We start from the raw sequence: 57,671 nt of genomic DNA on the forward strand, positions 1-57,671 counted from the left end.
GTATTAGAAAAAGTCGGCGTTGAACCTTCGGGTGAGGCCTTTAATGAAATTTCATTGGGGAAAGATCGCCGTCCTAAAAATCCGATGATTAATTCGGGTGCCATCACTACACATTCTTTGATCCCACCAAAAGAAGATGTATCTGGCGCAGAAATTTTACGTCAGTTTATGAGTGAGCTGGCTGGACGTGAACTGCAATTTGATGATGCGGTATATGAATCTGAGGTGAAAACCGCTTACCGTAATCTCTCGATTGGTTATATGTTGCGAACCGTAGGGATTTTAGAGTCCAATCCTGTTGATATTGTGAATGGTTATATTCGCCAGTGTGCGATCTTGGTGACGGTTAAAGATCTGGTACGGATGGGAAGTGTTTTTGCCAATGGCGGGGTCGATCCTAAAACTGGAAAACGCTTATTGAATCGTGCGGTGGTACGTCAAGTCCTGAGCGTGATGATGAGCTGTGGTATGTACGATGCAGCGGGGGACTGGCTCACAACAGTGGGCATTCCTGCTAAAAGTGGAGTTGCTGGTGGAATCTTGGGGGTGTTGCCGGGTCAGGTCAGCATAGCGGCTTTTTCTCCTCGACTCGATGAACATGGCAATAGTGTACGTGGCATCGATATCATGGAAAGACTCTCTCGTGACATGGGCTTGCATTTGATGGAAGGCACACCTTCCGCACAAACGATTGTGCAGAGTCATTATCGAACTGGTAAAGATGCATCTTTGAGTGTGTATGTGCTTCGTGGTGTTTTGAAATTTACTGAAGCGGAAATGTTGTTACGGACATTGCAATGTGAGCCAGACGATAACAGTAGTATCGTGATTGATTTGTCCCAGATTTCCCTGATTCATGATGTCGGAAAACGTATGTTTTTAGAAGGGATTGATCGCTTGATTGATGATGGTCATAGTTTGCTGTTGGTTGATCCTGAGCAGCGTTTGGATAACGCGCGAACGCATAAAGATCGCGTGTTGCATGTTTATCAGAATCTTGAAGATTTAATTGAGAAGCATAAAGAGTTGTAAGTGCAAAGAGACTATATTGAAATGATGTAGGTTCTAAATTAGTGCGATGTTTTTCTGATGTGAGGTTGAAACATCGTATTAAATAATATCGTTGGATGAATTGTCGTTTGTGGGGCGTATTTACTTCGAATTTTATTTATACTGAGCCGATTAGTTTTTGAAGAATATCTAGAATGAAAAATAAAATATTGGGTTTAGCATTGATGTGTCTGGTTTCACAGCCACTGTTTGCAGCTCCATTTGCTCAACCTATTATTCAGGGAAAAACTTACAATAATTGGAAAGTTCCGCTACGTCTTTTAGGTAAACCGAAGAGTGTTATTAAAGGGAAAGTAGATGAATGTAATGGTGGTTATTTCCCAGATGAGTACGATTATGGCAGTTTTAAACTTCTAGACACGGGTATCATTAAAGAGGTTTATTTCAGTCATAACAACGAACTGCTATTTCATGGACAAAAGCTTCGTGGTGGAATAGATCAAAAACAGTTTATGCAACAATTCAAAAAATATGAACTGTGGGAAGACTCTGAAAACAAGAATATTGTTTATAGTGGGCTTGCTGAAAGTGGAAATGATTCAATAGAATTCGTCTTTAAAAATGGAAAACTTCTAAAATATAAATTGTTTTTTGATGATTGTTAATTTTTGAAGGTAGTTAGTATAAAAAACTAAGGGCTAAAATATAAATATTTTAGCCAATTTAAAAATTAGAAGCGTAGAGAGTAAACTAGATGGCGCTGATTTTTTTTAAAATAAATTGATAAATGTTCCCCCAAAAGATCATAAAAAGTCCTCCGCAACTCAACAATAAGAAGACAGCTATAGCTATATAGGAGACTTTGCTTTTAGCTTCATATAATTCCATGAGCTGGTGGTCTGCCAAAGTATGTTGAAATTGATTTTTGGTTACGGAGTCAACCCAAGTCATCTGTTTGATCATAAATTTGTCATTTATTTTTATAATATCTATTGTTTTGATGATTGATGAATTTTTTTGCTCATCTTTACAGATAGTTTCCAAATAATTAGAACAGTCAAAAAGATAAATTCTTTTTTGATTTTCAGTGATAAATATCGTATCCAACTTATTAAATTTTTTAATACTGAATTCATACTTCATGCGTTTATCTGTTTCCAGATGCTGATACGGCGTTACTTTAATTATCTTCTTTGGTGTGAGAAATTTATGAATCGTTAAAGTCAATATAAGAAGAAGAGGGACTAGGGCGCTAAAAGCGATGAGTGTTGCTAAGTTCTTTTTCTTTTTTTGATTTAATTTGAAGCTTATAGTCATTTAAAATGGAATGAAGATCAATTCTATGAATATTTAATTTTACTACAATCTCTTAAAATTTTAAAAACTAAGTTTTGATATAAAAAATTCCAAAAGTAATTTTATTAATGAGCTATAGATCTATTGGTGTCATAATCATTTTAATTTTTAATCAAAAAAATCCCCTCAATCGAGGGGATTTTTCTTTTATAAATTACACAATCGAATCATCTAAGTTCGGTGCTAACCAACGCTTCGCTTCATCCAGTGTCCAGCCCTTACGCTTGGCATAATCCTCAAGCTGATCCTGAGAAATCTTGCCCACGTTAAAGTATTCACTTTCAGGATGCGAATAATAGAAACCACTGACAGAAGAAGGTGGCATCATCGCAAAGTGTTCAGTCAACTTGGTACCGATCTTCGCTTCCGAACCTAACCAATCAAATAACACCGCTTTTTCAGAATGCTCTGGGCAAGCAGGGTAACCTGGTGCAGGACGAATACCCACATACTTTTCTTTGATCAATTCTTCATTGCCCAAAGTCTCATCGGCTTTATAGCCCCAGAACTCTTTACGGATACGCTCATGCAAATGTTCTGCGAAGGCTTCGGCAAAACGGTCTGCCAAAGACTGAACCAGAATGGCTGAGTAATCATCACCTTTGGCTTTATATTCATTTGCCAATTCTTCAGCACCAAAGATCGATACAGTGAAACCACCAAGATAATCAGTATTGTCTTTAGAAGTACTAATAAAGTCCGCTAAAGATAAATTCGGTTTGCCTGTGACTTTGTCGGATTGCTGACGAATATGCTCAAAGGTATGTGTAACTTTTTGACCCGCTTCATCAAACACGCTTACTGTATCCGCACCGGTACGTTGCGCAGGGTATAGGCCAAATACAGCACGTGCATCGAAACGGTTATTCTCGATAATGTCTTTCAACATCTCTTGTGCTTGGTTATATAAATCAGTGGCTGCTTCACCGACCACTTCATCTGTCAGGATTTTCGGGAATTTACCTGCCAAGCTCCAAGAGATAAAGAATGGTGTCCAGTCAAAGTACTCAACCAATGTCGCCAATGGATAATTGGTAATGACTTGCGTACCTAACGTATTTGGAATTGGTGGGACATAGTTGTCATCTACCTTGAAACCATTTTCAATCGATTCCGCATAGCTGAGTTTGGCTGCTTTCGGTTGCTTGTTGGCTAAACGTTCACGAATCTTGGCATATTCAGTACGATGTTCTGCAATAAAGTTGCCACGCATTTCTTTAGAGAGCAGGGTGGTTGCAACACCGACTGCACGCGAAGCATCAGCCACATAGATCACCGCATCATTTTGATACTGAGGATCAATCTTCACTGCAGTATGTGCTTTCGATGTAGTCGCGCCACCAATTAACAGTGGAATGTCAAAGCCTTTACGTTGCATTTCTTTGGCAACAAATACCATTTCATCCAAAGATGGAGTGATCAAACCAGACAAACCGATGATGTCACATTTCTCATCAATCGCGGTTTGCAGGATTTTTTCCGCAGGTACCATCACGCCAAGGTCAACGATGTCATAACCATTACAACCCAAGACCACACCCACGATATTTTTACCAATATCGTGTACGTCACCTTTAACAGTTGCCATCAACACTTTACCTTTGGACTGGCTACCTGTTTTTTCAGCTTCGATGTACGGATTCAGCCAAGCGACAGCTTGCTTCATCACACGCGCAGATTTCACCACTTGCGGCAAGAACATTTTACCTGAGCCGAACAAGTCACCGACTACGTTCATACCATCCATCAATGCACCTTCAATTACATCGAGTGGACGCTTGGCCTTTAAACGGGCTTCTTCGGTATCTTCATCAATATAAGTAGTGATACCTTTGACTAGGGCATATTCAAGACGCTTTTCAACAGATTCATTACGCCATTCAAGGTTTTCAGCTTCGCGTTGCGCACCACTATGACCACGGTATTTTTCAGCTACTTCAAGCAGTTTCTCTGTGGCATTTTGACCTGATTCACCTTGGTTCTGGTTTAGAACAACATCTTCAACGGCTTCTTTCAGTTCTTTTGGAATATCATCATAAATCGCCATTTGACCTGCGTTCACGATACCCATAGTCATGCCTTGCTTGATGGCATGGTACAAGAATACCGAGTGAATCGCTTCACGGACAGGCTCATTACCACGGAAGGAGAATGAAACGTTTGATACACCGCCCGAAATCATGGCATGTGGCAAGTTCTGTTTGATCCAGCCCGTAGCCTCAATAAAGTCGACGCCATAGTTGTTGTGTTCTTCAATCCCTGTTGCCACGGCAAATACGTTCGGGTCAAAAATAATATCTTCAGCAGGGAAGCCGACATCATTGACTAAAACATCATAAGAACGTTTACAGATTTCACGCTTACGTGCAGCGGTGTCTGCCTGACCTGCTTCATCAAAAGCCATGACAATAATCGCAGCACCATACTGGCGGCATAGGCGTGCTTTTTCGACAAACTCGTCATATCCTTCTTTTAAGGAAATCGAGTTGACGACAGGTTTACCTTGTACACACTTTAAGCCTGCTTCAATGATTTCCCATTTTGATGAGTCAATCATGATCGGCACGCGAGAGATATCAGGTTCAGAAGCAACAAGGTTTAAGAAATGCACCATCGCATTTTGCGAATCGAGCATCCCTTCATCCATGTTAATGTCGATAATTTGCGCACCCGCTTCAACTTGTTGCTGAGCTACTTCCAAAGCTTCAGCAAAGTTTTCTTCGCGAATGAGACGCAGGAACTTTTTTGAACCCGTCACGTTGGTACGTTCACCAACATTTACGAATAAGGAATTTTCATCAATATTAAAGGGTTCTAAACCACTTAAACGGCAAGCAGGAATAGTTTCAGGCACTTGGCGTGGCTGAATGTCTTTGACTGCATTGTAAATGGCACGAATATGGTCGGGTGTAGTACCACAGCAACCACCCGTAATGTTGATCAAACCGCTTTCAGCAAATTCTTTAATGAATGCTGCGGTTTGTTCTGGAGTTTCATCATATTCACCGAAGGCGTTCGGCAAGCCCGCATTCGGATGGGCTGAAATAAAGGTATCTGCAACATCAGCAATGGTTTTGATGTGTGGACGCATGGCATCTGCACCAAGGGCACAGTTAAAACCAATCGACAGTAAATCACCGTGACGAACCGAGTTCCAGAACGCTTCTGCGGTTTGACCCGTTAAAGTACGGCCTGATGCATCGGTGATGGTACCCGAAATCATCAATGGCAGTTCATGACCGATTTGCTTGAAGACTTCTTTCACTGCAAAAATCGCGGCCTTACAGTTCAAAGTATCAAATACGGTTTCGATCAACAGAATGTCTGCACCACCTTCGATCAGGGCATGCGCTGCCTCAATATAGTTTTCTTTTAATTCATCAAAGGTAATATTACGGAATGCTGGATCGTTGACATTTGGCGAGATTGAACAGGTACGCGATGTTGGGCCAAGGACACCTGCAACAAAACGAGGTTTATCTGGGGTTGAATACTTGTCACATGCGGCGCGAGCTAAACGCGCTGCTTCACGGTTGATCTCTGGCACGAGGTCTTCCATGTGATAGTCTGACATCGAAACGCGTGTGCCGTTAAAGCTGTTGGTTTCGATAATGTCTGCGCCTGCATCGAGATAGGCTTCATGAATGCCCTGAATAATTTGCGGCTGTGTTAATACCAATAGGTCATTATTGCCTTTCAGGTCTGATGCCCAATCTGCAAAACGTTCACCACGATAATCTTCTTCTTCTAATTTATGGCGTTGAATCATCGTTCCCATCGCACCATCAATAATCAGGATACGTTGGGCAAGAAGTGATTGTAGGGTGGCAAGCGTGGACATGAAGGAACCCCAGTAGCTGATGAAGATAAAAAGCAGGGGCATTGTAACAGAAGAGATGCTAATGCGCTTATTTTCAGCAAGCTAGAGTATGATTTATGGGGTCACATGAAAAATGTCATAAAAGCTTCATTAAGTTGTCATAATTGAACGGAATAATGCTTAAAAAGCCAACAACTTATTCGAAATATGACAAAAATATGTCATCTTTCGTAGCATTTGTTGCAAAATCAGACAAACAGTTTTGTTGTACTTTTAAGGTTTGTAATGCATTGTTTTTTCTTGATTAAAATTAAAAATGTGGTGAAATTATCGTAAAAAAACACAAAAAAACAGGGTAAAAATATGAAATTTTGGCTTTATGTGATAGTCCTTTGTCATATAATTGTCATAATTTAATTAAACAATACAGAGGATTTTATTATCCTCTCACCGTCTACATGAATTCTAATCTTCCTCCTGTTTCGGATTCACCGCTTGCCAGTTCTCAGGCAAAATCGACGAATGTACATGTACCAACACCGAAATTTTTTATGCCGGTGTTTTTGACAATTATTGTTGCAACACTTATCTATATCGGTTTTCAGTTAAGTGCTGATCTGGCACATGTACCGCCGTTAAGTTTATATTCAGTTATTCTTTTATCGACGGCACTTTTCATCGCTTTAGGCTTTGAATTTGTAAATGGTTTTCACGATACGGCAAATGCTGTAGCGACGGTTATTTATACCAATGCATTACCTGCGCCAGCAGCAGTCATGTGGGCTGGCTTCTGTAACTTCCTTGGGGTTATGGTTGCGAGCGGTGCGGTTGCATACGGTATTATTGCATTACTTCCTGTAGAAATGATTATGAATGTCGGCAGCGGCGCTGGCTTCGCGATGGTTTTTGCATTGTTAATCGCGGCGATTCTCTGGAATCTAGGCACGTGGTTCTTAGGAATTCCTGCATCAAGTTCACACACTTTAATCGGTTCGATTTTAGGTGTGGGCATCATGAATCATATCTTGAATGCGTCTGCTGGTGCGACCAGTAGCGGTATTGATATTGATCAAGTGATTAAGGTTGGTAAGGCTTTACTCTTCTCGCCATTGATTGGTTTTGCATTTGCAGCCGTTCTATTCTTGTTGGTGAAGAAAGTCTTTAAACGTCAAATGGAGCTGTTTCAGCCACCAGAAGGCAATAAGCCACCGCCACCAGTAATTCGTGCGATCCTGATTTTTACTTGTACAGGTGTAAGTTTTGCGCATGGTTCAAACGATGGTCAAAAAGGCATGGGCTTAATCATGTTGATCTTGATCGGTTTGGTTCCATTGGCTTACTCATTGAACAAAAATCTGGATGCACAACATTTACAGTCTTTTGAGCAACTTTCTGCCCAAACTGCTGTGGTTTTGAATGTTAATCAAAACGAACTGACAGATGAAAAAGCACGTGATGTATTAACCAAATATATCCAGACCAAAGAACAAACCGCTGAAGTTGTTCCTGCACTTGCAAGCATGACATCACATATTGGTACACGTGTTGCGGGCTATGGTGATCTTAAATTGATTCCAGAAGCGGCAGTCAGTGAAATCCGTAATGACATGTATTTAAGTACTACAACATTCAAACGTTTAGACAAAGCTGAAGCTTTACCAGCAATGGATCAAGATCAGGCGAAAGTTGTAAAAGAATACCGTAATAGCTTAGATTCATTCCTTCAATATATTCCGAACTGGGTTAAAGTTGCAGTAGCGCTTGCACTTGGTCTAGGGACTATGGTGGGCTGGAAACGTATTGTTGTGACTGTGGGTGAGCGTATTGGTAAGAACCATATGACTTACGGTCAGGGTATGTCTGCCGAGCTAGTTGCAATGAGTACCATTGCTGCGGCGGATGGTCTTGGTATGCCAGTGTCTACTACTCACGTTTTAAACAGTGCGGTAGCGGGTACCATGGTTGCGAATAAATCAGGTTTGAACTTTGCAACAGTGAAAACCATTCTTTCTGCATGGGTCTTCACTTTACCAGCAACGATTGCATTGTCTGGTGGTTTATACTGGTTATTCTTACAGTTTGTCTAATGATACTGAATCATTAGATTAGAATGAAATTTAAGGCTTTGCTTCGGCAAGGCCTTTTTTTATGGGTATTGATTAATAGTGCGGGCAGAGGCTATAGATTTGAGTGGATTTTAAGGCCCGCAGAGAGATTAATCTTAAAGCGTATTGTTGTGAGGTAGCATCAACTGTTTTAAAAGGCGTAGAAGCGATTTTAGGTAGATAATTGGCGCACTAAAAATATCACTACGATAGAGATGGTCTAGGCGAGATTTAAAATGCTTCTAATAAAAGGGCTTTCTTCCCCAAATGAGGAATATTTTTTAAAGATCTTATCCGTTAGTATCAATAGACAGACCGTGCTAGGTTGTGCTGTTTGTTATTCATAAGAACTCTATTTTTGTTGTTTTACACTCCGCCATTCTCTATAGAGAATGGCTTTTTTTAGCTTTGGTAAAAATAAAGCCCATAAAAAAAGAGCTATCGAAATAGCTCTTTTTTCATTTTATAAGACGATTAAGCTTGTTGAATACCTGCAACAACCCAATCTTGTTGTGAACCGGCAGGTTTTACAAAATGCCAGATTTCAGCAAAAGGTTGTGGCAAGCTGTTTAGATCTTCACTTACTGTACCTGTAAAGCGTACGCTCACGACATATTGACCATTTTCAGTTGTGCTTTCGACAACCATCGCATTGAGATTGCTAAATTCAGCAACGTCTTGATCTTGGTTTGCCATGATGTCGCTATGCATTGAACTATAAAGCTCAGGCGTTAAATAACGACGGATTTCTTCGACATTGCTTGCGCTGTTTACCGACTGAATATGGTTAAAACGTTGACGTGCAATGCGTAAGAATGCAGCAGGCTCAGTACCATCTGGTAATTGATTGCCACTGCTCATAGACGCGCCACCAAATGGTGCTTGAGGAGCCGCAGTACCACCCGCGACAGATTGACCAAAAATATTGGTGTTATCTGCTGTTTGACGTGGCGCTGCTTGAGGTGGAACCTGACGGCCAAAGTTATTTTGACCGCCATTGTTTGGAGCGTAAGGATTATTGGTTGCTAATTTTTTTTTTGCGCCCAATTTGCGGAACACAAAGAAGGCGATTGCAGCAGCGAGAAGCACCCAGATCCAGCCAGGAATGCCACCTTTTTCTTCCTGTTGCTGTTGAGCTTGCTGAGCAGCTTCTTGCTCAGTCGCTGTTGGGTTATGTTGCTTGTCATCCGCCAATGCATTGGCAGCTACAGCACCGACTGCTGCACCTGCAACACCCGCAGCAACCATAGAGCCCACACCTGGACCTGATCTTTGAGGCGCAGTTTGTTGTTGAGGCGCTGGAGCTGCTTGACGTGACGGCTGATAAGATTGGCTAGATGAACTAGATCTGCTCATACCATGGCTTTTACCGCCACCCGCACGTTTTGCTTCTGCAAGCGGTGCAGCGACCAAAGTTGCCATCAAAAGAGCTGCCATCAAGCCACGCTGGTGTACTTGCATCGAAAATTCCTATTTAAATTCAATTTGTAAATGTATTTATGAAGGTATTTACATAGAATTTCAACTAGAAAAGTATGTTTTTTTATGTCAGACGCTGATCATAGTTCATCGCTGAGCTGCATTGCTTCGGTTAAGGCCTCATGCAAACGTGCAACAGCAATGATTTGTACACCATCTATCGATTTTTGTGGTGCATTACCTCTTGGTAAAATCACATACTTAAAGCCATGTTTTGCAGCTTCTTTTAAGCGTTCCTGACCATTGGGTACAGGACGAATTTCCCCTGATAAACCCACCTCACCGAATACCGCAAGCTGCTGTGGTAACGCTTTACCGCGTAAACTGGAAGCACAGGCCAGTAATACCGCCAAGTCAGAACCGGTCTCGGTAATTTTCAAACCACCCACCACATTGACATACACATCTTGCCCAGAAGTTTGTACACCACCGTGTCGGTGCATGACGGCAAGTAGCATATTTAAGCGGTTCTGTTCGAGACCCAGTGCAACTCGACGCGGCTGCCCATGTGCATCATCGACCAAAGCCTGAACTTCAACCAGAAGTGGGCGAGTACCTTCACGGCTAATCATTACGATTGAACCTGGAATGGCTTCATCATAACGACTCAGGAAAATTGCGGATGGATTGGCTACTTCACGTAAGCCTTTATCGGTCATGCCGAACACGCCCAGTTCATTGACTGCACCAAAACGGTTCTTGACTGCACGGATCATACGGTAACGCGAGTCAGATTGGCCTTCAAAATAGAGCACACAATCGACCATATGTTCTAAAACACGTGGCCCAGCAAGTGCACCTTCTTTGGTTACATGACCAACAAGAAATAAGGCAGTGCCGCTATTTTTCGCAAAGCGTGTGAGCAAAGCTGCGGATTCTCGAATTTGCGACACGCCGCCTGGGGCCGACTGTAAGGTTTCGGTATACAGCGTCTGAATAGAATCCAGAATTGCAACAGCAGGGCGTTCTTGTGCCAGTACTTCGCAAATCCGTTCAACACAGGTTTCAGCCATGACTTTGAGCGAATCAGTGGGTAAATCAAGACGTTGTGCACGTAAGGCCACTTGAGACAATGATTCCTCGCCCGTGACATAGAGAGCAGAGCTTTTCTTACTGGCCATATGCGTTGCGGTCTGCAACAGGATGGTTGACTTACCAATACCCGGGTCACCACCAATCAATACGACTGAGCCTGTGACCAAGCCGCCACCCAATACCCGATCAAACTCACTAATACCAGTTTGCAAGCGAGTTTCGTGTGTAACCGAGATCTGGTTGAGGGTGGTGAGATTTGCTACTTGTCCCGCATAACCGCCGCCCATTTTAGGTTGACTACGATGCGTAACCACAGGTTCGACACGAATTTCTAACAGACTGTTCCATTCTCCACATTCAGAACATTGACCTGCCCATTTGGGGTGATCTGCGCCGCATTGTTCACAGCGATAAACCGATTTAATTTTTGCCATAAGATAAAATTGAAAAAATTCTTTAGATTAGTTAAAAAGAGTTAGGACGAAAATTTAATCAAGATGCTGAGTACTCTATGCATGGATAAAAAAGGAGACAGCACAGTTTCGTCATTCATGGGTTAAAGGGAACTGCTCAGGAAAATAACATGATATACAACTTTTACAAGCTATAGACGATGTGTTTTTAGCAACTTGTTTTTTTGTTCAATTCACTTTTCCCTTGAAGGGTTTAGGCAAATCGATTGCCTTTGTCTTGTGAAAGGCGTGGCATAGATATTGCTCATATTTAAATAAATGAAAATTTAGCAGTCGCTACTTTTTAAATAAATCATAAAGGTTGATATTTATGAGTGCAGCAGAAATTGTGGATTGGGCAAATAGTATTATCTGGAGTAAAGCCCTAATCTATTTGTGTTTAGGTGCAGGTTTATTTTTTTCTATTTTGACTCGATTTGTACAGGTGCGCCAAATTAAGGAAATGGCAAGGCTGTTAATTCATGGTTCATCTTCAGCGCAAGGGATTTCATCATTCCAAGCTTTATCTGTTTCTCTATCTGGGCGTGTCGGTGTAGGTAATATTGCAGGTGTGGCGGCCGCAATCGGATTTGGTGGGCCAGGTGCCGTCTTCTGGATGTGGTTGGTCGCATTTCTAGGTGCAAGTACTGCCTATGTTGAGTCAACACTCGGTCAAATTTACAAGGTGGAGTATCAGGGTGAATATCGTGGTGGACCCGCTTTTTATTTTGACCGAGGCCTTGGACAGCGCTGGTTAGGGATTTTGTTTGCTGTTGCAGCGATTATTTCCTGCGGTCTGTTTTTACCGGGGATTCAGGCCAATGCAGTCGGGAATGCCTTTACTCAGGTCACGGGTGAAGGCGCGATCGTATTTGGTAATATCGGCGCATATAAGTTATTGGCACTGGTTGTGATCGTAACCTTATTGGCGATCATTATTTTTGGAGGCATTAAGCGGATTGCTCGTTTTGCCGAGTTGGTCGTACCTTTTATGGCAGCAGGTTATATCCTGATGGCTGTCATTATTGTCGCGATGAATATTCAAGAATTACCAGGTGTCATTAAACTGATTTTCGAAGATGCTTTTTCTCCAATGGCAGGTGTAGGTGCCGCGATTGGCTGGGGTGTGAAACGTGGTATTTATTCCAATGAGGCAGGACAGGGTACAGGGCCACACGCAGCAGCAGCGGCAGAAGTTCAGCACCCTGCACAGCAAGGTTTTGTGCAATCATTTTCGATTTATGTAGATACCTTATTCGTGTGTTCTGCCACTGCTTTTATGATTTTAATTACAGGCACGTATAACGTACAAGGCACTCTAGAGGCAGGCCAGTTTATTGTGCAGAATGTTGCACCAGCTACTGAAATCGGTTCACCAGCCTTTACACAAATGGCGGTTAGTACGGTCTTTGGGGGCTTTGGACAGATTTTTGTGGCTTTAGCTGTGTTTTTCTTCGCTTTTACGACCATCGTGGCGTATTACTATATTGCTGAAACTAACATTACTTATCTGAGCTATATCACCAAGACACCGTCATTATTATTCATCACCAAATGCTTCATTATGATTTCTGTGGCTTATGGTGTGGTCAGTGCGACTGGTTATATCTGGGGCATTGGTGATCTTGGCGTTGGCTTGATGGCATGGATCAATATCATTGGTATTATTGTCACTTATTTTATCTGGAAGCCAACCATCAAAGCGCTGAAAGATTATGAAGAACAACAAAAAGCTGGAGTTAAGGAGTTTATATTTGATCCAGTTAAGTTGGGCATCCGCAATGCGACATTCTGGGAAGAGCGTCTCAAAAACCAACAGAAGTCATCATCTAATGATTGAAATATAAATTAATATTTTTCTCTTATAAAAGAAGTGGCCGCGATAGCCGCTTCTTTTTATGCACCGTTGTTTTCGAGATGACCAAGTTGCCCTCACAAGTTCATTGTATTGTTTTGGCCTTGTGCGTATGATCGAATTCAATTGTATTTAACTTGACAAATACAGGTAAAAAATTGCTTAGCTAAAGTCAGCCAAATTATAGATAACGAGAAAAGATACCGAAAATAGTACGAATCGTTATTGAGAGCGGACTTTGGTTAATGAACTAAAAACACTGGAGAGTTTTTGCAAAATGTCGAATCAAAATCTGAGTGAGGCTGCTGAGCAAAGCGGACTTCACCGTAGTCTATCTAATCGACATCTACAGTTGATTGCGATTGGCGGTGCAATCGGAACAGGGCTGTTCATGGGGTCGGGTAAAACGATTAGTTTAGCTGGACCATCTATTCTGTTTATTTATATGACCATTGGTTTGATGGTGTTCTTCGTAATGCGTGCATTAGGGGAACTGTTACTATCTAACCTGAACTACAAATCTTTTATCGATTTATCGACGGATTTAATTGGCCCGTGGGCAGGTTATTTTGTCGGTTGGACTTACTGGCTCTGTTGGGTCACGATTGGTATCGCAGATTTATCTGCCATTATTTACTATCTGGAATTCTTTAATGGTGGGGAGTCCTTCACGCCATTAGGTGGTTTACTGATTAGTACCGTCGCGATCATGTTTGTCTTAGGCCTGAACTTGGTGACCGTAAAATTATTCGGTGAAATGGAGTTCTGGTTTGCGATGGTGAAGATCACAGCGATTATTGTCTTGATCGCAGTCGGTCTTTGGATGATCTTTACTGGGTTTACCAATGCTTCTGGTACAGTTGCAAGTGTTTCGAATCTCTGGACACATGGTGGGATGTTCCCGAAAGGTCTTGATGGCTTTTTAGCTGGCTTCCAGATTGCCATTTTCGCCTTTGTTGGTGTGGAATTGGTGGGTACAACCGCTGCTGAAACTCAGGATCCTAAACGTAACTTGCCAAAAGCAATTAACTCGATTCCAATCCGTATCATCATTTTCTATGTATTGGCATTATTTGTAGTGATGTGTGTAACTCCTTGGGATCAGATCAATCCTAAAGTTAGCCCATTCGTTAACATCTTCTCACAAGCGGGTATTGCATCAGCTGCGATTATCATGAACTTGGTGGTGTTATCTTCGGTGATGTCATCCATGAACAGTGGTGTCTTCTCGACTAGCCGTATGTTGTTTGGTCTATCTACAGATCAACAGGCACCGAAGTTGTTTGGAAAACTGTCTAAATCTGCTGTTCCTTCAAAAGCATTGATTTTCTCGTCAATCTGTATCTTTATCGGTGCATTCGTACAGTTTGTTTATAAATTACAAACAGGGACGAACGATGAAGTAACGGCATTTACGCTTGCAACAACGCTCTCAACGATTCTGTTCATCTGTGTATGGATCATTATTATGTGGAGTTATATTAACTACCGTAAAAATCGTCCAGAGTTGCATGCACAATCAAGCTTTAAACTTCCTGGTGGCGTGTTCACATGCTGGGTCGTGATTTTATTCTTCCTTGCAACGATCTACTTCCTTGCATTGGATGAAACCACATTAGAATCACTCAAAGTGAGCCCGATCTGGTTTGTCATTCTGGCAATTGGTTATTTCTTCTATAAGAAAAAATAAGCAAGCACTGGACTGAATACTCAAAACGTCGACCTTAAAGTCGGCGTTTTTTTATGGTTATTGCCTGATTCAATCAAGTTTAGACTTTAGCCAATCAAATGATCACGCTATACTGCTCCGAATTGTAAAAGTTAGGTGCTCAGATGCTTAAAGCCATTTGTTCTATCAGTTTATTATTAAGCAGTGTTGTTTTAACTGCCTGTGGCCAGACGGGTGAATTACATTTACCATCTGATCCAAACCAAGACAAACGCGCAAAATATTTGCTTTATAAAAATGAAGCATCTCAGGCTAAAACTTCATTTGTTGTAAGCAAAGATGAAGTCGAAGAGGCAGGTCAGGCAACATCATCCACGACGCAATAACAAACCATCTCACCTTAAGTTTGTAAATAAGGACATCTTCATGAGTTTCACTCGCATTAATGGAGTATTGCATGCTGAGCAATGTTCACTCGATCAGCTCGCACAGCAATATGGCACGCCTTTATATGTTTATTCAAAAGCAACTTTTGAAAAGCATTATTTGGATATGCACCGTGCTTTTGATTTTATTGATCATCAAATCTGTTTTGCAGTGAAGTCAAACTCAAATCTGGCTGTTCTTAATGTATTGGCAAAAGTGGGCGCAGGTTTTGACATTGTTACAGGTGGCGAATTGGCGCGTGTACTGGCAGCCGGTGGTGAACCTTCAAAAATCGTATTCTCTGGTTTGGGTAAATCTGAAGCAGATATCGAAAAAGCTTTAAATGTTGGCATTGCCTGTTTCAATGTGGAGTCACATGCCGAGCTGGATCGTATTCAGAAAGTGGCAGCAAAACTAGGAAAGAAAGCACCGATTTCTTTACGTGTAAATCCTGATGTTGATGCCAATACACATCCTTATATCTCAACTGGCTTGAAAGAAAATAAGTTTGGTATCCCAAGCGATACGGTGAATGAAACTTACCAATATGCCGCGTCATTGCCGAATCTTGAGATTATTGGGATCGATTGCCATATTGGTTCACAGTTGACGGAAACCAAACCCTTTGTCGATGCGCTTGATCGTGTCATTTTAATGATTGAGCAGTTGAAAAGTCTGGGGATTAACCTCAAACATATTGATATCGGTGGTGGTTTGGGCGTGCGTTATAAAGATGAAACGCCGCCAAGTGTTGAAGAATATGCCAATGCGATACGTCCAGCTTTAGAGAAGCTGGGTTTGAAAGTGTATATGGAACCAGGCCGTAGTATTTCTGCCAATGCTGGTGCATTATTAACGAAAGTTGATCTATTAAAACCGACCAACCATCGTAACTTTGCCATTATTGATGCAGCAATGAATGACTTAATTCGTCCTGCGCTTTATGAAGCGTGGATGGATATCCAATCGGTGAATCCAAGTGCTGATGTTGAAGTGAAAACATGGGATTTGGTCGGTGCGATCTGTGAAACAGGTGATTTCTTGGGTAAAGAGCGTGACTTGGCGCTTCAGGAAAATGATGTGTTGGCAGTACTCGGTGCTGGTGCATACGGTTTTGTAATGAGCTCTAATTATAATACCCGTGGTCGAGCTGCTGAAGTTATGGTCAGTGGTGATCAAGCCTATTTAATTCGTGAGCGTGAAACCATAGAATCACTCTGGGAAAAAGAGCGTTTATTGCCTGAGGAATAAGTAGAGATGTATTTAGAATTTACCAAAATGCATGGTTTGGGCAATGATTTTATGGTCGTTGACCTCGTTACCCAGCGAGCTTATTTAGATACGGTCACGATTCAGCGTTTGGCAGATCGTCATTTTGGGGTGGGTTTTGATCAGCTATTGATTGTTGAACCACCAGATTTACCTGATGTTGATTTTAAATATCGAATTTTCAATGCCGATGGCTCTGAAGTAGAGCAGTGCGGTAATGGTGTACGTTGTTTTGCCCGTTTTGTACATGAGCGTCAACTGACCACTAAAACCAAAATCCGTGTGCAAACCAAAGCGGGGATTGTTGAACCTGAATTGGGAGCTAACGGTTGGGTACGCGTGAATATGGGGCAACCGAAGTTTCTTCCAGAAGAAATTCCGTTTGTGACTCACGAGCATGAAGATATTGAAGGCTTATATGCATTGGCACTTGCTGACAATCAAAGCATTAATATTGATGTAGTGAACATGGGAAATCCGCATGCGGTGACCATCGTTCCTGATGTATTAACGGCAGATGTAGAACGTATGGGCCCACAAGTGGAATCGCATACCCGTTTCCCTGCACGTGTCAATGCTGGGTTTATGCAGATACTTGATGAAAAGCATATTCGTTTACGTGTGTATGAACGTGGCGTTGGCGAGACTTTAGCTTGTGGCACAGGTGCTTGCGCTGCCGCGGTGAGTGGTATGCGCCGTGGCTTACTTGCCAATGAAGTTGAAGTTCAGCTTGCGGGTGGTAAATTACACATTGCTTGGCGTGAAGGTGATGTGGTGTGGATGACAGGGCCAACAACTCATGTCTATGATGCACGTCTGGATTTAAGATATTTCCAAGGCTGATGATCTAAGATTTAAAAAAGCGCGTTTTAATCAACGCGCTTTTTTATACTTTATCGTTTGCTGAATGCCAGCTTGAGAGCAAACAGAATAAAAATACTGCCAGTGATACGATCCATATATTTAATGAATTTTGGTCGTTTTAAATAGCCAGAAATGGATTGCATTGCAGTGATCAGGAAAATAGACCAGATCAGTCCAATTACCACATGAATCATCACCAAGCCCATGGTCCAGATGATTGGAGATGAGGACTGCGGGATAAATTGGGGTAAGAAGGAAATATAAAAAATACCAACTTTAGGATTCAGTAAATTGCCCCAAAAGCCTTTGATGAACCAGTTCTGCGTTACGGTTGTTTCATTGATATCGGCAAGTTGGGTGCGTGGTTTTAACAGCAGATTTAAACCTAACCACGTCAGATAAATTGCGCCCATCCATTTTAAAAGATTAAAGGCAATATCTGAGGTCATTAATAAGGCACCTAAGCCACAAGCCACGATGATTCCCCAAACAATACAACCTAGATTAATACCCAAAGCCGCTTGAAAGGCTTTGGCTTTACCTTCAAGTGTTGCAGTACGGATAATCAGTGTTGTATCTAAACCTGGCGTCAGTGTAAGCAGGGTAATTGCAACAAGATAGGGAATAAGCATGGTTGTCATTGATCAAGCACCATTTAAAACTTGAAAATGATTGTAGTACAGTGCTAGGGATTGTTCGAGAAGGTTGTGGATGAATAGGAGGAAAAATTTGCTAGACTGTACTCAGCTTTATTTTCAGCATGGAGAGTCATTTGGAAACCCCTGCAAAACTACTGTCCATGTGGTTAAAAGAACGTATTATTCAAAATCAGTCGGAACATACCATTTCGGCCTATCAACGTGACTTAACTGATTTCTTTCATTTCTGCGAACAAAAGCAATTACAACTACAAGATATTGAAGCATCGGATTTGAGGGAATATCTGGCTGCCCGTGTTGAGCGGGATCAATTGAGCTCTAGCAGTCTACAGCGGCATTTGACATCTATTCGCCAATTTATGAAGTGGGCAGAGCAAGGGCAATATCTTGAGCAGAATCCATCTGAAGATTTTAAATTAAAGCGTCAACCGCGACCTTTACCGGGGATGATCGATATTGAGACGGTTCATCAAATTTTAGATCAGGCGGCCCCTGAAAAACCGATTGAGCTGCAATTGTGGTTACGCGATAAAGCAATGCTGGAACTATTATATTCAAGCGGTTTACGTCTGGCTGAATTGCAAGGCTTAACGATTAAGGATATTGATTTTAATCGGCAGCTATTACGCATCACGGGTAAAGGTAATAAAACCCGAATTGTTCCCTTTGGAAGCAAAGCTAAAGATAGTCTGGTTGAATGGTTAAAGGTCTATCGGATCTGGCAAGGTAACTTTAATGCTGACTCTGCAGTTTTTATCTCGCAACGTGGCAATGCCTTAACGCCACGTCAAATTGAAAATCGGGTCAAGTTGCAAGCGCAACGAGCGGGTGTCAATGTCGACCTGCATCCACATTTATTACGCCATTGTTTCGCCAGTCATATGCTTTCCGCCAGTGGGGATTTACGTTCTGTGCAGGAAATGTTGGGACATAGTAATCTTTCCACCACTCAGATCTATACCCATGTCGACTTTGAACAATTGGCAAAAGTGTACGACCAAACACATCCTCGGGCGCAAAAAAGCTAAATCCTGATATATTATGTTGCAAATTTGAGCGATTAATCGTCGTCTACTTTTCCAGTTTATTCCGTACATTTGTTGAATTGATGTTATTACTTAATTGCCAAGTTTTCTCGAAAGCGAAAAGGTGGGTAAGTTTGCAGGAAATGAACCGTTACAGATCATTTCAAACGTGATAAAAAATGCTGGTTTAGATCATTGAATTTTATAAAATATTAAAAAAATCAAAGTTTAATATTCATCATTTTGATGAGCTAAATAAATAGAATGAATCATTATTTTCATTTTGTGAACTGAGCGTTTCATCTTTTTTATGGCTGTAGCGGAAATTGTGACTTGACCGAAATGCCAAATACATTGCAAGATAGGGCACCTAAAAAGTTTCAATCGAAGAGTTAGAATACTCTTCATTACATTTACTTGCTTAGAACAGCCGAGGATTACATGAAGGCTCTTGTCGCTGTAAAACGTGTGGTTGATGCCAACGTTAAAGTTCGTGTTAAGCCGGACAATAGTGGGGTTGACCTTACCAACGTTAAGATGTCAATCAACCCATTCTGTGAAATCGCAGTGGAAGAAGCGGTTCGCTTAAAAGAAAAAGGAACAGTTTCTGAAATCGTTGTTGTTTCAGTGGGTGCTAAAGAAGCTCAAGAACAAATTCGTTCTGCAATGGCTCTAGGTGCTGACCGTGGTATTTTAGTTGAAACTGCTGATGAAGTTGGCGCTCTTGAAGTTGCTAAAATCTTGAAAGGCGTAGTTGATGCTGAAAAACCAGAACTTATTCTTCTTGGTAAACAAGCAATTGATGACGACTCTAACCAAGTAGGTCAGATGCTTGGTGCTTTACTTGGTGCAGGTCAAGGTACTTTCGCATCTGAAGTTAAAGTTGACGGTGGTAAAGTTCAGGTAACTCGTGAAATCGACGGTGGTTTACAAACTGTTGAGCTTGCACTTCCTGCAATCATCACAACTGACTTACGTTTGAATGAGCCACGTTATGCTGCTCTTCCAAACATCATGAAAGCGCGTAAAAAGCCACTTGATACTAAATCACCTGCTGATTATGGCGTTGCAACAGGTACTAAGCTTAAAACAATTAAAGTTGAAGCTCCTGCTGAACGTAAAGCTGGCGTACAAGTGAAGTCTGTAGACGAGCTTGTTGAAAAATTGAAAAACGAAGCGAAAGTGATCTAATACAGAAGGATAAAATCATGAGTATTTTAGTTATCGCTGATCACAACAACCAGACACTTAACGGTGCAACTTTAAACGTTGTTGCGGCAGCTCAAAAAATCGGTGGTGATATTACTGTATTAGTTGCTGGTTCTGGCGCTCAAGCAGTTGCAGATGCTGCTGCTAAAGTTGCTGGCGTGAGCAAAGTATTACTTGCTGACAATGCTGCTTATGCAAACCAATTGGCTGAAAACGTTGCTGGCTTAGTTGCTGACATCGCGAAAGGCGGCTACAAATACGTATTAGCTGCGTCTACAACGACTGGTAAGAATATTCTTCCACGCGTTGCTGCACTTCTTGACGTAAGCATGATTTCAGACATCATTGCTGTTGAATCTGCAAATACATTCAAGCGTCCTATCTATGCGGGTAACGCGATTGCAACTGTTCAATCTGACGAAGCAATCATCGTTGGTACAGTTCGTGGTACAGCATTTGATGCAGTTGCTGCTGAAGGCGGTTCTGCTGCGGTTGAAGCTGTTGCTGAAGCAAAAGACGCTGGTATTTCTACGTTTGTAAACGAAGAAATCGTGAAACTTGATCGTCCAGAATTAACTGCTGCACGTATCGTTGTTTCTGGTGGTCGTGGTGTAGGTTCTGGTGAGAACTATCACAAAGTCCTTGATCCATTGGCGGACAAGCTTGGTGCTGCTCAAGGTGCTTCACGTGCTGCAGTAGATGCTGGCTTCGTACCAAACGACTTCCAAGTTGGTCAAACTGGTAAAATCGTTGCGCCTGATCTTTATATGGCAATTGGTATCTCAGGTGCGATTCAGCACTTGGCAGGTATGAAAGATTCTAAAGTTATTGTTGCAATCAACAAAGACGAAGAAGCGCCAATCAACAGCGTTGCTGACTACTGGTTAGTTGGTGATTTGAACACTGTTGTTCCAGAATTGGTAAGCAAACTGTAATTTACAGTCTGCCACTTATTCAAGAAAACGCCCTTGTGCTATAAATTGCGCAAGGGCGTTTTTTATTGGGTTGATCATGAATATTGATTCTACGGCTGCGATGGATGAACAGTATTTACATCGTTCGCTGGTCAGATTGGCACTTGCAGATATGGCGCGAGATTATTTATGTATTCGGGCGAAAAATCAGCATGGACTATCGAATATTCAAGTGAATCAATTGCACATGGGGATGATTCTGCATGGGCAACAACAATTAAAAATGTATAACCAGCAGGTTAACCTCAGGGCGGGTGATCTGTTTATTATTAAGCCTGATACTGTTGCGGATACTGTCAATATTCCAGATCCGGAAACAGGAGAATATTTGACGATTCTAGTGCCGATGTGTGAAGAAGTGATTCATGCGGCACAGATGATTTGGGCCAAGCCCATTACCGATAAAACAGAAGCAATCTTGCAGTTTTCAATTGAGGATTTTGCCCCACATCTTCTCGCTTGGCAAAAGGCTTTATTTGAGCAGGATCTCGTTAAGGCTCGCTTATCGATTGCAGCCATCCTTGTGCAGTTATGTCAGCAGCATTGTGCAGATGTGCTGATTGTGCCTCCTCTAAAACTGTCAAAACAGATTTACCAGTGGGTGCTGGATCAGCCTCAACATCAATGGCAATCCAATGAAATTGAAACCCGCTTAGGTTTAAGCAGCGCCACATTGCGCCGTAAATTGAGTCATGAACAAACTTCTTTAAGAGAAATCATTACCCATGCACGTCTGGCCTATGCCTTGGAGTTGCTCTATTCAAGCAAGCTACCGATGAAAACGATTGCAGCGAAGTCAGGTTATCAATCTGCTGCAACCTTTCGTGAGCGATTTATACAGCGTTATGAGGTTGATCCCGCCGTTCTATCCTTGGAATAATCTAAATTGAGCGTTTCGCGTAGATAATTGAGCGATTTTAATCACTCAACAGCGTTAGATTTAAATCAATCTAATATCAAGGCGATGAACGTGAAATTATTAAAACCCATTCTAATTGCGCTACTGTTTAGTGCCGTTACAGTTCATGCGGAGTCTAGTCCTCAGGTAAAGCAGGTCGCGGGATATTTTTTACAGCCTGTTGGAAATTTGAAAGTCACAGCGCTGTTTGATGGGGAGCTGGGCTTACCTCGTAGTGATTTGCTGGGAATTTCATCTGCAAAAGCCAATCAGTTATTTACAGAGAACTTTGTACCTGTCGATGAACACAATCAGATCTTGACCGATTTTTCGGCTTATTTAGTACAGACGCCGACACAGAATATTTTAATTGATGCGGGTACTGCAAAATGTTTTGGCCCAAGCCTGGGTCATGTTCCAGAAAACTTAAAAAAGGCAGGCTTACAACCTGAGCAGATTGATACGATTTTAATTACCCATGCTCATCCTGATCATTTATGCGGAATTACGCTGGATGGGAAAATGGTTTATCCAAATGCCAAGGTCTATTTGGCGAAAGCGGATGTAGATTACTGGACCTCTGCTCAGAATGAGGCAAAAGCCAGTGACTTTTTTAAACCTTTATTCAAAATGACCCGAGATGCATTAAAGCCTTATCAGCAAACAGGGCAGTTGATTGCCTTTAGCAAAACCTCTTTTGATGTGCCGAATGTTGAACTGATCAGCACACAGGGTCATACCGAAGGCCATTCTTCTTATCTTATCGATGGAAAAAATGGACAAAAGTTTTTGGGCTTGGGTGATGTGGTGCATTATGCGGCTGTGCAATTTCCTTATCCTGAAGCTAGCTATAAACCAGATACTGATGCTAAACGCGCCATCGCAGTACGTAAAAATATATTTGAGCAAGCTTATCAAAATCATTGGTGGATCGGCGCTGCACATGTGGCATTTCCCGGAATTGGGCATATCGGTAAAAATGCGCAGGGCTATCAATGGATTCCAGCACAATATCGTCCAGAACAGTGAATGGGAGATGATGGTGAGAGGGTGGCTTCGATTTTTTCTTTGCTGATCGAAGGTTCATACTTATGAAACAGAGCGTTTCCTTTATGCAACGATATTTTTTCTAATTTAAGATACTGATTTAAATCATATTAATTTAATTTTTTGTTAATGGTTAATTTCAATTAAACTAAAAGTGTACTCGTTAGTACACTTTTGTTAAAATTCTATTTTCGATCGTTTTTTGTTGAATAATGAAGTTTGATTTTCGTTTAAATGGCGTTGTATTAGTTCTATTCTCCCTTTTATTTCTCACCGCATTTCTAGCCATTGCTGAAAGTTCAGTGCTGCTGACATGGAATGTTCATTTTTTAGAGGCAGTGCAGGCCATTGTATTATTGGCTTGTGTTCCCTTTACATGGTTCTATGTCAAACCTAAGACTTTAACTGAGCAGAAAAAATGGTTCTGGCTATGGGCGATGGCATGGTGGTTGATGTTCTTTGGGCGAAGCATTAGTTGGGGGCGTGACTTTTTCCCTGAAGTTCCCCATATCTATTATCGGATCATTTCAATTTTTGTAATTGCACCTGTGGTTTTTATGCTGTTTTCTCCTCATTTAAGAGCTGAGATCAAATATAAGTGGCAACAGGTCAAGTTGCCGTTCTGGTATTTACTGATTGCGGTTTTGTCATTGTTTCTTGCGGATAGTATCGAGCATCATCGCTTTATTGACACCTTGTTACTCAGTAATCATGCCAATCAGGATATTGTGGAAGAGCTGTACGAAAATCCATTTATTCTTGCGCTGTTCTTTTCTGCTTTTTATTTTATGCGACAGGATCGGGTGACTGAGCAAGACAAGCTCACGCTGGCTATGGAAGTAGAACTCTCACCTAAACCTTATCAATAAAAATTGAGCGTTATTTAACAGTTTAATTGGGGTTATGGCTTTTACAGAATTGCGGCGAAGGAGCGACTTTGGGAACAGGTTTTGCTGTTTTTTTATCCAAAGTGCTTCATAAAGTATTTTTATCGGCGCTTTTCTGTTTTTAGTAATTTTAAGTCATTCATTTATATATTCTTTTTATTGTAAAAAAATGCTATTTTTGCGGTTCTAAACTTACCGTTATTTCGTCCTTTATGCTATAATTTTTCGCTGTATTTTTTATTTTTAGTTCAAGTCTTTGAGCTGAATTTTTGCAAGATTGAAGACATAAAAACAGGTACAACTCTCTACCTGTAAACAAGGAGTATGCATGAGCGTATCGGAAATCAGACCGATTGCCATTGAGGACGAACTCAAGCATTCATATCTAGATTACGCGATGAGCGTAATCGTATCTCGTGCATTGCCAGATGTGAGAGACGGTCTAAAACCTGTTCATCGTCGCGTGTTATATGCGATGCACGAATTGGGCAATGATTATAACAAAGCATACAAAAAGTCTGCTCGTGTTGTCGGGGATGTGATCGGTAAATATCACCCGCATGGTGACAGCGCAGTATATGAAACAATCGTTCGTATGGCGCAGGACTTTAGCTTGCGTTACATGCTGGTGGATGGTCAGGGGAACTTCGGTTCGGTTGATGGCGATAGCGCGGCTGCAATGCGTTATACCGAAGTTCGTATGCAAAAGTTAACCCATGAAATTTTGGCAGACTTAGAAAAAGATACTGTTGATTGGGAAGACAACTACGACGGTTCCGAGCGTATTCCTCAGGTGATGCCAACACGTATTCCTAATCTTCTGATTAACGGTACGACAGGTATTGCGGTGGGTATGGCGACCAATATGGCGCCACACAACATGACAGAAGTTGTGAATGCGTGTCTTGCTTATGCCAATAATCCGAATATTTCTATAGAAGGATTGATGGAACACATTACGGGTCCAGATTTCCCTACGGGCGGTATTATTTACGGTAAATCAGGCATTGTAGATGCTTACCGTACTGGTAAAGGCCGTTTGCATATTCGTGGTAAATATCACTTCGAAGAAGACCAGAAAACAGGTCGTACCACGATCGTCTTTACTGAAATTCCTTATCAGGTGAACAAGGCAAAAACCATTGAGCGTATTGCCGAGTTAGTCAAAGAAAAGAAACTGGAAGGTATTTCAGAGCTTCGTGACGAGTCTGATAAAGAAGGTATGCGTATCGCCATCGACTTGAAACGTGGCGAAAATGCAGAAGTTGCGGTGAATAATCTGTTCTTGCATACCCAGCTTCAAAACTCGTTCAGCATCAACATGGTCTGTCTGGATAATGGTCAGCCGAAGTTGATGAATCTGAAAGATATTATTGCGGCATTTATTCGTCATCGCCAAGAAGTTGTGACTCGCCGTACCATGTTCGAACTGCGTAAAGCACGTGAGCGTGGTCATATCTTGGAAGGTTTGACCGTTGCATTAGCCAATATCGATGAAATTATCGAAACCATCAAAACATCTGCAAACCCGGCTGAAGCGCGTGAACGTTTACAGTCTGGCGAGTGGGCTGGTGGTGGTGTTGTTGCCTTACTCGAAAAAGCAGGTGCAATTTCAGTTCGTCCAGACGAGATTGAAGGCGAAGATCCAGCACGTCCATTTGGCTTGTCAGGTGATATCTATCGCTTGTCACCAACTCAGGTGGCTGCGATTTTAGAATTGCGTTTACACCGTTTGACGGGCTTGGAACAAGATAAGTTACACGCTGAATATACTGAAATTTTGGGTCAAATTGCTGAATTAACGGCAATCCTCAATGATTTCAATTTATTGATGAATGTGATTCGTGAAGAACTTGCTTTGATTTTGCAGCAATACGGTGATGGTCGTCGTACTGAAATTGTGGAATCTGGCGTTGATTTCTGCCGTGAAGATTTAATTCCTGAAGAGCAAGTTGTATTGACTGTGTCTCAAACAGGTTATGCGAAAACTCAACCACTTTCTGATTATCAAGCGCAACGCCGTGGTGGTCGTGGTAAGTCTGCTACTGCAATGAAAGATGATGACATCATCCAGCATTTAATTGTGGCATCGAACCATGCAACTGTGCTGTGCTTTACCAATGTCGGTAAAGTTTATCGCTTGAGAGTGTTTGAAGTACCGCAAGCATCTCGTGGTGCAAAAGGTCGTCCAATTATCAATTTACTTCCTCTGGAAGCGAATGAAACTGTGACTGCTATTTTACCGTTGACGGAGTTCCCTGAGAACCATTACGTGTTTATGGCGACTGGCTCAGGTACGGTAAAACGTGTTGAACTTGCACAATTTAGTAATGTGCGTTCAAACGGTTTACGTGCGATCGAGCTGAATGAAGAAGATACCCTGATTGGTGTTGCGATTACCGATGGGAATCAGCAAATCATGTTGTTCTCGAATGAAGGTAAGGCAATCCGTTTTGCTGAAACTGATGTTCGTGCGATGGGGCGTACGGCGAAAGGCGTACGCGGTATGCGTGTCAGCTTTGCAAGCAACAGTATAGAAGCTGAAGATGCTGATGTTGAAAATGATGATAGTGATGACAATGATGATTCATCAGATTCAAATGTAATCAGCCGTATCGTTTCGCTTGTAGTTGTCCCTGAAACGGGTGAAGTTCTGTGTGCATGTGCCAACGGTTATGGTAAACGTACGCCAGTAGATGACTTCCCGACCAAGAAACGTGGTGGTAAGGGTGTAATTGCAATCAAGACAAGTGAGCGTAATGGTGAGCTTGTGGGTGCTGTATCGATTGATGAAACCAAAGAACTCATGTTGATTTCTGATGGTGGTACATTAGTACGTACACGTGCTGCTGAGGTTGCAACAACAGGCCGTAACGCGCAAGGTGTTCGTTTGATCCGCTTAAGCGATGCTGAGACATTGGTGGGTGTGGTTTCAATTGAAGCTGTAGAAGATGACGAAGAGTTAGATGCTATAGATGAAGTTGAAAATACCGAAGCTGAAACAGTAACTTCTGAAGAAGTTGTTGCTGAGCCAAAAGATGATGCGCCTGAAGCGTAATCATTGAGGTAATAAAAAGGAAGCTAATTAGCTTCCTTTTTTTATGGGTTGCATCATCACTAAACGGTAATAGGAGATTGCCAGTAAAATTGCAGCTACTGTTGCCAGATAAATCAGTTTTGGTACCACAATAGAGGTTGGTACACCCATTTGATTGAGCTGTACAAACATTTGCACACCATGAGTTGAGGGAAATATCCAGGCAAACCATTGCATCCAGTGCGGCATGGCTTCATGAGGCCACGCTGTTCCAGTCAGTAAGAATAATGGAACAGACGTCACTACAATCAGATGTCCAACCCGTTCAGGCATATCCACCAGTGAACCTACCAGCATGCCTAAGCCAATCACACAGCTGACATAGATTGGGACGGCAAGCAACATGCCCCAGAAGTTTCCGCCGTGTGGAAATTCATATAACCAGAAGGTAAAGCCGAATAAATACAGACAGCTGAGGCAGCCTGTCGTGAAAATGGCGGCAAATGTTGCCCAAAATTCAACTGGTTTTGCGACCCAGCCTTGTTCACGATAACTGGCGATCAGCATGGCAAGACCAAGCAGAATCGTTTGATGAATAATCAAACTGGCGACAGCTGGGAAGATATAACTACCATAACCCGACATTGTGTTAAACAGCGGAATCTGGTGAATCGAAAGTTCTGGCTCAAACGCGGAAGCATTGCCAAATTTCTCTAGATGCTCTTTCAGCGTATATTCAATTGAGCTGGCTAAACCGACGCCAACTTCTTTGGTTCGGATGAAATACGCCGTACTTAAATAGAGACCAATCCCACCCATTTCACCTCGCTTCAAACTATTGGTGAGGTTCTCAGGCAGTAACAAGATACCTTCAGCTTGCTGGTTCTGCACCATGCGCTGCGCTTCCAGAAAATTATCCGTCACCGTGGTGATTTTGATATGTGGACTATTCGATGCTTGGCTAATGATTTTTGAGGTCAAAATACTTTGTTCTTCATCCACGATCACAATTGGAATATCTTCCGCTGTTTGTGCCTTATAGGCGGTCGGATAGAAAAAACTATAAAGTAGCGTTGCCGCAATTAAGGTGGTAAACACCGAATTGTTGGCAAAAATATTTTTAAAGGTCTGTAGGTAATAGCTGAAAAATGACTTCATGGACATAGCTCCTGAGTATTTTTCTTTAACAGACGCACGCTCAAGGCAAAGAATAAGCCCGCGAAGACCACTAAAATGCCAAAAGGAACCATTGAGACATGCACATCACTGCCAATAATCCACTGTTCGGTTTGCAGCTTGGCATAAGGCGTGTAGGGAATAATCATTGACCAGAACTGGGTAAATGCTGGCGCGTTATTCAAGGGTAGGGTAATCCCTGAAAAACTTGGTGAAGAACCACCATACAGTGCGATAAATCCAAAGGTCTTTGGAAGATTCTGAGTTGCAAGAACCACAGTACTGCTGATCACGGCATAGGAAAAATACAATAAAAATTGTGCTGCCAAAATCAGCGTGAGTGAACCCGCAATAAAGTAACCGCGGATTTGCGCTAACCAGAACATCCAGCACCAAGTCCAAGCACAGAAAATAAAGACATAGAGCAAGATTTTACCAAGCAGGCTGGAAATGATTTGTTTGGAACTGACCCATTCACCCACTGTTTTGCGCTTAAACTCTTGCCCAATGGCAAAAGCCACGCAGCAACAGAGCAATAAGTGTAAAACGGCTGGCACCATAAATGGCTCAAGAAATAACTCATAACTCATGCTTGGGTTATATAGGGTTGAAATCTTGATATGCGGGGTCGGCATGTCCAGATAGGGGATTGTGTTGGACAAGTAGCTTTGCCCCATATATTCGGCCATACCATTTAGCGTGCTGATGAGCATGGCTGAGGAAATGGTATTACCGATGCTAAAAAAAGACTGGTTATATGCAATACTGATTTGCGCATCTTGGGCTTTGACCAGACGTTGTTCAGCACCTTCGGGGATCATGACAAATCCCCATGCTTCAGTCTTGTTGATGAGCCGTTCTGCTTCATCCTGACTGGCGGTAATGGTTTTTACTTGCAAAGTATGGTTGAGGCTTAAGCTACGAATCACCTTACGGCTCATTTCACTTTGGTCTTGGTCAATCACAACAATAGGAAGATGTTCGGCCTTACCTGCTGAAAACATGCTGCCAAAGAGCAGAATGACCAGCAAAGGCGCGATCACCGCCATAAAAAGATCTACTTTATGGCGTTTGAGATAGCGTAATTCCCGAAGCATGACAGCAAACATCGGTTATTTTGCCTCTTCTATTTTGAATAATACACTCATGCCGACTTTTAAATCAGGAATGCTTTGCTCTGGCACCAAATGGAATTTGAAGCTGCGGATGTCATAACCACCAGTTTGGCGCGTGGTTTTAATCGTTGCAAAATCACCTTCGGCATCAATATTTTTTACTTTAAAGGTTTCTTTACGATTTAATGCAGGAATAAAACCTTCAATGCTTTTCATTTTATAAACAGAGCTGTACATGTCTTCACGGACATTTAAGCTGACCCACAAATCATGGTCTTCAATAATGCTAACGACTGGCACGCCTGTTGCGACTAATTCAGTCGGCTTGCCATAGGTTTTAGATACGGTTCCATCTGTAGGTGAGTACAGTTTGGTTTCTTCGGTTAATGCATTGGCTTCTTTCACAGCCGCTTGTGCCATCGCAACTTGTGCATCAGCCGTCGATTTCTGTTGTTCGGTGCTGCCGCGTTTGGCACGCGCATACTGTTGATAAGAGGCTTCGGCAGTTTCACGTGCAGAAGTTTGTGCAGCAAGCATTTCATCGCGGCGTTGGCGAGCAATTACACCTTGTTGATATAAGGTTTCACCACGTTTATACGTGGTTGCTGCCAATTCTGCCTGAGTTTTCATGGCTTGCCAGTTGGCATACAGTGTCTCGATATTTTCTTGTTGAGCACCACGATACACAGTGGAATGGAATGCGGTTGCACTTTGTAAAGCCGCTTGAGCCTGTTCTTTTTTCGCTTCAAGTTCTGGGCTGACAAAACGAACCAGTGCCTGACCTTTCTTAATCGGTTGTCCCTCGGAAACATAGAATTCTTCGATACGACTTGGCACTTTGGTGCTGATATGCACAGTTTCTGACTCAACCCGACCTTGTAGCTCAATCGCTTGAGGTTGATAAGCTTTCCATAAGCCAAAAGCGATTAAACCTAAAAGTAGAATCAAAATAATCAGGCCGATGATTTTTGCCTTGCCTTTTTTAGGTGGCTCGTTCGGTGGCTGCTGTGTATTGGAGTTTGATGTCTCAGCTTGTGGCTGTGCGACATTCTCAGTCGCGCTCACTTGTGCTTGAGGTGATTCAGATACTTGAGTTTCAGTTTTGTTGTCCACTTGATCTTTATCGCGTTCTGAATTGGATGATGATTGATCTTGGCTCATAAAATTCTCCAATTAACGGATATAGTCAGTACGTGGTTGATTAACATAAAGTTTGAACTCATCAATCGAGCCATAGCTTTGTAAAAGTGTCGCTAAAGATAAAATGTATTTATAGGAATTAACGGCCATTTCACTTCTTAATGCGCTTAGGGCATTTTGTGCATCGATGACTTGTGTCGCTGTACCCATACCTTCCTTAAATGAAAGCTGTTGAATACGTAAGTTTTCTTGCGCAGCTTTGGTGTTTTGAACCAGCAATTGATGGCTGGTCTGAGAAGAACTTAATTCGCTATAAGATTTGTACAGCACATTTTCAACTTCCTGCTTGGTGCGCTCAGTCATTAGTTCGGCTGCATATTTTTTAAGTTCAGCTGCACGTATATTTTTGTTGTTATCGATGCCTGAAAATAAATTGTATTTGGCCATCACACCGACAATCCAGTTCTCTTTGCTGTCTAGTCCATACTCACCAAAGGCAAAAACACTCGGTTTTTTTGCAGACTGTTGAACTTTGACATTTTCATTGGCAAGTTGGGTATCCATTTGCAGCTTTTTGATCAAACTGGAATTTTGATCGTAATTTGCCAGCATTTTATCCAAAGAATGGTTTTGTGCATTATTCACGAATAGGGGCGTGATGAGATTTAAACTTTCTTTGGTTTTTAATAAATTTTGCAGGCTGAACTGACTGGCTTGTAAATTGGATTGTGCATTTTGATAGGTGCGTTCTGCATTATTGCGTGCCACCTCAAATTGCATACGCTGGCCCTTATTAATAAAGCCTTGCTTCTCTAATTTAAGTGCATTGTTATAATGTTCTTGCATCGAATTTAAATTAAACAGGCTGGCATTGAGTAATTGCTGCTGTAATTGCACATTAAAATAAGACTGAATCATCTCAAAACGTTGCGAGTCTTGTTGTTGTTTTTCGCTAATGTTTGAACGTTGAGCCTGAATGGTGGCAATCTGTTTGGCGCTGCTAATTTTACCGCCAGTATAGAGTGGCATAACCATCGAAACAGAAGTGCGGACATCATGGTCTTTGACCGTAACATCGAGATTGTTCGGCACCTGATTCAGACCCTCACTTACAGTTTGATCAAACCCCTGACCGACCTGATCAATCACTTCAGGTGGTAACACATTTTCCCATTGCGATAACTTGTCATCAAAACCACGGGTCAGCGAATTTTCCAGTCGTCGCTTGCTCGAAGCTAAAGGCACGCTGGTTTCGCTATGAAATGAATAAGCACGCGCATTTAAATCAATACGGGGAAGGCCTAAATTTTTAACGGCTTCCATCTCGAGTTGAGACGCTTGTTGCAAGGCTTGCTGTGCTTGGGAGGCATAAGCATTTTCAACCACATAGTGTTCAGCTTCACTATAACTGAATGTCTGGGCAAATAAAGAAGATGAAAATAAGGCACAGCTGATCAGGCTTATACTCAAGCTTAACGTTTTGGGAAACCGCTTGACCTTAAAACTCGGTCGATCATGTCGTTTCAACATTATGGTATGTCGCAATTTAATAATATCCTGAGGTAGTCTAAATTCTTTTTATAAAATTAAAATATTATGTTTTTAATTAAATAGTTATATCGCTGGGATTGGTGTAGTGAATTTGTAAAAAGTAGAGTTTTTAATCTAAATAAAATGGCGGAAAACAGGGGTATTTCATGCTAGAGAAAAGCATCATAACGTTTGGCCTAAAATAATTGTAATGACAGAACATGATTGAAAAATTAATACTTTTTTTGCAGTCAAATTGAAATATTTACTGGATAAGCTGCTGCAAGCTTCGCCAATCTATGATTAAATTCCCATTCCAATTTGTTCCACTTTAACAAGGGAAAACTCATGCGTGCTTATAATTTCTGCGCTGGTCCTGCTGCATTACCTACTGCCGTTTTAGAAAAAGCTCAACAAGAATTGTTGAATTGGCAGGGCAAAGGTTTGTCGATCATGGAAATGAGTCATCGTAGCAGCGATTATGTTGCTGTGGCAGAGAAGGCTGAAGCTGACTTACGTAAGCTCATGAACATTCCTGAAAACTATAAAGTATTGTTTTTACAAGGTGGCGCATCCTTACAGTTTTCAGCGATTCCATTGAATCTGTTAGGCAAAAATAACAAGGCAGATTATATCCATACTGGCATCTGGTCTGAGAAAGCGTTGAAAGAAGCGAAACGCTATGGCGATATTAATATCGTTGAAGCGGGTACTTTGATTGATGGTAAGCATGCGATTACCGAACAAAGTACATGGAATCTTTCGAATGACGCTGCTTATGTGCATTATGCTGATAATGAAACAATTGGTGGTTTGCAATTCGCTGCTATCCCAGATGTAAATGCGCCGTTGGTGTGTGATTATTCATCAAGTATCTTGTCTGCGCCTTTGGATGTGAGCAAGTTTGGCTTGATCTATGCGGGTGCGCAAAAGAATATTGGCCCAGCAGGTTTGACCATCGTTATTATTCGTGATGATTTACTTGATCAAGCTAAGCCTGAAATTCCAAGCATCTTGAAATATGCAGATCAAGCCAAGAATGGTTCAATGGTAAATACCCCAGCAACCTATGCATGGTATTTATCAGGTCTTGTATTTGAGTGGTTGCTTGAGCAGGGTGGGGTAGATGCAATCTATAAAGTGAATCAAGAGAAAGCCAAGTTACTTTATGGCTATATTGATTCGAGCGATTTCTATAACAATCCGATCGCAGTGCCAAACCGTTCAATGATGAACGTGCCATTTACTTTAGCTGACGAAGCGCTAGAAAAGACTTTCTTGCAAGAAGCTGAACAGCATCACTTATTGAACTTGGCAGGCCACCGTTCAGTAGGTGGTATGCGTGCAAGTATTTACAATGCAGTCCCATTAGAAGGCGTACAAGCCCTTGTAAACTTTATGGATGATTTTGCGAAACGTCATGGTTAAGCAATAAACACCAGTTAAAATAAAAGCCCTCATCATTGAGGGCTTTTATATGCGAATAAGGTAGTTAATGGTCAAAAAATTAGAAAAAACCAATTTGATGAAAAATAAGTGCTGCTAAGAACATACCAAGTAAGAAAAAGCAAAAAGCACCAACATCAAGTTTAAGACCTTGATCACTCGAATGAATCAGACTGGTGGTCGTTTGTTCTGGTATAATTTTCATTAGAACGCCTAAAAATGCCATTTATGTGATTTTTTGTCACTCAGTAGCAGTTTTAGCATAAATATTGGCCTGAATCCATAGGTTGCCGCGAATATATTGGCCAATGTTAAAGTTTTTATACAATTCATTTTTAGTTGCAATACGAATCAGGATTGCAGGTAAATCATCTTCTAAAACAAGCGTCACGTCATAAAGGGTATATTCATCCTGCATAAACTGCATTTGAGTTTTACCAACGATATTACCTTGGAACCAGGCTTCATCTTCCTGACCTAAAGTTTCACCGAATAAATAGGCCACCATTTTAGAAAAGTCGACAGTAACAGGTTCTTGATCTTCTGGCGTTTTTGGCTGCCAGTCATTAATCAGTTCCTGTAAATTTTCTGGGGCAACCCCATTATGTTCTGCCAAAATCGCATTTAATGCGCGGTGATGTTTAATTGAAGCAGGATCATCAACAATGATTTTCTCATCTGGAGCAACCGCTTCTAATTCATATGCCCAAGCATTAAACTGAACTTTATAGCTTTGGTTTTTGTCATATTGACAGCTATTTACACTGAATAAATTATCGAACGCATAAATGGTCGTATCTTTATTTAAATTTAATCGTAACACTGCTTGAGTTGCAGAATCACAAGTAATAATTCGCTCAATTTTCGCATCATATTTATATGGGCTTTCAAAACTTGGAAAGGCTGTTTTTAATGCGCGTGGTTTTTGATCTTCCACTGCAATGATCTGGTTAATAGAAACAGATTCACCACTTGGGCCTTGGATTAACCAGAATGTCTGATCCATCTCATGTTCATCTTCACATAGCCCCATTGGCATTACGGGTGCATCAAGCGCCAATCCTAACCATTTGGGAACATCTGTTTCGGGTGTGTCAGTCAATAAGTTCCAATGCTCGACATGATTACCGAAATTTTGATCTTGAATTTTAATGATTTCTGGACTGTTTTGATTTTTCATAAAGCGAGATGCTAAAAAGATTGAACTTATTCTATTAAATCGAGGGTAACTGGGATATTTCAAGTCTGAATCTGTAATTCTCTATAAATTATTTCATTTTTAATCTGGAGATTAGGGTTCTATCTTCCCTGAACGAAATGAAAAATTGATGGGATTGCTGCAAGGATGTTAACTCTACTTTTCCCGTAATCTGCTACACTAGCTTTTTCTTCTCAAGAGCTTTCGTCAACGTGCTGCCATTTAAATTATGGGTAGATGCTGATGCTTTACCTAAAATTTTACGTGAAGTGATTTTACGCGCATCGGATCGTTACCAACTCGAAGTAACCTTTGTTGCCAACCAGAATGTCGGTATCACACCTTCCATGCGGATTAAGTCCATTCAGGTGATGAGTGGGGCAGATCAGGCTGACCAAGAGATTGTGGATCGTATGCAAGAAAATGACATTGTCATTACACAAGATATTCCATTGGCGGCTCAAGTGATTGAAAAGGGTGGTATTGCCATCCATCCACGCGGTGAAATCTATACCACAGCCAATGTGAAAGCACGCCTACACTTGCGTGATTTTATGGATACGTTACGTGGGGCTGGGGTGCAAACTGGTGGGCCACCGCCAATTTCAGAACGTGATAAACGTGAATTTTCCAGTTCATTGGATCAGACTATTTTAAAACAGAAACGTAAAACAGCTTCTTGAGTTGAATATGCCATCACGTATTAACCTCATGCTCACTTATGGACTGCTGGTCTTTATCTGGGCAACGACACCGCTTGCAATTGTGTGGAGTGTTTCGGATTTACACCCGATGTGGGCTCTGGTAATCCGCTTTTTTATTGCCTTACCGCTGGCTGTGACGGTGTTATTGCTGTTAAAGGTTAAATTCCCTATTCATAAAATTGCATTATTGAGTTATGCCGCGGGTTCGCTCAGTCTGATTGGCTCGCAAATCTTTACTTATGCAGCTACAGCTTATCTGAGCTCTGGCTTGATCGCCTTGATGTTTGGTTTGGCACCGATTATGGCTGGCCTGATTGGTCGTTTTGGTTTTCAGCAGAAGCTGGCAGGTTTGCAGTGGCTCGGAATGGGAACATCCATTATTGGTTTGGCGATGATCTGCTTGAGTGGTAGTCAGCAGCATGTCCAGCCGATTGGTATTATTTTAATGCTGATCAGTGTTTTTTCTTATTCATTGTCCATTTTTCTCGTGAAAAAGATTAATGCGGATTTACCTGTCATGGCACAGGCGACAGGTTCAATTTTGGTCTCCACTTTGTTGGCGACTTTGTTAATACCGTGGATCTGGCAATATGCACCAACGCATTTTCCTTCAGCCAAATCTTTATTTGCCCTGACCTATACCATCGTGATGGCATCGTTAATTGCGATGTTCTGTTATTTTAAACTGGTGCAGAACTTACAAGCGACAACATTGTCATTGACTACTGTAATGACACCAATGCTGGCGATACTGATCGGGGCTTACCTGAACCATGAACAGATATCGGCTCAGGTATTTGTGGGAGCGAGCATTATCCTGTTTGGTTTACTGCTGTACTTCTTTAGGGATTTAAGAGCATATCGCCGTTTAAAATCTTAAACGATGCAATCAGCTAGTTTCGGTTTGTTGGGCCTGCCGAATACTGGCTGCTAATTTGGCACGATCTTGCGGATTTAAGGTAATGAAGTAGGCACCGATACGGAATTTTCCTTGTTCCTCCGCGGTGCTATGTACCACTTGAGCAATTGCAGCAATATGGAAGAAATTTTCAGGATGGCTCAAGGTAATATGGATATACGTGCCTTCATTAATATCTTGAGAACTAAAGAAACTTAATCCATTTTCAGAAACATTGACTTGCTCAGGGACGGGCAGTAAAGATTGCACGATATTGTCGTAATAAGAGCCCGTAATCAGGTTTAATTTCTGGTTAAAAAGGGATAAGATGCGAGCAATTTGTTGATCTTTTTCATTTAATTGTTCTAATTCGTAGCGAAACGCATGATCAAATTGATCTAACTCTGCAAGTAGTAGAAAATAGCGTGGCAATACGAAATGGGAATCATAAGGATCATTCAGCGCCACATCATCGGGAATGATTTGATAGTTGATTCTCAACACGGCATCAATACGAGACATCACACGACGTTCAGTGTTGTCGTCAACAAGATGATGTTGTGAATTTTCCATAATAAATCACCTCGGACTAGATGGTATGTTTAAGCCAATTTCGCTGTATATAGGGTTGAGATACACTCGTGCTCAGCGGAGTAATCATTTTATTTCTTTTGTCGCTTTAGTTTCCATGATCGGCTTGACGCTTGGTGTTGCCGTCCTCATTACAGTGTTATCTGTCATGAATGGTTTCGATCGTGAATTAAAAAATCGTGTCCTTGGAATGGTTCCACAAGCCACTGTTTCTTCTACTCAAATTCTAACAGATTGGCCTGAGCTTGTAAAAAAAGTTGAGGATCACCCGCATGTCACTGGTGCTGCACCTTTTACTCAATTGCAAGGGATGTTGACGGGGCAAGGTCAAGTCGCAGGCATTATGGTGACGGGAATTGAACCAAAATATGAAAAGAAGGTTTCGATTATCCAGAACCATATGGTTGCAGGTGATTTAAATGCATTAAAAAAAGGGGAGTTTGGGATTGTCCTCGGTAAGGACATGACTGATGCATTGGGTCTCAGCCTAAATGATAACGTTACCTTGGTGCTGCCCGAAGCGACACCTTCTCCAGCAGGTGTGGTACCACGTTTTAAACGCTTTAAAATCGTCGGGATTTTTAGTGTCGGTGCGGAAGTGGATTCAACAGTGGGTTATATTGCCTTGAATGATGCTTCGACCTTGTTGCGTTTACCCGATGGTGCGCAAGGTGTACGTCTTAAAGTAGATGATATTTTTACTGCGCCGAGTGTCGTTGAGCAGATTGTTAAACAATTGCCTGACAATTTTTATGCGACAAGCTGGAAGGAAACGCACGGAAGTCTATTTGGTGCGGTGAGAATGGAAAAGAATCTGGTCGGTTTGCTGTTATTTCTGATTATTGTGGTGGCTGCGTTTAATATCGTTTCGTCATTGGTGATGGTGGTCACTGATAAAAAGGCGGATATTGCGATTCTGCGTACTTTAGGTGCTTCTCCAAAATTTATTACCTCTGTTTTTATTGTGCAAGGCACCATTATTGGAGTCGTAGGTACAGTAGCAGGAGTTATTTTAGGCAGTGCTTTTGCATTAACCATCAGTGATTTGGTGGGCTGGTTAAATCATACCTTTGGGCTGAATTTATTTAGTGGCTATGTGATTGGCTATTTACCTTCTTATTTACGCTGGCAAGATGTACTGATTGTTGTGACAGCATCTTTATCTATCAGTTTTTTAGCAACAATTTACCCTGCTATCCGTGCAGCGAAAACGCAACCAGCTGAGGCATTACGTTATGAGTAAGATCGTTCTAGAATCAAAAAATATCTTTAAGCATTTCGATGATGGCAAAAGTAAAGTTGAAGTAATCAAAGGCTTATCGCTTCAAGTCAATGCGGGCGAGTTCGTTTCTATTGTCGGTTCAAGTGGTTCAGGTAAAAGTACCTTGTTGCATGTGTTAGGTGGCTTGGAGCAACCTTCGCAAGGAGAAGTCTTCTTACAAGGTCAGCGCTTTGATAATTTAGGTGAGGCAGAGCGTGGTTATAAGCGTAATCAATATCTAGGTTTCGTTTATCAGTTCCATCATTTATTGCCAGAATTTACTGCCTTGGAAAATGTTGCGATGCCGTTAATGTTGCGTAAAGAAAGCAACTTTAAGGACGTGAAAAAGCAGGCAGAATATCTGCTGGACCGTGTGGGTCTATCTCATCGTATGGATCATAAACCGGGTGAGTTATCTGGTGGTGAACGCCAACGTGTGGCTTTGGCGCGTGCTTTGGTGACCAAACCTGCGGTGGTGTTGGCAGATGAACCAACTGGAAACCTTGACCGTAAAACAGCGCTTAGCATTTTTGAATTGCTTACGGATCTGAAAAAAGAGCTCAATATGGCAATGCTGATCGTGACTCATGATGAGCAATTGGCGCAGTCGGCGGATTCAATTTTACATATGCAAGATGGTATATGGGTGGGTGAGCATGTTTAAACCCATTTCATTTTATATTGGACTGAAATATACACAGGCTAGAAAAAAAAGCCGTCTGGTGTCATTCATTTCCTTGATGACAATGATTGGTTTAACTTTGGGTGTTGCTGTGCTGATTACGGTATTGTCCGTAATCAATGGTTTTGATCGAGAATTGAAAAACCGTATTTTGGGAATCGTGCCTCAAGCGACCATTGCATCCACTCAAATTATGACCAACTGGGAAGACTTGGCGAAAGATATTGCTAAACAGCCCCATGTTGTTGCTGTTGCGCCGTATACCCAGTTACAGGGGATGTTAACTGCGCATGGCGAAGTGACTGGGATCATGATCTCAGGAATTGAGCCCGAGTACGAAAAACAGGTCTCGATTGTTCATAATTATATGAAAGCAGGTAGTCTGGATGCGCTGAAGAAAGGAAAATATGGAATTGTCTTAGGGCAAGATTTAGCAGACAGTTTAGGATTGAAGCTCAATGATCCTGTGACCCTTGTTTTGCCTGAAGCGACCAACTCCTCAGCAGGTGTTGTGCCTCGATTTAAACGCTTCGAAGTGGTGGGGATCTTTAAAATCGGAACTCAGGTTGATTCGATGGTGGGTTATGTGGCATTAAATGATGCATCAACGCTATTGCGCTTACCTGATGGTGCTCAAGGCATTCGCTTAAAGCTGGATGACATTTTTGCTGCGCCAGAGATTTCTGAGAGCATTATCAAAAAATTGCCAAGTAATTTTTATGCTTCGAATTGGACCTATACGCAAGGTAATTTATTTAGCGCCATTCAAATGGCAAAAAACATGGTGGGGTTACTACTTCTACTGATTATTATCGTTGCAACCTTTAATATCATTTCATCCCTCATGATGTTGGTGACTGATAAAAAATCAGATATCGCAATCTTACGTACTTTAGGTGCGTCGCCTTTATTGATTACTCAAATCTTTATGGTGCAGGGTACGATTATTGGTGTGATTGGAACTGGGTTAGGGACCGTTTTAGGCATTATTTTATCGTTAAGCATTGGTAATATCGTATCTTGGGTGAATACGACCTTTGGCTTAAATTTATTAGATGCGTATTTTGTACATTACCTGCCTTCATATTTACGCTGGCAAGATGTACTACTTGTTGTAAGCGTCTCATTACTCTTAAGTTTACTTGCAACTATTTATCCCGCTTTACGCGCAGCAAAAGTTCAACCTGCTGAAGCCTTACGTTATGAATAGTCTATAAATATTGAATTAGACCTCTTGTTAAAGCCCTGAAAACGGGCTTTAATTTTGTCTTTAGAAAAACTAAATCTAATTTTAAGAAATGTTGAAGATTATTTTGTTCGGCTGGATTGCTGGTATTGCTTTGATGGGGCAGCATTTCACTTTTATCGGTCAAACCTGGTGGATATGGCTGGCTTTGGCGAGTGTAATATGGGGAGTAGGGCTATCTAATAAGCAGCGCTTTTTTCATCAGCCTGTGTATAAAGCACTGCTTTTAATGAGCTGTACCTGGGCATTGTTCTGTACAGGCTTTCATTATGCTGATTTGGCCTTGCAACAACGTTTAACTTTACGTGAGACTCAAGCTCAGCCATTTGAAGCCATTGTCTATATTAAAAAAATAGATGAATTAACAGACAATGGGCAAAAGCAGATTGCAGAAGTACTTAATCGTCATACCCAGCCCGTTGATTGGTTGCTCTATCTGAATAACGCCAAACAACAGGCGAATCAGCAACCTACCTTAGAGCTTGGGCATTATTATCGTATTGAGGGAAATATTCGGCCTGCTCATAGTTATGCGGTTGCTGGAGCATTTGATCAGGAAAAATGGTTTTTACAGCAGGATATTTTGTCTGCATTTTCGGTCAGACAGATTCAGCCTTTAAGCCACGAAGACATCTATCGTCTGGGCTATCAGCAGCATCTCAAGCAACAACAAACGCTCAAAGCCAAGTTGCTGTTAAAGGTTGAAAGTATGCGACTGGCTTTCCGTCACATGTTGCAAACGACTTCATTCCAGCATCAAGGTTTGCTGTTAGCCTTACTGACGGGCGATGAAAGCTTATTGTCGAATGCGATGAAACAGCAATTCCAGTTGCTGGGGATTTCACATCTATTGGCAATTTCAGGGCCTCATGTACTAATTTTTGCCTTAATGTTGACTTGGTTACTCAAGCGAGTTATTCAGCGTTATTGTCCAAAGTTATATTTATGGAAACCAAAACAGATTTTGTTGCTTTTTCCTTTTGCCACCAGTGTTGTACTGTATGTGGCATTTGTCGGTTTTGAGATTCCAGCCCTTAGAACCTTGTTAACGGTGGTGATTGCCAGTCTTTTTGTGATCTTCCGACTGCCGATACAGCCTTTAGCATTATTGGTTTACAGTGCCAGTTTATTACTGCTGTATGATCCATTTAGTATTTTATCGGCCGCATTCTGGTTGTCTTATGGGGCATGTTTTATTCTGTTACGAATCTATCAAACGATAGAACAAATTCCCTATGATCAACTGAAAACCACCCTGCAAAAAGGGATTCTAGCGATTAAGATCTTGGTTGATTCTCAATGGAAAATCTTTATTGCCTTGCTGCCATTGGTCGTGATTTTCTTCCAGCAAATTTCGTGGATCGTGCCGTTGAGTAACTTGGTGGCAATTCCCTTGCTGAGTGGAGTCATTGTTCCTTTAGACATTATCGCGGCTTGTCTATGGCTGGTCATTCCAGCATTAGGTTTATTCTTGTTTCGGCTCAACGATCAAATACTGACATTGTTGATGTGGGTATTAGACGGACTACAACAGCTATCTCCAGCGCTATATGGCGTCAGTTATACGCCTGCCATGATGATGAGCTTCATTCTGGGTTTAGTTATTGTGTTTATGCCGAGAGGGAGTATTCCCAAGCTTTGGGCTGGGATCTGTTTTTTGCCCATCGTATTCGGTGTAAAAACTCAATCGATCTCTTTGAATATTTTGGACGTGGGGCAGGGCCAAGCCATCTTTTTGCAACATCCTCAGCAAAGCATCATGATTGATACAGGTGGCTCTTATGACGAGACTCAATTTAGTTTAGGTGATCGAGTGATTATCCCGTATCTAAGGCAGCAGGGCATTCGAACACTCGATCACGTTATTTTGTCTCATCTTGATCAAGATCATAGTGGTTCATTTGCTTCGATTCAAAATGCTTTTGCCATAGGACGAGTACAATCCAATGAACGCGGAGAAACTCTCCCATTCCAAGATAATTTCTCACTTTGTCATCAAGGACAGCGTTGGGATTACCCAAATATTCGGGTCGAGATTTTATCACCGCGAACCGAGGACTTGGTTTTGGCTAAACAGCAAAAAAATGAGCAATCTTGTGTGGTGTATATACAGTTCCTGAATGCTCAGCCTTATCAAAACTTTCTTATCATGGGGGATGCCGGCTGGGAAACAGAATTTAAACTGCTACAGCAGTATCCTGATTTAAAAGTAGATGTTTTAGTTTTAGGACATCATGGCAGTAAGCATAGTTCAGCTTATGATTTTTTAAACGTTTTAAAACCAAAGCTGGCAATTGCTTCTACGGGGCTAAATAATCGTTATGGTCATCCGAGTCGGGAAGTGCAGAGCCGTCTAAAGGCTTTAGATATTCCTTTACTGAATACCGCTGATACAGGGACCTTAAGTTTCTTATTTGAAAATGGAGCGGTGGAACTCAAGCTCCAGCGACAGCAAAGAAAATGGTTACAACGAGAATAGCCTAAGTAATCGTTTATTCAGCCTGCTGACGGACTTTGGCCACTTGAGCCAATGCTTCAGCTTCATCAATATCATAAATTTTCTTGAGCGCAGGATTGGCGCGAAAGCGTTTATAGCTCCAGTGATAATGTTCTGGATAACGTTGAATCAACTGCTCTAAGCTCTGATGAATGATTCGCGTACCATTTTCGGCAGGACCTTCATAAATCTGAGGATTGATCGGCTCAATATACATATCGAAGCCATCTTGATCATTACGCATGGTATAAATAAGTAGGGCCTTGGCTTTGGTTTTCTGAATCAGCTTGGCGCTTAAACTGCTGGAAGCTAGGGGAATACCAAAATAATCCACCATGTCACCGCCATGATCAGGCGTGTGATCAGGCAAAATGGCTGTCGTGCCGCCTTGTTTTAAGGCTTTAAAAATTTGTCGAACGCCACTTTCATCGGTTGGGACAAGATGTGCCTGTTCACGGCTACGCGCATCGCGGACAAACTGATCCGCATCGGGATTTTTAACTGGCTTATATAAAATGGTCATTTGGGTATATTTCGATAACCATGAATTCATCACTTCCCATGTTCCAAAATGAGGGATAACGAGAACAAGACCTTTTTTTTCTAATAATGCATCGTGAAAGTAATGTTCACCATGAATTTTTTGAATACGTTGAATATTCTTTTGATTGGATGCGCCCCAGATACTTAAAAACTCAAAATAAGAGGTGAGCTCATTCCGAATCGCCTGTTTGGTTAACTGTTGTCTTTGCTGCTGATCCATATCTGGAAATGCAATCTGGATATTTAGACTGATAATTTTTGAAAGTTTAGACAACTGGAAGGTATTGACCAGTCCAGCAACCATGCGTGCCAAGAAGCGCCCTAATTGAATCGGCTGGCGACTTAGGAGCTTGATGAAACGGTAATTTGAGCTAATCGTTCTGGATTGGGTCATGGATTTGGTATGAGAAAAATTACAAAGGAAAGTATAATGCAAAAAATAATTATAAGTTAAAACAAGTTATTTAAACAGTTTTGTTGAAATCAGCGTATATAATAAAGTCACTTTAAAACATATTGGATTGGAATCTTATGTCCGATTGGCCACCAAAACCAAAAAATGAATCAACAAATAGTGAGAATGTTACGGGCAAAGAATGGCAGATTTTAGAAAAAGCTGTTCTTGCGTCTGTAGAAGAACAACGTCGTAGTCGCCGTTGGAGTATCTTTTTTAAATGTTTAGGCTTCGCTTATTTATTAATTGTCTTGATTGCAATGACAAAAGGCTGCTCAACTTCAACTGAGAAATCGACCACAAGTATTAGCAGTGACCATCTGGCTGTGATTGATATTGTCGGTACAATCGATTCTTCTGCGGGTCAATCGACCGTAAACAGTGAAGATACCAACAAAGCCTTAAAACGAGCGTTTGATGCAAGTGGCAGTAAAGCAATTGTTTTAAATATTAACTCTCCTGGTGGTTCGCCAGTACAGTCTGATGAAATCTGGCAAGAAATTCGTTATCAGAAAAAACAGCATCCAGATAAGAAAGTCTATGCTGTGATTGGTGATATGGGCGCTTCAGGTGCGTATTACATTGCCTCTGCTGCCGATGAAATCATTGTGAATCCATCAAGTTTAGTGGGTTCAATTGGTGTGATCATGCCAAATTATGGTTTAAGCGGCTTGGCACAAAAATTAGGTATTGAAGATCGTACTTTAACTGCGGGTAGCAATAAAGATATCTTGAGTATGACCAAGCCACTAGATCCTGTACAAAAGCAACATGTGCAATCTGTATTGGATAATGTACATACTCACTTTATTAATGCGGTAAAAGAAGGTCGCGGCAAGCGTTTGAAGTCTAATGATCCAGCAGTTTTCTCTGGTTTGTTCTGGACAGGTGAACAGGCGATTGCTTTAGGTATTGCGGATCGTAGCGGTAGCATTACCACACTGATGCGTGACCTTAAAGTTGAGCAAAAAGTAGATTATACCGTTCAGCGTAATCCTTTCGAGTCAATCTTGGGTCGTATGGGAGCAAAGATTGGTGAAGGGATCAGCAGCTCGCTTGCGTCACAACTTGAGACTCAGCAGAATGCTAAAATCCAATAGCATATCAGGCTTATGCTTCGGTCAGAGCTCTGTTTTGACCTTCTTTAGGCTGTGGTTTCCACAGCCTTTTTTATTGTAAAAGTAACTGGGCAGTTCTTGTTTTGATTTGCAATACAGATGTAGAGCAGGATAATTGAGGTATCAGTGAGAACAAATAAAGATCTACTTATGAAACCTTTGATTCATTTTGCCCATGCCAATGGTGTCCCCTCTAAAGTTTATCAAAAGCTATTTGATCAGTTGAAAGATCAATATGACATCATTTATGTGGCTGAAATTGGCAATGACAAACGTTATCCAATTACGCACGGCTGGACACATCTAGTCGATCAGGTGATTGATAATATTGTTCAGCAAGCACAGGGACGTCAGGTGATTGGTTTAGGACATTCATTGGGTTCTGTGTTGACTTTAATGGCAGCCTATCGCCGTCCAGAGTTATTTTCCCAAGTCATTATGCTTGATCCGCCACTAATCATTGGTAAAGCATCTTTTGTTTTCCATTTAGCCAAACTGTTCAAGCCTAAACTGGTGGATAAAATTACACCTGCGGGTTTATCTGCACGCCGTCGTGATCATTGGGAGTCACGTGAGCAAGCGGCTGAGTTGCTCGGTTCGCGTGGTTTCTATCAACATTTCGATGCAGATTGTTTTCAAGCATACATTGATCATGCATTAACAGCTGATCCACAGCGGGGCGGCGTGACTTTAACCATTCCCAAAAAGGATGAAGTGAAGTTATTTAGAACAACGCCATCGATGTGGTGGTTACCGATGCCAAAGCCACCTGTTCCTGTACATTTGATCGTGGGTCAAGACAGTGTTTTTTTAAAAGAGAAATTTCCGCAAGTCGCGCAAAAGAAGTTAGGGATTCCATTTTCTATTGTAGAGGGTGGGCATATGTTCCCATTAGAACATCCACTGGAAACAGTCGATAAAATTAAAAGTTTGGTGATTTAAAGCAATAAAAACGCATCCGAGGATGCGTTTTGTTTTTTAGAGTTGAGCAAACTGAATCGGCCGTTGTAAAGGCTGCTGGTTGAAATAGGCTTGACCATTTTTCCAGCTCAGTTGACCTGTACAAAACCATTGTGCAACTTGAGGGTAAATAAAATGCTCAAGTTTATGCACACGTTGCGCCAGACTTTCTACCGTATCGTGCAAACCGACTTGAATGACAGATTGCGCAATACTTTGTCCAGCATCCAGTTCAGCCGTAACAAAGTGAACGGTACAACCATGCAAACGGTCTCCTGTATTTAATACCCGTTGATGGGTATTAACGCCTTTATAAAAAGGCAGGAGAGAAGGATGGATATTTAACATTTTGCCTTGCCATTGCAGCACAAAGTCTGGTGTTAAAATCCGCATAAAACCAGCAAGAATAACCAGATCCACCTGCCACGCTAATAGCTGCTGGTGCATCGCTTCATCGAAGCTTTCGCGATTTGGGTAATCTTTATGTGAAATAACAGCGGTCGCAATATCGGCATCTTTCGCACGTTGTAATGCATAAGCATCAGCTTTGTTTGAGAGTACACCAATGATTTGCCCTGATAGCTGTTTACCGTTATGGGCATCTATCAGGGCTTGTAAGTTGCTACCGTTGCCTGAGACAAGGACAGCTATTCTCATTATGCAAAGATCACGCGAATTTTTTCGTCTGCGCCTTCAACTGATTCAGCATTTTCCTGAATGTGACCAATTTTCCAGGCTTTTTCACCTTGAGCATTTAATACGTCAATTGCTTTGTCAGCTTCGTTGGCATCAACTGCAATCACCATACCCACGCCGCAGTTAAATGTACGATACATTTCAAAGTGTTCTACGTTACCTTCACGTTGTAACAACTGGAATAATTCAGACCATTCCCAGCTTGATTCATCAATCACCGCTTGAGCGCCATTTGGAAGAACACGTGGTAAATTACCTGGTAAACCGCCACCTGTGATGTGAGCCATTGCATGCACATCAACTTGTTTGCAAAGTTCGAGTACAGGTTTAACATAAATACGTGTCGGTTCCATCGCAACATCTGCAAGTGGGCGACCATCAACGATTTGAGTTAAGTCTACATTTTTAACATCTAAGATTTTGCGTAGTAATGAGTAACCATTTGAGTGCGCACCACTTGATGCTACACCGATGAGTACATCACCAGACTTCACTTTTGTTCCATCAATAATTTTACTGTGTTCAACTACACCTACAGCAAAACCGGCAAGATCATAATCTTCGCCTTCGTACATGCCCGGCATTTCAGCAGTTTCACCACCGACCAATGCACAACCAGCAAGTTCACAACCTGTACCAATACCTGTGACTACATTTGCTGCAACATCGACATTTAAATGACCTGTTGCATAGTAGTCGAGGAAGAAGAGGGGTTCAGCGCCACAAACGAGCAAATCGTTTACACACATTGCCACAAGGTCTTGACCAATTGTGTCATGACGGTTGAGGTTAAGTGCCAGACGTAATTTTGTACCTACGCCGTCTGTTCCTGAAACCAATACAGGTTCTTCATAACCTTTTGGAATTTTGCATAGTGCACCAAAGCCACCAAGACCGCCCATTACTTCAGGACGAGTGGTGCGTTTAGCGACAGATTTGATACGATCGACTAATGCGTCGCCCGCTTCAATGTCGACGCCCGCATCTTTATAGCTTAAACCAGTGTTTGAGGTAGAAGTTGAGTTGCTCATAGTGAAGTCTCCGCAGTGGCGGCAGATTATAACCTGAATATACGAAACTCTTATGTTATTTATGCTCGAAAATGCTATCTTTAATTAAATTTTTTTCCATTTATAACGAATATACAAAAAAAGGCTAGATTTTATGCAAGATCAGGTACTACGTCGTATCTTTATCCTCGCTGGGCTCGCATTATTGCTTTGGGTGCTCTATCTGCTAAAGCCCATTGTCATTCCGTTCGTAGGCGCTTTTTTCATTGCCTACTTGTTTAGTCCACTCGTGGATGTTCTTGTCAAAATTAAATTACCGCGTTGGTTAGCCATCAGTATCGTGTTTATTGGTATTGGGGTGACTTTGACCATGGTGTTGTGGTTCCTGGTACCGTTGATCTGGAAACAGCTCATGTATGCACGGGATAGTATCCCTGCGGGCATTCATTGGGTGAATGCCACTTTCTTGCCGTGGGTATCGCATACATTTAATGTTGTACCAATGGAAATAGATACTGAACAGATTTCTAAAGCATTAATGGATTATATTCAAACCAACTATAGTGCCGATAGTATTCAGGCAATGGCATTAAGAGTTGCGCAATCTGGTCTGAACTTTATCCAGATTGGTGGTGTTGTCGTGCTGATTCCAATCATTTCTTTCTATTTCTTACTGGATTGGGAAAGAATGTTGCAGAGTTTAAGACGCCTAATCCCACGTCCTTATGAAGCATCAACGTTAAATATCGTGCGTGAATGTCACAGTGTATTGGGCGCTTTCGTGAAAGGCCAATTCCTTGTGATGCTTTTATTAGGGATTGTCTATGCAGTTGGGTTGCAACTGATTGGTTTGGAAATTGGTTTGATCATCGGCATGATTGCTGGTCTGGCCAGTATTATTCCTTATTTAGGTTTTGGTGTCGGCATTATTGCAGCTGTAATTGCAACGCTTTTCCAATTCGGACTGGACTGGACTCAGTTACTTCTGGTTGGTGTGGTCTTCATGATCGGACAAATGGTAGAGGGATATATTCTGCAACCATTCTTGTTGGGTGATAAAATTGGTTTATCGCCAGTGGCGGTTGTTTTTGCGGTATTGGCAGGCGCACAACTCGGCGGATTCCTTGGAATGTTGATTGCTTTGCCAGTTGCTGCCGTGATTGTGGTGTTGCTTAAACATGCACGCGATAATTATGAACGAAGCCGCTTCTATGGCTCCACTACCGAAGTTATCGTGGTACAAGGTGAAACTCAGCATATAAATGTTGAATCAGATCAAGTAGAGCTTGATATTCAAATTAAAAACTCTCAAGATACAGAGACTTCAAACCCAAATGATTTAAAGTAATTGAGGAACATATTAAATATATGCGTCAACTACAACTGGATATAGAACCACAACTCGATGCCCGAATCAGTGATTTTTCGGGGCCGGGTTGGGGACCTGTGGTTGATGCAGTCAGACAATTACATGCGGGTTTGGTCAGTCGTTTTTATGTCTATGGTGGGGCGGGAACAGGTAAAAGTCATTTGCTCTCTGCAATTTGTGATTCTTATCTGGAGTTAGGCCGCCCTGCGATTAAAGTTTCATTACTCGAATTATTAGATGCGCCCATTGAAGCAATTACTTCTTTAGAATTTTATGACTTAGTTGCTTTAGACGATATTGATGCAATCAGTGGCGTACCGCATTGGCAAAAAGCCGTTTTTCATCTGATGAATAATCATGAAGGCCAACTCGTCTTTTCATCTCGGGTTGCACCTATTGAATTAAAACTGGAACTTCCTGATCTTCAGTCAAGGTTAACGCAAGCTGTTAGTGTTAAAGTCCCGAATGGTAGTTCTTATATAGACCGTCAAGCCTTACTTCAATCGGTCATGACTCGTCGCGGTATTCATTTTGACCAGCAAATTGTCGATTATTTATTAAGTAACGGCCCACATCAGGCCTCAATATTATTACAAACATTAGCCCAACTTGAAAAAATGCTAAAAGGCGAAAAAACCAAGCTTTCTAATACTACACTTAAGCAAATTTACGCTTTGATTGATGAATATCGCCAATAGTATAAAATTTCTTGAGTAATTTTGAGAGCTATGACAAAGTACGCACAAAGGAATGTGGTTGCAAACACCTAGTTTGTAAAACTAAAAAAAATGAAAAAATATGAAAGGAGATCGGTATGCTCAAACGGACGCTTGCCTGCGCGTTTTTAATAATGACGGGGCACGCTTATTCTGCGGACATCCAAGTCACGACGTTGCTTGATGAAAAGAATTATACCGGTTGCTCGTTAAGAAATGCTGTAGAGTTTTTAAATAAAAGAAGTCAAAAAGAATATGAAAATGGCTATCAGGGCTGTGGTGATAAAGATTCCAGTAGCACCATCATTTTGCAAAGAGATAAAGAATATACATTAAATTCAGCAATTCATATTAAAGCGGGCATGGCCATCATGACGGCGGCTAGTGGCAGTTTTAATGATAATCAGAAAGGCATGCATAACGCGACCATTAAAATGGTGGGGAATGATCGTTTATTTGTCATTAACGATGAAAGTGTCGAAGAAACCTTACTTCCAGTTATTTTTGTTGAATTAAATTTAAAAGGTTCTGCTTATAAGGTAACTGATGGTGGTTTGATCTTTAATAGAGAGGCGCTCAGTATCCAGTATTCCCGTTTAACGGGAGGAAATGCGGTTCGAGGTGGTGCAATCTATAATGCGGGTACGGTGACGAATGAGCAAACAACTGCAAGTTTATTGAACATCAGTAATAGCCTGCTCCAAGGAAACAAAGCAGATCAAGGCGCGGTTATTTATAGCGAGATGCCATTATATTTAATTACGCAATCTGTGATTCGTGATAATGAAGGCACTCAAGGCGAAAATGGTGCTTTACTCTATTCACAAACAGCCTTTACAGATAAAACGACAGCAGGCGTGTTAGCTTCTCGTGTCTCAGGTCTACGCAATAGTACAATTTTCCATAATAAAGGTGGCTATGTAGCGAATATACGTGGTGGGATGTTGCTGAATAACGTAACAATTATTAGAAATGCTGCGGGATTATTTTTACAGGCACCAAAGAGGGTGGTTGCTGCTACAAAAGAGGGTGAGAAAGCTCCTGATCCAGAACCAAGTGCTTATATTTCCAATAGTATTATTGTCGCAAATGAAGCAAATAACTGCGCCAGTTCTGCCAATGATGAAGCAGTTATACAAAGTAATTTGACGACAGCAGAATGTGATCGTAACGCACCAGTTGGAAGCCCAAACTTCTTCATTGGGAATAATAAGCTCATTGCGGGTGGAACCAACGATGAGGGTGAGTGTGCTGCACCACCTGCAGATGGACTTTTATGCCCGTATTACACGCCTAAAGACCAAATGTTAGGTTACTTTAAGCCACGCTTATTGATGTCCTATACTAAACTTTCAGACTCTTTGATTGTGAATAAAGGAAGAATTTATAGTGATGGAACAACAGCTGGTTTTGCAAAAAGTTGTGAAGGTTCAGATCAGCGTGGCAAACCACGAAGTGGCTATGATGAGTTATGTGATCTTGGGGCAATTGAGTTAGTTATTAACCGTGCTGAAGTTCCTATTGCGGGCGAAGATATTTTATATGGGCAAATTGCCAAGTTTAGTATTGCAGATAGCTTATTAGATGGTGAATTACTTGATCCAACATCATGCGAGAAAGTTCTAGGCAAGCGTTCGGATGATCAGCCTTGGCAACCAGGTTGTTTAGATATTCAACAAAGACAAACCCCTTCAAAAGGCAAGTTGACGATTGATCAGCAGGGGAATATTACTTATGTACCAAATGGAAATTGGCATGGGTCTGATGAATTTAATATGCGAGTGATGACGACAACAACACGTTTTAATGATGTCTCAAATTATTACATCACGATCCCAACCACAATTGTGCAAGCTCCACCTAATAATTTTCAAAGTAAAACTGTAAATGTTGGTGGTGGTAGTTTTGGGATAGGTGCAATCTTTGCATTATTCGGATTACTTGGATTACGTCGCTTTAAATCATAATCAGGGATGATGAGATGAAAAATTATAAAAAAACTTTGCTAGCCACCTTGGTGCTTGCGACGATGCCGCTTTTTGCAGCGACAAGTAGTGCCCCAATCCAAGTTACAACTTTTGTAGATGAAGATGGCGAAAATAACTATGCCTGTTCATTGCGAGAAGCACTGAAAACGGCAGCAGATAGAAAGCCTTATGGTGGGTGTCAAGTCACGGATACTTCGCCTGCTACGACGAAGTCGATTCAATTAGAAGCGGGTACCTATGTACTGGATCGAGAATTGGCACCAAAGATTGATATTGTGATTTTGGGCAAAAGTCCCGTTGATTGGGAAAAAAGAAGCGTTATTACCAATGACTACCCTGCACAAACGGTGTTGAAAACAACGATTGATGCCAGAGGAAAAGGCCGTATTTTTAATACGACTGGTAATAATAGTTCGTTAACCCTCAATGATATCATTTTGAAAAATGGTAAAACCTCAGACCGTGGTGGAGCGATTTATGCTGGTGGCAATGTAAGTTTGCAGAATGTCCAAATTTTAGATGGTGAGGCTGGGGTAAGTGGAGGAGCAGTCTTCTTAGCAGGGTCATCATCTTCTTTAAATATAGTCAGTGCTCTACTAAAAAATAATAAGGCGCCCTTAGGTAGCCTGCTCGCCATGAGTTGTATTAATGATAATGTATATTCAAAACGGAATATTGAAGTAAAGACGAGTAGTCTTATTGCAAATGGTACAGCTAATTCAAGTAGTATGCTGGAGTTTTGTGGAGAGCCAACAGCTTCATTAAGTACGAATACGATTGCACAAAATACAGTAAACCTATCAAATGGTAGCTTGATTAAATTTACAGGCGATAGTCAGATAGGCAGTACGCCTACAAACAACTCTAGTATTTTAAGTAACTTGAGTAGTATCAATTTACTCAGTAATACCATTGTGGAGAACAATGCTTACTCTGCTTTTCTATATGATAAGTTAGGGCTGAAAATATTAAGTTTCAATGTGCTTGCTTATAATAATGGAGGCTATTCTTGCCGTTATTTGTTAGGGGATGTCACCGAAGAGAAAGAAGTAGATATCGTCCCGCTTTATAATGCTTTTTCTCTAAATGGGGCGAGTAAGTGTGATTTACCAAAACTGGCCTTACCTGAGAAGCATACCAATATTGATATTAGTGCTGTTAACATCCGTACGCTTTTAACGACATTACAGCCAGAGTCGGAATTTACAGCTTTTTTACCCCTATATTATCCAGTAAATACCAAGTTAGAAAAAGATTTGCTTAATACGGGTGCTACTGAGTGTAGTGCAACAGACCAGCGCAATATCGCACGTATTACCGATGGTACATTGCATTATGATCCAGACTCACGTAATTCCTGCGATATTGGTTCCGTTGAGTTTATGAAATTGACAGCGGGTGATATTACGGATGTCTCGAATATTTCATTGACAACATTAGTGGCAAACTACAAAAACCAGCTGGACTTCTTTAATGATCTTGTTAAGCAGCCAAATAATCCTGATTTCTTAACTTACTATAAGGTTCGTGCGCAAGAGTATAAAAACTTATATGAGAAGACAAAGACTAATTTAAAATATAGAGCGATCTTTATTGATTTAAAAAATTATCAGTTGCCGATTCCTCAAGAAACTCAGCAAGCTGATGGCACTTCTAAAGTGGCATTCTTTAATAAACAAAATTATATCGTTACAACTGAGCCTTTAGGAAAAGGGCAAATCAGCGACAATGTTGAGAATATTGATAAAGAAGAAGCTAAAAAATTGGTTTGTGAATGGAATGATGATTTAGAACAAATTATTTTCTATCGTAAAGATGATGGTATTACACAAGCAGGCGATAAAATTTTCTGTAAATATACAGTTCAATATCGAGCAGATCCTTCAATTACCTCTTCTGGATTGATTAGTGCCGCATTTTTAAATATCGCGCCAGAAGCAAAAGATACTTCGGTCACATTGAAGTATCAAAAGAAAGAAAAGGTTGCTATCAATCTGCTGAACTTCGCCAATGATTATGGTGATATGGGAGAAGGTGGAAAAGGGCCTGCAAGTAAACCAAATAAGCCACAATTCTGGAGAAATGCGGAAGGAATTGAGTTACCAATCAAACTGACCAATGTTCCATCTGAGAATATTAGCGTGACTGCTGACCGCAAAGGTCCATGTCCTGAACCTGATCAGCAGGAAACCTGCTATGGCGGTAATATTTACGTTCAGGAAATAAATATCTTTAACCCATTTAATTATTCATTTAATTATCAGGTTTATGATGCAGAAGGTCTGATTTCAAATACCGCGACTGTGAAAATTATCAGTACAGGTACGACCTCTGATGATACCCGTAAAGGTGGAGGCGGTAGTCTGAATTTCCTATCTATATTTGGTTTATTCGGTCTATTGGCTTATCGCCGTATGAAAAAATAAAACATGAAATAGAAAAGAGCGCCATATTTGGCGCTCTTTTTTTTATAAATTTAAAAATCAATGTTCTGCGTATTTACTTAAATATTCTTCTCGGATGTTTACCCGCTCTTCTGTACTCGCATTTTGCATACGTTTACGCAAGGTGGTGCGTTCCTGAGTACTCATTTTTTGCCATACATCACGCATTTTCTGTTTTTCATCTTCTGGCAGTTGAGTAAACCATTCCATTCTTTGTTGGAGTTGTGAGCTTTGTGTAGTCGGAATTTCCTTTAACGACTGATAGCGTTTAATTAAAACGCGTTGTTCCTCTGGGGATAAATCATCCCATGCTTCTTCAGTTGTTGGCTTATTCTGTTTTGAAAAAATCCAGAAACGTTCCGAACCTGCAAAACTGGTTTGCAATAAGCCGAGCGTACACACAACAAGTGCTAACTTTTTAGCTGCCATGTGGAACTTTATCCTCACCTAGAACCAATAACATTTCCATATCTTCAACCATCTGAGGAGAAAGTTTCGGATTAACCACAACCTGATTTTGCGGTTTATCGATTAACTGTAAAGAGCTTGGTAATACAGCAATACCCATAATGGCAGCTGCCAAAGCAAAACCTGTCATTTTCCAGATACTGTAATAAGAAGTAGGTTTCTTTTGTACCGTATCTAAAACATGATTCATCACCATCATTTTATTGTGGTGCTGCTCTCTTGCAAGTTGATCAAGTTTGGAAGTCACTTGTTTAGCGAACTCATCTTTTTTCATCTGATGATCCTCCCGTATGTGGATTTAAGTGCTCTAAAGCAATTCTGAGTCCCTGAATTGCACGGTGATAATGTGTTTTTACACTACCTTCACTACAATCCATAATTTGCGCTGTCGTCATCGTATCAAAGCCTTCCCAGGCTCTTAACATGAACGCTTGTTGCTGACGAACTGGTAATTGATTAATTGCAGCCTGAATTTCCTCTATCGTCACTTCCTGATCAAGGAACTCAAATGGATTTGGGGTTGATTCATCGACTACATCAATAATTTCTTCGTCATCATCTAAACTGATTTTCTTAAATAATGAGAATGGACTTGCCCGACGGGCTTCCTTTCTTCTCCAGTCCTGAAGCTTATTATTCAATATGGTATAGAACAGGGGATACCATTCATCGGTACTCTTATCTGCATAGGACTTATGCAATGAAATAAAGGCTTCCTGAACCAGATCCATTGCAATGCCTTGTTGTCCCTGTGTCGCACTCTCCATCATCACAAGCGCACGACCAGTCACGTCTTGCATAAAGAAACGCAGACGTTGTTCAACCGTACTACGATCAGTACCGTTTTCCGTTCGAGCCTGTTTAGGTGCTAAATCCATAGAGATGGAAAATCCTGTCATGGATACCCACCATTATTATTTCAATTCATTAATCATATAACGTTGAAAATGGTGGGCGCGTTGACAACTTAAGCAATTATTTTTAGTAGTGTAATAGATTTTCCCAGTAAAAAACGCGTATTTAAAATAAAATAACGTTTTACTGACGTTGGCGTACCATTTCAAAGAAGCAAACTGAGCCAGCAATTGCCACATTCAGAGACTCTTGGCCACCCGGCTGAGGAATCGTCACTGCTTGAGCGTGTTCTAGGGCATAGTCACTGGCACCTTGACCTTCATTACCCAAAATCCATACACATGCTTGAGTCAAATCTTGTGTGTATAAGCTAGTTGAACGGTGTGAACTGGTCACAAAGACAGGAATGTCAAACTTTGGAAGTAAATCACTGAGTTGAAAATTTTCAAAACAAGTTAGGCTGAAGTGTGCACCCATACCCGCACGCAATACACGCGGTGACCACAATGATGCTGAACCTTGTGTACAAATCACTTGCTTAATATTTGCAGCAGCAGCAGAACGTAGAAGTGTGCCGACATTTCCTGGATCCTGAACATTTTCCAGAATGAGCGTATCTGCATTAAAATCAATTGTGACTGAACTTTTAGGAAGATCAACAATCGCTAAGCAAGGTAGCGTAGTGCCTAAAGTACTTAAATCTTTGTAAAGTACTTCACTAATAACAAAAATATGGCCTTGATGTAATTCGATGACTTGTTGTAATTCGGGGTGATTAAGTGCTTGTTCGGTCGTAAATAGAGAAAAGATTTTTTTCTGCTGTTGTAACCAAGCCAGACAAAGGTGTGTACCTTCCAGAACCGTTTGCTGATGTTTTTTTCGGGCGCTGTTTAGCTCGATCAGCCCACGCAAATGTTTGATCTTTGCATTGTCTTTTGATTCTAGAAAAATAACTGCCATAAGATAAACATCCAAAAGGGCATTATAAATGGATGATAATGCCCTGATTATAAAATTAATTAGTGATAGCTGGTTACGCGTTCAACTTCATTCTTAGAACCAATAATGACTGGAACACGTTGGTGTAATTCTGTTGGTTGGATATCCAGAATACGAACACGGCCTGTTGTAGATGCACCACCTGCCTGTTCAATCAGCATACTCATTGGGTTTGCTTCATACATCAAACGTAAACGACCTGCTTTTTTAGGGTCTTTCAAGTCATAAGGGTAAAGGAAAATACCGCCACGGCATAAGATACGGTGAATGTCACCGACCATGCATGCAACCCAGCGCATATTGAAGTCTTTTTCACGCACTGATGTTTTACCAGCAAGTAGCTCATCAATATAGCGTTTCACTGGATTTTCCCAATGACGTTGGTTAGATGAGTTGATTGCAAATTCTTGTGTATCTGCTGAAACTTGAACTTTTTCAGAAGTTAATAAGAAGCTTTGTGTGGTTGGATCAAAAGTAAAGAATACAACGCCTGCGCCAACAGTCAGTGCGAGCATGGTTGATGGACCATAAAGTACATAACCCGCAGCAACTTGCTCAGTCCCTGCTTGCATGAAATCAGCAGCTTGAGTAACGGCATTTTTTGCAGGAAGGATAGAGAAAATCGTACCCACACACATATTGATGTCGATATTGCTTGAACCGTCTAATGGATCAAATAAAACTAAATATTTGCCATTTTCTTGCGCAGGAGTGAAGTCATCTAATTCTTCTGAAGCCAAACCACCCACTTGTGGATGAGCTTTTAATGCATCAATCAGGTAATCATTCGAAATGACATCTAGTTTTTTCTGCGTTTCACCCTGAACATTTTCATTGCCAGCGCTGCCTAAAACACCCGCTAAAGCACCTTTTTGTAATGCTTGATCAATCGTCTGGCAAGTTGCTGCAATTGTTTCGATGACTTGTGCCAACTCTGGAGTCAAATTCCCATTTTGTTGTTCTAGGTATTGGGTCAAAGTAAGGTTTGACATATTGAATAGCTCCGATTTAGCCGTGTCAAAAATTGATAAAAATGAATGTGGCTATTCTAGATGAGAACGCCCAAAAATAAAAATTATCTTACTTTATTTATGTTGCTTTTATGATTACAAGTAAGCCATTACATGCTATGTTGGACGGATACTAGACAGGATGTTTGGAGATTAAAGATGTCAACCAAGAATTTTGACGCAACTCCTACGCCAAGCGAACCTATTAGTTTAGAAACGATTTCTAAAGAGAAGGTGCAAGAGGCTTGGAAAGAGTATGAGGCGAAGCCAGAATACAAAGAGTTCAACAAGCACGATATGATTGAATCGATGCAGACCAAGACCGATGCTCAATCTACGTCTTGATCGCAAATAAAAATGCTCACCTAAAGTGAGCATTTTTATTTCAAGCATTCACACGATTATTTTAATAATGGTGGAACAGCTTCGTAGTTAATTTCTACACGGCGGTTTTCTTTCCATGCAGCTTCGTTGTGACCT

General features: G+C 41.3%; 50 protein-coding genes (2 of these 50 running past the window's edge). 29 read left to right on the forward strand and 21 right to left on the reverse strand.

Annotated features, from left to right (window positions below; all coding sequences use genetic code 11):
- Nucleotides 1-1,032 carry the 3' portion of a glutaminase gene (locus IEV36_RS11575; protein ID WP_005256694.1) on the forward strand. Its footprint begins 246 nt before the window's first position, so 1,032 of the gene's 1,278 nt are visible here — the last part of the coding sequence; its start codon lies off the left edge, out of view; it ends in the stop codon at nt 1,030-1,032.
- Nucleotides 1,033-1,205: 173 nt separating this feature from the next.
- Nucleotides 1,206-1,676: a hypothetical protein gene (locus IEV36_RS11580; RefSeq protein ID WP_005256696.1), complete on the forward strand. Its 471-nt coding sequence runs from the start codon at nt 1,206-1,208 to the stop codon at nt 1,674-1,676.
- 85 nt (nt 1,677-1,761) lie between these two features.
- Here IEV36_RS11580 and IEV36_RS11585 read toward each other — a convergent pair whose 3' ends face one another.
- Entirely contained in the window at nt 1,762-2,328 is a 567-nt protein-coding gene (locus IEV36_RS11585) for a hypothetical protein (RefSeq protein ID WP_005256698.1), read from the reverse strand.
- A 193-nt stretch (nt 2,329-2,521) separates the two neighbouring features.
- Nucleotides 2,522-6,208, reverse strand: coding sequence for a methionine synthase (metH, locus tag IEV36_RS11590; RefSeq protein WP_005256700.1), 3,687 nt, complete (start codon nt 6,206-6,208; stop codon nt 2,522-2,524).
- A gap of 437 nt (nt 6,209-6,645) precedes the next feature.
- Between metH and IEV36_RS11595 the strand changes: the two genes are divergently transcribed.
- Nucleotides 6,646-8,274, forward strand: coding sequence for an inorganic phosphate transporter (locus tag IEV36_RS11595; protein WP_005256701.1), 1,629 nt, complete (start codon nt 6,646-6,648; stop codon nt 8,272-8,274).
- 492 nt (nt 8,275-8,766) lie between these two features.
- Here IEV36_RS11595 and IEV36_RS11600 read toward each other — a convergent pair whose 3' ends face one another.
- Complete coding sequence (locus IEV36_RS11600; RefSeq protein ID WP_005256703.1) at nt 8,767-9,753, reverse strand: Tim44 domain-containing protein; 987 nt, start codon at nt 9,751-9,753, stop codon at nt 8,767-8,769.
- Between the two features lie 98 nt (nt 9,754-9,851).
- Complete coding sequence (gene radA, locus IEV36_RS11605; protein WP_005256705.1) at nt 9,852-11,240, reverse strand: DNA repair protein RadA; 1,389 nt, start codon at nt 11,238-11,240, stop codon at nt 9,852-9,854.
- Nucleotides 11,241-11,589: 349 nt separating this feature from the next.
- On the opposite strand from radA, the gene IEV36_RS11610 reads away from it, so the two are divergent.
- The 5 genes from IEV36_RS11610 (at nt 11,590) to dapF (ending at nt 17,320) form a co-directional block, all read left to right on the forward strand.
- Nucleotides 11,590-13,098, forward strand: coding sequence for an alanine/glycine:cation symporter family protein (locus tag IEV36_RS11610; RefSeq protein WP_005256706.1), 1,509 nt, complete (start codon nt 11,590-11,592; stop codon nt 13,096-13,098).
- A gap of 292 nt (nt 13,099-13,390) precedes the next feature.
- Nucleotides 13,391-14,803, forward strand: coding sequence for an amino acid permease (locus tag IEV36_RS11615; protein WP_004771281.1), 1,413 nt, complete (start codon nt 13,391-13,393; stop codon nt 14,801-14,803).
- Nucleotides 14,804-14,946: 143 nt separating this feature from the next.
- On the forward strand, nt 14,947-15,168 hold the full coding sequence (gene lptM, locus IEV36_RS11620; protein WP_005256708.1) for an LPS translocon maturation chaperone LptM: 222 nt from the start codon (nt 14,947-14,949) through the stop codon (nt 15,166-15,168).
- Between the two features lie 40 nt (nt 15,169-15,208).
- Nucleotides 15,209-16,459, forward strand: a complete 1,251-nt coding sequence (gene lysA, locus IEV36_RS11625; protein WP_005256710.1) for a diaminopimelate decarboxylase — start codon at nt 15,209-15,211, stop codon at nt 16,457-16,459.
- Nucleotides 16,460-16,465: 6 nt separating this feature from the next.
- Nucleotides 16,466-17,320 (forward strand): diaminopimelate epimerase, encoded by an 855-nt coding sequence (dapF, locus tag IEV36_RS11630; RefSeq protein ID WP_005256711.1) that lies wholly within the window; start codon nt 16,466-16,468, stop codon nt 17,318-17,320.
- A gap of 50 nt (nt 17,321-17,370) precedes the next feature.
- On the opposite strand, the gene IEV36_RS11635 is transcribed toward dapF, so the two are convergent.
- Nucleotides 17,371-17,982 (reverse strand): LysE family translocator, encoded by a 612-nt coding sequence (locus IEV36_RS11635; protein WP_005256712.1) that lies wholly within the window; start codon nt 17,980-17,982, stop codon nt 17,371-17,373.
- 158 nt (nt 17,983-18,140) lie between these two features.
- On the opposite strand from IEV36_RS11635, the gene xerA reads away from it, so the two are divergent.
- The 7 genes from xerA (at nt 18,141) to gyrA (ending at nt 27,098) form a co-directional block, all read left to right on the forward strand.
- Nucleotides 18,141-19,028, forward strand: a complete 888-nt coding sequence (xerA, locus tag IEV36_RS11640) for a site-specific tyrosine recombinase/integron integrase (RefSeq protein WP_171068014.1) — start codon at nt 18,141-18,143, stop codon at nt 19,026-19,028.
- A gap of 438 nt (nt 19,029-19,466) precedes the next feature.
- On the forward strand, nt 19,467-20,216 hold the full coding sequence (locus IEV36_RS11645; RefSeq protein WP_004771287.1) for an electron transfer flavoprotein subunit beta/FixA family protein: 750 nt from the start codon (nt 19,467-19,469) through the stop codon (nt 20,214-20,216).
- A 17-nt stretch (nt 20,217-20,233) separates the two neighbouring features.
- Entirely contained in the window at nt 20,234-21,169 is a 936-nt protein-coding gene (locus IEV36_RS11650; protein WP_004771288.1) for an FAD-binding protein, read from the forward strand.
- Between the two features lie 76 nt (nt 21,170-21,245).
- Entirely contained in the window at nt 21,246-22,088 is an 843-nt protein-coding gene (locus IEV36_RS11655) for a helix-turn-helix domain-containing protein (protein ID WP_005256717.1), read from the forward strand.
- An 84-nt stretch (nt 22,089-22,172) separates the two neighbouring features.
- Nucleotides 22,173-23,135 (forward strand): MBL fold metallo-hydrolase, encoded by a 963-nt coding sequence (locus tag IEV36_RS11660; RefSeq protein WP_005256719.1) that lies wholly within the window; start codon nt 22,173-22,175, stop codon nt 23,133-23,135.
- Between the two features lie 230 nt (nt 23,136-23,365).
- Nucleotides 23,366-24,022: a hypothetical protein gene (locus IEV36_RS11665; protein ID WP_005256720.1), complete on the forward strand. Its 657-nt coding sequence runs from the start codon at nt 23,366-23,368 to the stop codon at nt 24,020-24,022.
- 346 nt (nt 24,023-24,368) lie between these two features.
- Nucleotides 24,369-27,098, forward strand: coding sequence for a DNA gyrase subunit A (gene gyrA, locus IEV36_RS11670; protein ID WP_005256721.1), 2,730 nt, complete (start codon nt 24,369-24,371; stop codon nt 27,096-27,098).
- Between the two features lie 27 nt (nt 27,099-27,125).
- Here the strand turns inward: gyrA and IEV36_RS11675 are convergent, their stop codons facing one another.
- From IEV36_RS11675 to IEV36_RS11690, 4 genes are read right to left on the reverse strand one after another with little or no spacing between them, the layout of a single operon-like run.
- Nucleotides 27,126-28,235, reverse strand: coding sequence for an ABC transporter permease (locus tag IEV36_RS11675; protein ID WP_005256722.1), 1,110 nt, complete (start codon nt 28,233-28,235; stop codon nt 27,126-27,128).
- The gene (locus tag IEV36_RS11680; protein ID WP_005256723.1) at nt 28,232-29,362 is read right to left on the reverse strand and encodes an ABC transporter permease; all 1,131 of its coding nucleotides are present in this window, start codon (nt 29,360-29,362) and stop codon (nt 28,232-28,234) included. The genes IEV36_RS11675 and IEV36_RS11680 overlap by 4 nt, the downstream gene beginning before the upstream one ends.
- 3 nt (nt 29,363-29,365) lie before the next feature.
- On the reverse strand, nt 29,366-30,529 hold the full coding sequence (locus IEV36_RS11685) for an HlyD family secretion protein (protein ID WP_005256724.1): 1,164 nt from the start codon (nt 30,527-30,529) through the stop codon (nt 29,366-29,368).
- A gap of 12 nt (nt 30,530-30,541) precedes the next feature.
- Nucleotides 30,542-32,038, reverse strand: coding sequence for a TolC family protein (locus IEV36_RS11690; protein ID WP_005256726.1), 1,497 nt, complete (start codon nt 32,036-32,038; stop codon nt 30,542-30,544).
- Nucleotides 32,039-32,386: 348 nt separating this feature from the next.
- Between IEV36_RS11690 and serC the strand changes: the two genes are divergently transcribed.
- Nucleotides 32,387-33,466, forward strand: a complete 1,080-nt coding sequence (gene serC / locus IEV36_RS11695; RefSeq protein ID WP_005256728.1) for a 3-phosphoserine/phosphohydroxythreonine transaminase — start codon at nt 32,387-32,389, stop codon at nt 33,464-33,466.
- A 79-nt stretch (nt 33,467-33,545) separates the two neighbouring features.
- On the opposite strand, the gene IEV36_RS11700 is transcribed toward serC, so the two are convergent.
- Together IEV36_RS11700 and IEV36_RS11705 are read right to left on the reverse strand one after the other, a co-directional pair.
- Nucleotides 33,546-33,689: a hypothetical protein gene (locus tag IEV36_RS11700; protein ID WP_004771301.1), complete on the reverse strand. Its 144-nt coding sequence runs from the start codon at nt 33,687-33,689 to the stop codon at nt 33,546-33,548.
- Nucleotides 33,690-33,725: 36 nt separating this feature from the next.
- Entirely contained in the window at nt 33,726-34,664 is a 939-nt protein-coding gene (locus IEV36_RS11705) for a hypothetical protein (RefSeq protein ID WP_005256730.1), read from the reverse strand.
- Between the two features lie 230 nt (nt 34,665-34,894).
- Between IEV36_RS11705 and IEV36_RS11710 the strand changes: the two genes are divergently transcribed.
- Both IEV36_RS11710 and IEV36_RS11715 read left to right on the forward strand, forming a co-directional pair.
- Nucleotides 34,895-35,365 (forward strand): YaiI/YqxD family protein, encoded by a 471-nt coding sequence (locus IEV36_RS11710; protein ID WP_005256734.1) that lies wholly within the window; start codon nt 34,895-34,897, stop codon nt 35,363-35,365.
- A 7-nt stretch (nt 35,366-35,372) separates the two neighbouring features.
- Nucleotides 35,373-36,266 carry a DMT family transporter gene (locus IEV36_RS11715; RefSeq protein ID WP_004771411.1) on the forward strand — a complete coding sequence of 298 codons (894 nt, stop codon included), beginning with the start codon at nt 35,373-35,375 and terminating at the stop codon, nt 36,264-36,266.
- A 9-nt stretch (nt 36,267-36,275) separates the two neighbouring features.
- On the opposite strand, the gene IEV36_RS11720 is transcribed toward IEV36_RS11715, so the two are convergent.
- On the reverse strand, nt 36,276-36,857 hold the full coding sequence (locus tag IEV36_RS11720; protein WP_004771412.1) for a PilZ domain-containing protein: 582 nt from the start codon (nt 36,855-36,857) through the stop codon (nt 36,276-36,278).
- Between the two features lie 25 nt (nt 36,858-36,882).
- Between IEV36_RS11720 and IEV36_RS11725 the strand changes: the two genes are divergently transcribed.
- The 4 genes from IEV36_RS11725 (at nt 36,883) to IEV36_RS11740 (ending at nt 42,543) form a co-directional block, all read left to right on the forward strand.
- On the forward strand, nt 36,883-38,118 hold the full coding sequence (locus IEV36_RS11725) for a lipoprotein-releasing ABC transporter permease subunit (RefSeq protein ID WP_005256736.1): 1,236 nt from the start codon (nt 36,883-36,885) through the stop codon (nt 38,116-38,118).
- Nucleotides 38,111-38,800, forward strand: a complete 690-nt coding sequence (gene lolD / locus IEV36_RS11730; protein ID WP_005256738.1) for a lipoprotein-releasing ABC transporter ATP-binding protein LolD — start codon at nt 38,111-38,113, stop codon at nt 38,798-38,800. Before IEV36_RS11725 ends, lolD begins: the two co-directional genes overlap by 8 nt.
- Nucleotides 38,793-40,028: a lipoprotein-releasing ABC transporter permease subunit gene (locus IEV36_RS11735; RefSeq protein ID WP_004771417.1), complete on the forward strand. Its 1,236-nt coding sequence runs from the start codon at nt 38,793-38,795 to the stop codon at nt 40,026-40,028. The genes lolD and IEV36_RS11735 overlap by 8 nt, the downstream gene beginning before the upstream one ends.
- An 88-nt stretch (nt 40,029-40,116) precedes the next feature.
- The gene (locus IEV36_RS11740) at nt 40,117-42,543 is read left to right on the forward strand and encodes a DNA internalization-related competence protein ComEC/Rec2 (RefSeq protein ID WP_005256739.1); all 2,427 of its coding nucleotides are present in this window, start codon (nt 40,117-40,119) and stop codon (nt 42,541-42,543) included.
- 13 nt (nt 42,544-42,556) lie between these two features.
- Here the strand turns inward: IEV36_RS11740 and IEV36_RS11745 are convergent, their stop codons facing one another.
- Entirely contained in the window at nt 42,557-43,540 is a 984-nt protein-coding gene (locus IEV36_RS11745) for a lysophospholipid acyltransferase family protein (RefSeq protein WP_227591689.1), read from the reverse strand.
- A gap of 95 nt (nt 43,541-43,635) precedes the next feature.
- On the opposite strand from IEV36_RS11745, the gene sppA reads away from it, so the two are divergent.
- Both sppA and IEV36_RS11755 read left to right on the forward strand, forming a co-directional pair.
- On the forward strand, nt 43,636-44,658 hold the full coding sequence (gene sppA, locus IEV36_RS11750; RefSeq protein ID WP_005256743.1) for a signal peptide peptidase SppA: 1,023 nt from the start codon (nt 43,636-43,638) through the stop codon (nt 44,656-44,658).
- A 168-nt stretch (nt 44,659-44,826) separates the two neighbouring features.
- Nucleotides 44,827-45,618, forward strand: a complete 792-nt coding sequence (locus IEV36_RS11755) for an alpha/beta fold hydrolase (protein ID WP_032863856.1) — start codon at nt 44,827-44,829, stop codon at nt 45,616-45,618.
- A 36-nt stretch (nt 45,619-45,654) separates the two neighbouring features.
- On the opposite strand, the gene purN is transcribed toward IEV36_RS11755, so the two are convergent.
- Together purN and purM are read right to left on the reverse strand one after the other, a co-directional pair.
- Entirely contained in the window at nt 45,655-46,296 is a 642-nt protein-coding gene (purN, locus tag IEV36_RS11760) for a phosphoribosylglycinamide formyltransferase (RefSeq protein WP_171068015.1), read from the reverse strand.
- On the reverse strand, nt 46,293-47,363 hold the full coding sequence (purM, locus tag IEV36_RS11765; protein ID WP_005256748.1) for a phosphoribosylformylglycinamidine cyclo-ligase: 1,071 nt from the start codon (nt 47,361-47,363) through the stop codon (nt 46,293-46,295). Before purM ends, purN begins: the two co-directional genes overlap by 4 nt.
- Nucleotides 47,364-47,496: 133 nt before the next feature.
- Between purM and cxpE the strand changes: the two genes are divergently transcribed.
- The 4 genes from cxpE (at nt 47,497) to IEV36_RS11785 (ending at nt 53,841) form a co-directional block, all read left to right on the forward strand.
- Nucleotides 47,497-48,690, forward strand: a complete 1,194-nt coding sequence (cxpE, locus tag IEV36_RS11770; RefSeq protein ID WP_005256750.1) for a chloramphenicol efflux transporter CxpE — start codon at nt 47,497-47,499, stop codon at nt 48,688-48,690.
- Nucleotides 48,691-48,710: 20 nt separating this feature from the next.
- Nucleotides 48,711-49,409 (forward strand): DnaA regulatory inactivator Hda, encoded by a 699-nt coding sequence (locus IEV36_RS11775; protein WP_004771428.1) that lies wholly within the window; start codon nt 48,711-48,713, stop codon nt 49,407-49,409.
- Between the two features lie 116 nt (nt 49,410-49,525).
- Nucleotides 49,526-51,394 (forward strand): rhombotarget A, encoded by a 1,869-nt coding sequence (gene rbtA / locus IEV36_RS11780; RefSeq protein WP_005256751.1) that lies wholly within the window; start codon nt 49,526-49,528, stop codon nt 51,392-51,394.
- Nucleotides 51,395-51,408: 14 nt separating this feature from the next.
- Nucleotides 51,409-53,841 carry a CSLREA domain-containing protein gene (locus tag IEV36_RS11785; RefSeq protein WP_005256753.1) on the forward strand — a complete coding sequence of 811 codons (2,433 nt, stop codon included), beginning with the start codon at nt 51,409-51,411 and terminating at the stop codon, nt 53,839-53,841.
- Between the two features lie 57 nt (nt 53,842-53,898).
- Here the strand turns inward: IEV36_RS11785 and IEV36_RS11790 are convergent, their stop codons facing one another.
- From IEV36_RS11790 to IEV36_RS11810, 5 genes are all read right to left on the reverse strand, one after another.
- On the reverse strand, nt 53,899-54,288 hold the full coding sequence (locus IEV36_RS11790; RefSeq protein ID WP_005256755.1) for a DUF3106 domain-containing protein: 390 nt from the start codon (nt 54,286-54,288) through the stop codon (nt 53,899-53,901).
- Nucleotides 54,278-54,601, reverse strand: a complete 324-nt coding sequence (locus IEV36_RS11795; protein WP_004771434.1) for a hypothetical protein — start codon at nt 54,599-54,601, stop codon at nt 54,278-54,280. The genes IEV36_RS11790 and IEV36_RS11795 overlap by 11 nt, the downstream gene beginning before the upstream one ends.
- Nucleotides 54,588-55,205, reverse strand: a complete 618-nt coding sequence (locus IEV36_RS11800) for an RNA polymerase sigma factor (RefSeq protein WP_005256757.1) — start codon at nt 55,203-55,205, stop codon at nt 54,588-54,590. Before IEV36_RS11800 ends, IEV36_RS11795 begins: the two co-directional genes overlap by 14 nt.
- 160 nt (nt 55,206-55,365) lie before the next feature.
- Nucleotides 55,366-56,142 (reverse strand): TrmH family RNA methyltransferase, encoded by a 777-nt coding sequence (locus tag IEV36_RS11805; RefSeq protein ID WP_005256759.1) that lies wholly within the window; start codon nt 56,140-56,142, stop codon nt 55,366-55,368.
- Between the two features lie 59 nt (nt 56,143-56,201).
- Nucleotides 56,202-57,173 (reverse strand): class 1 fructose-bisphosphatase, encoded by a 972-nt coding sequence (locus tag IEV36_RS11810; RefSeq protein WP_004771439.1) that lies wholly within the window; start codon nt 57,171-57,173, stop codon nt 56,202-56,204.
- Nucleotides 57,174-57,350: 177 nt separating this feature from the next.
- Here IEV36_RS11810 and IEV36_RS11815 point away from each other — a divergent pair, with 177 nt between their 5' ends.
- Entirely contained in the window at nt 57,351-57,536 is a 186-nt protein-coding gene (locus tag IEV36_RS11815) for an NF038105 family protein (RefSeq protein WP_004771441.1), read from the forward strand.
- A gap of 56 nt (nt 57,537-57,592) precedes the next feature.
- On the opposite strand, the gene pal is transcribed toward IEV36_RS11815, so the two are convergent.
- Nucleotides 57,593-57,671 carry the end of a peptidoglycan-associated lipoprotein Pal gene (pal, locus tag IEV36_RS11820; RefSeq protein WP_005256766.1) on the reverse strand. It continues 488 nt past the right edge of the window, so 79 of the gene's 567 nt are visible here — the last part of the coding sequence; the start codon falls outside the window, past its right edge — the gene reads right to left on this strand; the stop codon is at nt 57,593-57,595.

The organism is Acinetobacter vivianii, assembly GCF_014635885.1.
Lineage (GTDB): Bacteria > Pseudomonadota > Gammaproteobacteria > Pseudomonadales > Moraxellaceae > Acinetobacter > Acinetobacter vivianii.

What these genes read in the sequence shown, in the direction of transcription:
- IEV36_RS11580 (WP_005256696.1), top strand. Translation starts at nt 1,206, where the DNA reads ATGAAAAATAAAATATTGGGTTTAGCATTGATGTGTCTGGTTTCACAG.
- IEV36_RS11585 (WP_005256698.1), bottom strand. Translation starts at nt 2,328, where the DNA reads ATGACTATAAGCTTCAAATTAAATCAAAAAAAGAAAAAGAACTTAGCA.
- metH (WP_005256700.1), bottom strand. Translation starts at nt 6,208, where the DNA reads ATGTCCACGCTTGCCACCCTACAATCACTTCTTGCCCAACGTATCCTG.
- IEV36_RS11595 (WP_005256701.1), top strand. Translation starts at nt 6,646, where the DNA reads ATGAATTCTAATCTTCCTCCTGTTTCGGATTCACCGCTTGCCAGTTCT.
- IEV36_RS11600 (WP_005256703.1), bottom strand. Translation starts at nt 9,753, where the DNA reads ATGCAAGTACACCAGCGTGGCTTGATGGCAGCTCTTTTGATGGCAACT.
- radA (WP_005256705.1), bottom strand. Translation starts at nt 11,240, where the DNA reads ATGGCAAAAATTAAATCGGTTTATCGCTGTGAACAATGCGGCGCAGAT.
- IEV36_RS11610 (WP_005256706.1), top strand. Translation starts at nt 11,590, where the DNA reads ATGAGTGCAGCAGAAATTGTGGATTGGGCAAATAGTATTATCTGGAGT.
- IEV36_RS11615 (WP_004771281.1), top strand. Translation starts at nt 13,391, where the DNA reads ATGTCGAATCAAAATCTGAGTGAGGCTGCTGAGCAAAGCGGACTTCAC.
- lptM (WP_005256708.1), top strand. Translation starts at nt 14,947, where the DNA reads ATGCTTAAAGCCATTTGTTCTATCAGTTTATTATTAAGCAGTGTTGTT.
- lysA (WP_005256710.1), top strand. Translation starts at nt 15,209, where the DNA reads ATGAGTTTCACTCGCATTAATGGAGTATTGCATGCTGAGCAATGTTCA.
- dapF (WP_005256711.1), top strand. Translation starts at nt 16,466, where the DNA reads ATGTATTTAGAATTTACCAAAATGCATGGTTTGGGCAATGATTTTATG.
- IEV36_RS11635 (WP_005256712.1), bottom strand. Translation starts at nt 17,982, where the DNA reads ATGACAACCATGCTTATTCCCTATCTTGTTGCAATTACCCTGCTTACA.
- xerA (WP_171068014.1), top strand. Translation starts at nt 18,141, where the DNA reads ATGTGGTTAAAAGAACGTATTATTCAAAATCAGTCGGAACATACCATT.
- IEV36_RS11645 (WP_004771287.1), top strand. Translation starts at nt 19,467, where the DNA reads ATGAAGGCTCTTGTCGCTGTAAAACGTGTGGTTGATGCCAACGTTAAA.
- IEV36_RS11650 (WP_004771288.1), top strand. Translation starts at nt 20,234, where the DNA reads ATGAGTATTTTAGTTATCGCTGATCACAACAACCAGACACTTAACGGT.
- IEV36_RS11655 (WP_005256717.1), top strand. Translation starts at nt 21,246, where the DNA reads ATGAATATTGATTCTACGGCTGCGATGGATGAACAGTATTTACATCGT.
- IEV36_RS11660 (WP_005256719.1), top strand. Translation starts at nt 22,173, where the DNA reads ATGAACGTGAAATTATTAAAACCCATTCTAATTGCGCTACTGTTTAGT.
- IEV36_RS11665 (WP_005256720.1), top strand. Translation starts at nt 23,366, where the DNA reads ATGAAGTTTGATTTTCGTTTAAATGGCGTTGTATTAGTTCTATTCTCC.
- gyrA (WP_005256721.1), top strand. Translation starts at nt 24,369, where the DNA reads ATGAGCGTATCGGAAATCAGACCGATTGCCATTGAGGACGAACTCAAG.
- IEV36_RS11675 (WP_005256722.1), bottom strand. Translation starts at nt 28,235, where the DNA reads ATGAAGTCATTTTTCAGCTATTACCTACAGACCTTTAAAAATATTTTT.
- IEV36_RS11680 (WP_005256723.1), bottom strand. Translation starts at nt 29,362, where the DNA reads ATGTTTGCTGTCATGCTTCGGGAATTACGCTATCTCAAACGCCATAAA.
- IEV36_RS11685 (WP_005256724.1), bottom strand. Translation starts at nt 30,529, where the DNA reads ATGAGCCAAGATCAATCATCATCCAATTCAGAACGCGATAAAGATCAA.
- IEV36_RS11690 (WP_005256726.1), bottom strand. Translation starts at nt 32,038, where the DNA reads ATGTTGAAACGACATGATCGACCGAGTTTTAAGGTCAAGCGGTTTCCC.
- serC (WP_005256728.1), top strand. Translation starts at nt 32,387, where the DNA reads ATGCGTGCTTATAATTTCTGCGCTGGTCCTGCTGCATTACCTACTGCC.
- IEV36_RS11700 (WP_004771301.1), bottom strand. Translation starts at nt 33,689, where the DNA reads ATGAAAATTATACCAGAACAAACGACCACCAGTCTGATTCATTCGAGT.
- IEV36_RS11705 (WP_005256730.1), bottom strand. Translation starts at nt 34,664, where the DNA reads ATGAAAAATCAAAACAGTCCAGAAATCATTAAAATTCAAGATCAAAAT.
- IEV36_RS11715 (WP_004771411.1), top strand. Translation starts at nt 35,373, where the DNA reads ATGCCATCACGTATTAACCTCATGCTCACTTATGGACTGCTGGTCTTT.
- IEV36_RS11720 (WP_004771412.1), bottom strand. Translation starts at nt 36,857, where the DNA reads ATGGAAAATTCACAACATCATCTTGTTGACGACAACACTGAACGTCGT.
- IEV36_RS11725 (WP_005256736.1), top strand. Translation starts at nt 36,883, where the DNA reads ATGTTTAAGCCAATTTCGCTGTATATAGGGTTGAGATACACTCGTGCT.
- lolD (WP_005256738.1), top strand. Translation starts at nt 38,111, where the DNA reads ATGAGTAAGATCGTTCTAGAATCAAAAAATATCTTTAAGCATTTCGAT.
- IEV36_RS11735 (WP_004771417.1), top strand. Translation starts at nt 38,793, where the DNA reads ATGTTTAAACCCATTTCATTTTATATTGGACTGAAATATACACAGGCT.
- IEV36_RS11740 (WP_005256739.1), top strand. Translation starts at nt 40,117, where the DNA reads ATGTTGAAGATTATTTTGTTCGGCTGGATTGCTGGTATTGCTTTGATG.
- sppA (WP_005256743.1), top strand. Translation starts at nt 43,636, where the DNA reads ATGTCCGATTGGCCACCAAAACCAAAAAATGAATCAACAAATAGTGAG.
- IEV36_RS11755 (WP_032863856.1), top strand. Translation starts at nt 44,827, where the DNA reads ATGAAACCTTTGATTCATTTTGCCCATGCCAATGGTGTCCCCTCTAAA.
- purM (WP_005256748.1), bottom strand. Translation starts at nt 47,363, where the DNA reads ATGAGCAACTCAACTTCTACCTCAAACACTGGTTTAAGCTATAAAGAT.
- cxpE (WP_005256750.1), top strand. Translation starts at nt 47,497, where the DNA reads ATGCAAGATCAGGTACTACGTCGTATCTTTATCCTCGCTGGGCTCGCA.
- IEV36_RS11775 (WP_004771428.1), top strand. Translation starts at nt 48,711, where the DNA reads ATGCGTCAACTACAACTGGATATAGAACCACAACTCGATGCCCGAATC.
- rbtA (WP_005256751.1), top strand. Translation starts at nt 49,526, where the DNA reads ATGCTCAAACGGACGCTTGCCTGCGCGTTTTTAATAATGACGGGGCAC.
- IEV36_RS11785 (WP_005256753.1), top strand. Translation starts at nt 51,409, where the DNA reads ATGAAAAATTATAAAAAAACTTTGCTAGCCACCTTGGTGCTTGCGACG.
- IEV36_RS11790 (WP_005256755.1), bottom strand. Translation starts at nt 54,288, where the DNA reads ATGGCAGCTAAAAAGTTAGCACTTGTTGTGTGTACGCTCGGCTTATTG.
- IEV36_RS11795 (WP_004771434.1), bottom strand. Translation starts at nt 54,601, where the DNA reads ATGAAAAAAGATGAGTTCGCTAAACAAGTGACTTCCAAACTTGATCAA.
- IEV36_RS11800 (WP_005256757.1), bottom strand. Translation starts at nt 55,205, where the DNA reads ATGGATTTAGCACCTAAACAGGCTCGAACGGAAAACGGTACTGATCGT.
- IEV36_RS11805 (WP_005256759.1), bottom strand. Translation starts at nt 56,142, where the DNA reads ATGGCAGTTATTTTTCTAGAATCAAAAGACAATGCAAAGATCAAACAT.
- IEV36_RS11810 (WP_004771439.1), bottom strand. Translation starts at nt 57,173, where the DNA reads ATGTCAAACCTTACTTTGACCCAATACCTAGAACAACAAAATGGGAAT.
- IEV36_RS11815 (WP_004771441.1), top strand. Translation starts at nt 57,351, where the DNA reads ATGTCAACCAAGAATTTTGACGCAACTCCTACGCCAAGCGAACCTATT.